Raw genomic sequence first — 56,298 nt, 5'->3', positions numbered from 1 at the left:
AACAGGAGCCCAGCGTCTTCGGCTACCTGCTCGCCGCCACCGTGATGATGTTGCTGCTGTGGGCTGTCGGCGGTGTCCTGGTCCGCAGAAGCCGGCGTGCTCCCGAACCGCAGTTGTCGGTCCCTGACGGCCCGGAACCGATGGTCGGGGAGTCCACACCGGAAACCCTCACGCGGGCAGCGGAATTCGGCCTGGCCGAGATCGGCGACCGCAGCCGCGGTCCGCGCGAGTCGATCATCGCCTGCTACGCCGCAATGGAGCGGGCTCTGGCGGACGCTCCGGGCGCCGCGCCGCAGGAATCGGACACGCCGTCTGAAGTGCTCGCCCGGGCCGTCGAACACCATGCATTGCATGCCGGCAGCGCGACCGAGCTGGTCGCCTTGTTCGCCGAGGCGCGCTTCAGCCCGCACGTCATGACCGAGCATCACCGAGAGATCGCCGCCGGGGCGCTGCTCCGGGTACTCGACGAGTTGCGGAGCCTGACATGAAGAGGCTTGTGATCGTCGGGATTACGTTGGTGATCGGAGCGGAACTGCTCATGCTCGTCCTCGGAGATCGCCGAGCGGTCGGGTGGGTCTCCGCGGTTGTCGCAGTGTTCGTGCTGTGGGCTGTCCGGCGCCGGCTCGTCGACCGCGGACCGCGGTTCGTCGAACCGGCCGGGAACGACGCGGAAGAGTCGTTGCGGGACTGGATCGTTCGGACCGAAACGCTGATCCAGTGGTCGGAGACGACGCGCGGCGACTGGGATCAACACCTGCGGCCCACATTGGCACGGGAGTTCTTCATGGCGACCGGCCCACAGCAGGCCAGGGACCCGGTCGCGATGCAAGCCACCGGCCGGATGGTCTTCGGGGATCAGTTGTGGCAGTGGGTGGATCCGCACGACGTCCGTCGGTCCAGCCGCGACGAACCCGGGCCGGGCCGGGCCACGCTCGACGAAATCCTGCACCGATTGGAGCGGCTATGACCATGCCGGCGGAGCTGACGACGGCCCATTCCGAGGCGGTGCTCGATGAGATCGAACGCGTTGTGGTGGGCAAGCGAGCCGCGTTGACCCTGATCTTGACCGCCGTGCTCGCGGGTGGCCATGTGCTCATCGAGGACCTCCCGGGACTGGGAAAGACGTTGATCGCCAAGTCTTTTGCGCGAGCGCTGGGCCTGGCCTTCACCCGCGTGCAGTTCACTCCGGACCTGCTGCCCGCTGATCTGCTCGGTTCGACCATCTACGACATGCAGTCCGGGCGGTTCGAGTTCCGGCGCGGGCCGATCTTCACCAACCTGCTGCTGGGCGACGAGATCAACCGGACGCCGCCCAAGACGCAGGCCGCACTGCTGGAGGCCATGGCGGAAAGCCAGGTGAGCATCGACGGCGAAACCCACCGGTTGCCGGCACCGTTCATCGTCCTTGCCACGGACAACCCGATCGAGTACGAGGGCACATATCCGCTGCCGGAGGCACAGCTCGACAGATTCGCGGTCCGAATCGAACTGAAGTACCTGTCGGGTACCGACGAAACGGTGATGCTGCGCCGCCGCCTCGAACGTGGTTCCGCCGAGCCGACGGTGAAACAGATTGTCGATGCCCATGATCTGCTCGCCATGCGCGAGTCGGTCGAGCAGGTGACAGTGCACGACGACGTCCTGCACTACGTGGTGTCACTGGCGGCGGCCAGTCGCAGCCACCCGCAGGTGGTCGTCGGAGCCAGCCCCCGGGCCGAGCTCGATCTCGTGCAACTGGCCCGTGCGCGTGCCCTGTTGTTCGGCCGGGACTACGTGATCCCCGAGGACGTCAAAGCACTTGCCATTCCGGTGATTTCGCACCGGATCAGCCTCAAGCCGGAGATGTGGGTCCGCAGTGTCCACGGCAGCGACATCGTGGCACAGCTACTGCAACGCCTGCCGGTGCCGCGGACCCGTGGTGGGCCGTCGTGACACATGCGACCGAGCCCCGTGAAGTCGAATTACGCTGGCGCGCCTCATCGCTCACGAAAGCCATCGCCACCTGTGCCGGCGTGGCCCTCGCCGCCGCCGTGCTGGGCCCGCGGTGGCAGCTCGTCGCCTTCGCGGCGCCGCTGCTCGGTGTGTTGTGCTCGATCAGTTGGCAGCGCCCGCCCGCCACGGTGTACGTGCAGGGGCGGCCGGGTCTGACCCGCTGTTTCGAGAACGACGAGACACGGCTGACGGTGTGGGTGACGACGGACGCGCCGACCATCGCAGCCGAGGTGACGGTGTCGGTCGAATCAGGCATGGACATCGAGGTTCTCGAGGGCAGTGCCGCACCGCTGCAGACCGCCGCGGTGCGGGCCGAGCGCTGGGGCCGCTATCCGATCCGGGCCGTCGTCGACGCGGTGGCGGGCGGGGGACTACTGGCCGGGACAGGCACTGTCGAAACCGCCGAAGTCTTCGTCTTTCCCGTTGCGCCGCCCCAATCGACACCCATACCGCGTATCGAATTACCCGACCGGCTCGGCACGCATCTCACCCGGCACGTCGGACCGGGCGTCGAGTATGCGGACGTCCGTGCCTATCTTCCCGGCGACCAGTTGCGCACCATCAACTGGCCGGTGAGCGCCCGCCGGGGCCGGCTCCATGTCACCGAACGGTTGACCCACCGCGCCGCGGACGTGGTCGTGCTCATCGACACGAGCATGCAGCCTCTCGGCCCGGCCTCTGCCGCGATGGAGCGGGTCGTGCTCGGCGCCGCGCAGGTGGTGCAGAGCGCGCTGCGGAATGGTGACCGCGCCGGCATCGTCGCGCTCGGTAGCGCGCGGCCGCGGTGGATCGGCGCCGACATCGGTCAGCGCCAGTTCTACCGCGTGCTCGACGCCGCGATGGCCGTCGGGCGGGAATACGAAACCACGACAGGCACATTGGCGCCGCGCGCGGCCGTCCCGCCGGGCGCGATCGTGTTCGCCTTCTCGACGTTGCTCGACACCGCATTCGCGTTGGCACTCACCGAGTTGCGGAACCGCCGGCACACCGTGGTGGCGGTCGACGTGCTGGAAGGGCCTCCGTTCGACGGCGAGCGGGATCCGACGCTGGCCCGCATGTGGGCGCTGCAGCGTCATGCGATGTACCGCGACATGGGGATCGTCGGCGTCGACGTCGTGCCGTGGCCGTCGACCGTCACTCTGGATCAGGCGCTGCGGTTGATGCCGGCACGCCGGCGGGCCGCGAGGCGGTGACGCGATGACGACCGACGCGGCAACCCGGTTGGGTCAGCCTGGTGCCCAGGCACTTTCGGCCGGTCTCGGCGTCCTCATGGTCGCGGTGGCCGGTGTGGGGGCCCACGGCACGGCCGTGATTGTTGCCGTGTCGGCACTGGCGGCAGTGGTGGCTGGGCTGGCGTTCCGGGCTGCGGCGACGGGGGCGGTGCTGCTCACGGTGGTGGTGCTGGCGCTGTCCGACTCGCCGGCACTGGTCGCGGCGCTGTCGGGACTGTCCGCGGCCGCGTACCTGCTGATGCAACATGCGACGGGCGCCGGCGTGGTCACCCTGACCAGGCCGACAATGCTTGCCATGCTTGGGTTCACGCTCGTCGGTGTGGTCGCCGGCGCGGTGGATCTGGACCTACCGTGGCTGCCGCTGCTGGCGCCGCCGGCGGTGGTCGCGCTCTATTGGCTGGCGTTGGCACCGCACACCGAGTCGAACCGCTAGAGAAGTTCCGATCAGCGGAATTTCCTGAAACCAAAGTTCCGGTGATCGAAACCCATAGTGCGCCCGAATGATCCGCCGAGCATTCTCCTGGTCGAGAGCCGTTTCCGACAGGCTCATGAAGGAGATCACGGTGACAGCGGTAGTGAGCGGCGAGTTCGTGGATTTCGGTGCTGAGGAACTGTCCGACCTGCACGGTGTATTGCGCGACCTACGGGCCCGCGCGCCGTACGCCGAGGCGCGTTTCCATGGGATGCCCGCGTTGATCATCCTCAGCGACGAGTTGGTCACCGACCTGTTCAAGGACGAGGAGACGTTCCCGGCCGCGGCGATGTACGGCATGACGACCGGCCCCGCCATGGGCAAGACGCTGCAATGCATGGCCGGTCAAGAGCACCGCACCAACCGCGCCCTCGTCTCGCCAGCATTCCGTCGAGCACTCATCAAGACGTACAGTGCCGAACTGCTCGAACCGATCGCGCAGGACCTCGTCGACCAGTTCGCCGCCAGGGGCCGGGCCGACCTGGTCACGGAATTCACCCAGCAGTACCCCTTCCGGATCACCAACGAGCTGTTGGGTCTCCCGGTGGACGACTATGCCCTGTTCGCCAAGTGGGCCCACGACTTGTTCTTCTACCCGACGGATCCCGACGCCGCGATGCGAGCCCGGGAGTCGTTCACGGACTACCTCCGGCCGCTGGTCGAGGACAAACGGCAGAACCCGTCCGACGACCTGTTGTCCAAGCTCGTCACCACCGAGGTCGACGGCGTCCGGCTGACCGACGAGGAGATCTATTCGTTCGTCCGGCTTCTGTTTCCGGCCGGGGTGGACACGACCTACCTGAGTCTCGGAAACACGTTGTGGGCGTTGCTCACTCATCAAGACCAGCTCGATCGGGTCAGGAACGATCCGGACGAGGCCCGGTGGGCGGTGCAGGAAGGATTGCGCTGGGAACCCGGGCCGTCGATCATTCCGCGCTTCGCGGCCACTGACGTGACCTGGCACGGCATCGACATTGCCGCGGGCACGTGGCTGCTGTTGGCCATCGCGGCGGCCAACCGGGACCCCGCTGTGTACACAAACCCCGACGTCTTCGACACCAGCCGGCATGCGACCGCACAGCTGAGCTTCGGCACCGGGCCGCACGTGTGCCTCGGCCAGGCGCTGGCCACCACGCAGATGGAGATCGCGGTGAAGGTGCTGCTGAACCGACTGCCCGGCCTACGGCTCGCCGATCCGTCCAGTGTCCGGATCGCCGGACGACTCGGGACCGAGCTGCGCGGCCCCGACCACCTGCAGGTCGTCTTCGATCCGCAGTGATCTCCGTCAGGTGCCGGTGAGTTCGGTCAAAGTAGCTGCGGTCGAGCGTATTTCACGGACGTATTCGTCACGCTCGGCGCGGCTCACCTGTGATCTCAGGCAGCCGATCTGCAATTCGTAGACGGCATTGCCGCCGCGATCGAACACCGGAGCGGACAGGTAACTGATCGACAGTGCGGCGTCGGCAGCCAGTTCCTCGGTGGTGTAGGGCCGGGCGCTCAATCTGCTCAGGAACTGGAACAACCGCTGCCTGAGGGCGCCGCTGCGGGGGTGCTCGGCCAGCAATCCGACGACCTCGCCCACGACCTCGAGGATCTCGAGTGCGGCACCGTCGGCGCCGAACACGGCCACTCCGCTACGGCGGACCTGGCGTAGCAACGCCTGCAGTACCGGACGGTGGGCCGCCGGCGCCGTATCGATCCAGTCGTGTTGTGACTGCTTGTTGCGATGGGCCATGACCGACACACCCAACGGCGCGGTCATCGGCAGGCGCGCCCCGGTGTCGACGCCGGCGGGCACCTGGCCCGGCCCGGCGGCGACACCGACCATGGTCATTTCGGTCTGGTCGACGAGCGCCAAGGAGACGGCGCACCCGACCCGGTCGGCGAGCTCGGCCAGCACATGGGAGAAGGCCTCCGAGGGGGTCAGCTGCGACTGCACCGCACCGGCGAGCCGCAGCAGACCGGGGCCCAGCCGGTAGCGGCGGTCGGCCTGCCGCGTCACCCAGCCCGCCTTCGAAAGTGCCGCCAGGATCGACGTCACCGTCGACCGGCTCAGTTCGAGGCGAGATGCCATGGCGGCCACCGATACCGGCTCCGCTTCGGTGGCGATGAACTCCAATACCGCCACAACGCGGTCGGTCGGTGGTGAATCGACGCGTGCAGGCGCGTCCGCGGCCGTCACACGTGGTCCTGGACGGAGCCTGCTGGCGAGAAATGGCGCATATTCGTCACTTTATCAATTTCTCTGGCGATATACCGTCGTCTGCGTCAGGCTGACATCACTTGACATCAGGACATCGCAAAAATCAGGAGCAACAAGCATGAGCGTCGAGGTCGAAAGCTGCCCGCCCAGTGCAGTTCTCGAGCGGGCATCCCTGGTGCTCGGCACGTTTGATGGGCCTGGCCGGCAGACCTTCACGCAGATCGTCCGGCGCACGGGCCTACCCAGAACGTCCGTCCACCGCATCCTCGAGCATCTGGTCGAGCTCGGCTGGCTCCGGCGAAATGGGCGTGATTACGAACTCGGATTTCGGCTGGCCGAATTGGGTTACCTTGCGATACATCAGGATCGGCTGCACCGCGCGGCCATGCCGTTTCTCTGGGACCTGCATCAGGCCACCGGTCACACCGTGAACCTGGCCATCCTCGATGGTCTCGATGTCGTGCATCTGGGCGCCGTCGGTGACCGGGCTGCGGTCACGGCTACGCAGGCGGCGGGCCGTCGCCATCCGGCGCAGTCCTCGGCCATGGGGCGGGCGATGCTCGCGCACGTACCGGCCGGCCGGCTGGCTGCGGTCGAGGCGGCGACATCGGTTGCGCTACGTGAGGAGCTGGCACTGGTGCGGGCTCGGGGCTTCGCGGAAGACCGAGACGAAACATTGACCGGGATAGCGTGTTTGGCCGCTCCGATCGGACGCGGAGCCGAGATCTGCGCCGCGGTATCGATTAGTGGAGCGGTCGGCCGGATGGCACCTGACCATCGGCTGGTGGCCCTGGTTCAGACGACTGCCGCACGCGTCTGGCGAGCGTATTCGGGCCGACCGGCCGGAGTGCGTCGGCTGCGAGCCGTGCGTTGATCGTCCGGTGCGCGAATGTTGCTGGCGCAGTGGGCAGTTCCGCTCATTGGAACCGTAGCTGCGGTGGTGCGGCTCGGCGTGGTCGCATGTGATGGGCTGGTGGCCGACGAGAATGTCGCGACCCGCTTTCTCGATACATATCAACGGATTCCGCCCAACCGGAACCTCAATGGAGAGGAGTGCGATGAGTGCCGCAACGAGCATTGGTCGTGTCGGAGGACTAGCAGTTGCGCTCGGCGTCGGGACCGCGGTCCTCACCGGGCACGGGGTGGCCTGGGCCGACGATGGTTCCACGGGGTCGGGAAGCAAGACCGGCACCAGCTCGGCGTCGGATTCGGCGGCGCCGAAAGCCGCCACCTCCGGCGACAAGGCTTCGACCGGTTCCAGCCGTAAAGCGCGTAGAGGCCTGAAGAACGGCTCAAAAACATCGGACACTGTGGGTTCGTCCACAGCCTCTGGTCAGACGGGCGGCACCTCCGCCACGCCGGCCGAGAGCGACACCGCCCCGGCAGCCGCTGATGACACGAAGACCGGAAGTGCTCCGCGGAGCAAGAACAAGTCACCCAGGCCACAGCCGAAGCCGAAAAGTCCCGGCGCGCAACAGGCGATCTCATCGAACACTCCCGCATCGACGCCGGCGGCCGGCTCGGTGCCCTCGACATCGTCTACGGCCAAGAGTGGGTCGCCGAGTGCCGTGGTTTCCGCGACCGCGGCGGCGCCCGCTGCCGTCGCCCCACGCGCCGCGAACCTCTCGACGCTGTCAGCGTCGGCGCCGGCAGTGACCACCACCCGGCCGGTCGTATCCACGGCGGCCACCGCGCCGGCGCATTTCCTCACCGCCGCGGTGTCCGGCATCTCGACGGCCGTCTCGAACCTGCTGGCACCGTTCGTCGGCCATTCGCCGACCGCACCCGCGCGGCCCGGCTCGCTGGAAGGGTTCCTGTCATTGGTCCGTCGCGAGCTGGACTCCTTGTTCCGCAGCAAGCCGCCGACCATCAGTTACGACTCGGCGCAGACGCTGCAGATGAACGGTGCCATCCTCGGCCAGATCACCACGTCGGATCCCAACGGCGACAACGTGAAACTCCGCGTGTCGACGGGTCCGGCCAACGGGACCGTGACCTTGTTCGCGGATGGCTCGTTCAAGTACGTGCCGAATCCGGAGGCGTTGGTGCACGGTGGGACGGACAGCTTCACCGTGACCGCAAGCGATCTCAAAGGTGACCCGCTGGGTCTCAACGTGATGTCACCCGGACCGCACACCACCACCAAGGTGATCACCGTCAGCACGGTGGCGCAGACCAGCCCGCTGGCGACCGCGACCGAAATCAGCACCGAGCAAAGGGCACTCGCGCTGCTGAACTCCGGCGCGATGGATGGTGCGATCGCTGCCCTGAAGCAGAAGTGGATCAACACCCAGGCCGTGACGTTCTCCGATGTGCCTGGCGGCGTCGACGCCCAGAACATGGCGATGCTCGACGCCGCGGTGCGGCAGTACGCCATGTATTCGGCAATGGCGGCGATCAACATCGCGGACAACGCCGCGGGCAATCCGTCGTTCAACTGGATCGCCACGCCACCGCACACCATCGGTGGCGTGACCTCACCGGGCAACCAGGTGCTCTACGACAACCCGGACACCTTGTACCGCATGGCGTTCATCAGCGACGGCAAGAGCTACGTCATCCACGGCCAGATCAACGGCCAGATGCCGCCCGACGTCAACATCACGGCGCAGATCGGTGCCACGGGCCAGTCATCGGCGATCCTCACCGGCGACCAACTGCAGGTCAATCCTGACGGCACGTTCACCATCGTCGCGGGCCGCGACCCGGCACTGGCCGGCACCACCAACTACCTGTTCCTGGGTGACGGCCCCGCGGGGACCAATGCCGGCCAGATCTTCGTGCGCAACACGGTCACCGATTGGAACACCAACCAGGGCCTCAGCCTGACCATCGAGCAGACCTCCGGTACCAATACGACATTGCCGTCGGCGGCGATCACCAACATCGCCAACGGCGTCGTGATGCAGGCCGTCAACGTCACGTCGGACGCCTGGCTGCCGCTGGCGGGTCAGCATCCGGTCAACACGCTGCCGCAGCCGACCAACGCGGGCTCTCAGACGTTGTCCACGCAGAAACAGAGCATCGGGCACTTCAACCTGGCCGACAACGAGGCGCTCGTCATCACGCTGACGCCGGGCACCGCCAAGTATTTCAACGTGCCGGTGACCAACGCCTGGACCATCTCTCCGGATTACACGACGGGCGACCCGACCAGTCTCAACAACGCGCAGGCCATCGCCAACCCGGATGGGTCGTACACCCTCGTCGTCGCCAAAACCGATCCGGGCGTGGCGAACTGGGTGTCCACCGGCGGCCTGAACCAGGGCACGATCTTCGCGCGCTGGCAGGGCCTGGATCCGAATGCCACGGTCCAGCCGACGCTTTCGGCGCAGGTCGTCACGCTCGACGAGCTGAAGACCGTGCTGCCGAAGACCACGGTCTACGTCACCGAGGCGCAGCGCGCCCAGCAGATCGCTGAGCGGCAGAGCGGGTACACCCTCCGGACGGCGCCCTACGTGTCGATCGGTGGCACGACGGCAGTCTGAGGTCTGACGGCGGCGGTGACGTACATGGAACGTCACCGCCGCTTCAGGTTTCGGCGTCCGCGGGGCTAGGCGTCGACCAGCACGTCGGTCAGCCGCATCGCGATGGTCGCCCGCCGCGAGGCCAGCTGCCGCGCTGACCGCTGAATCTCCGCTGTCTGCTCGGTCCGGACGGCCTGGTAGCGCTGGAGTGCCGCGGCGACATCACCGTCCTGCGCATCGGACAGTTGACGTGCGAGTTCGGCACCGTCCTGGATCGCCTGATTGGCGCCCTGCCCGCCGAACGGCGTCATCGGATGCGCGGCGTCACCGAGCAGCGCGACGCGCGCGGTGGTCCAGCGCGCGATGGGGTCCCGGTCGTAGACCGGGTGCATGTACACCGGCCCGGTGGCGCCGCGGATCAGCTGACCCACGACGGTCTCGAAATCATCGAATTGCCTTGCCAGTGCTGCCAAATCCGCACGCGCCGACCACAGGTGCAGTGGTGGTTCGTCGATACCGAGGGTCGCGTCGACCGCTACCTGCCGGCCCGCGCGTACCGGCATGGCGATGACGTGTTTGGCGTAGTCGGCCGAATGCCACGAGCGCAACCGGTCGTTCGGGCGGGTACCGAGACAGTCGACGGGGCTGACGGCGCGGAAGATCACCGAACCGCAGTAGTTGATCGAGTCATCGCTGAAAAGCCCACGCACAGTGGAACGCAGCCCGTCGGCGCCGATCACCAACTGCGTCCGGATGACGGCGTCGTCGGCGAACGTGAGCTCGACGTGATCGTCATGCTCGGCGAGACCGGTCAGCTGGTGGCGCAGTCGAACTCGGTCCCGGCCGAGATGCGCCACCAGCAGGGCATGCAGATCGGCCCGGTGGACGGTGCGCGGCGACAACTCGGCGTCGGCGTATCCGAACCGGCCGTGTTCCGAACCGATTTCCGGGATTGCCGCGTAGTCGGCGACGGACTCGACGTGACCGGTCTGATCGTGCGTCTCGAAATAGCGCGTCGCAGAGGAGATCCGGTTGAACTGCTCGAGCATGCCCCATTCGCCGAACAGTCGAAGCGTCGGTGGTGAGATGCCGAGCGGGCCGCCGACCTCGCCGAGCTCACGGGTCTTGTCCACCACGATGGCGTGGTGGCCGCCCTGCTGTAGTGCGATCGCCGCGGCGAGTCCGCCGAGGCCGGCGCCGACGATGACGACGGGTGCGGTGGTGTGGTCTGACACGGTAGGTGCCTTTCGGTTTCAGAGATGAGTGAAGCGCGCCAGGCCCTCGGCGTCGAGCGCGAGTCGGGGCACGGTGTCCGGTCGGAGGCTGACGACGGTGCGCACGTTGCCGATCGGCAGCCACAGCCCGTCATGGATGATTCGGGACTGGATGTCGTGCACCAGCTTTCGGCGCTCGGCGGGCTCGGGGCAGTGCAGCTGAGCGTCGAACAGGTCATCGAGTCGATCGCGGTCCACGCGGCACATCGCGTTGCGTTGATCGACCGCGAACTGGTACCGCAACGCATCGGGATCGATTGCCGTGTAATAGAAGAACCGGAAATCGTAGTCGCCAGTCTGCTGCCGCGACCGGAGCTCGCCGAAGTCGACGTCGTGCAGCACCAGCTCGATGCCATGGTCCGCCCACTGGCCGGCAACCGCGGACAACAGTTCGGCGTCGACGGGGGAGAACGAGCTGTTGAACACCACCTCGAATCGCAACCCGTCGGCGGCGGCCGCATCGAGCAACCGGTGTGCCGCTGCCGGTTCGTGCCGCAACTGGTCTGAGCAGTCGAGGTAGTACAGCGTCGTCGGTGTGAGCACCGAGCCGGCGACGGTGTAGCCGCACGTCTGCAGGATCGGGCGCAGTCGCTCACGATCGATCAGCAGCGACAACGCACGCCGGATTCGGTGATCGGCGAGCGGACCGCGGGATGCGTTGGGGCACAAGCCGTAGCTGATGCCCGGGTTGCGGATTTCGGCCGTCACGAAGCCGTCCGTGCTACCGGCGCGCACTGCGGCGGATCCGCCGTCGCACGCGTCGAACAGCAGACGATGCCCGCCATCGGTGAGGCACCCCGACTCCGCCGGCACCCACGAGCCGGTGCCGAGCCGTATGTCACCGGTCGACGGCTTACTGACCGCCAAGTTCACACCCGCCAGACTGTGCAGGAATGCGGCGTTGTGCCGCTCGAACCGGAACGTGACCGTCTCGCCGCGTGATTCGACGGCTGACAGTCCGGTGAGCGCGGCAACTGCCGCCGGCAGGGGAGTGGCGTCCGCAAGGTCAGTCATGATGTCGCGGAAGCTGTTTCGGACCAGCTCTGCGGTGAGCGGCGTGCCATCGGAGAAGTGCCGGCCGGGCGGGACCGTCACCTCCACCGTGAGCGGATCGGGGCGACGCCACGACGACGCAAGCCACGGTCGCAGCTGGGCGGTGACCGGGTCGATGTCGACGAGGCTCTCGAATACCTGTCGCACATAGGTTTTCGAGATGCCGTTGTAGGCCAGGCGCGGGTCCGTGGTGAGTTGCCCGGGCGGCCAGGCGAAGACGATGTCGCGCCTCACCGTTGGACCTCCACACGAGCGGTGACGACCGGCCGTACCGCGACGGACGCGATGACCCCGACGACGGCGATCAGCACCCCGGCGAAGATGAGTAGGCGGTGCGGATCCGCGAAACCGCCGATCGCCGTTGCCCCTACTGACACCCCGATGGCCGCGCCCAACGCCCGCAGGTAGTGGTACACCGCGGAATCGAACGTCACCCGGCCGGAACTCGTCAGCACGTTGGTGGCCAGTGAACTCCAGAGGAAGCCCATGGCGCCGCCCATCACGGTGGCACTGATCAGCGACGAACCCACATGCTCGGCGCTGACCGCGACCCAGCAGCCGGCCAGTGCCAGACAAGCCGCTCCGTAAGCCACCAACCGGGTGTTCTTCGCGGCATCGCCGGGGCGGCCGAACCTCGAGATCGGCAACAGACCAGCGACCACCGCCATGGGCACGAGAACGAGCGCCGCCCGGTAAGAGGCGAAAGAGTGCACCCGTTGGAGGACATAGATCACCACCAAGGTGAAGACGTTGGTCGCGATGCCCGCCACGAAGACGATCAGGAAGCTGCGATACAGAATCGGCCGGCGACCTCCGTCCCCGGCCGACGATCGGCAGGCGCCGATGACCACGACGCCCAGGACCGTCGCCAGCGCGCCCAACGCGGCCTTGGTCGTCAGCTCATTCGTCGTCCCGGCCGCCAGGAAGATGACGACCTGCGCCAGCCCGAAACCGACGATCAAACCCGCAAGTTGGCGGGAGGTCTCGGGCGCAGTCTCGAGTTCGGGTGCCTGCGCCCGCGCGCCCCGCGCCAGTAGCGGAATCGACACAACCGTCGTCAGCACCGTCTCGTACGGGAAGGCCCGCCACCCCCACGCGTCGTTGAGCACGGCGGTGATCAGTGGTGAACACAGCGCTGACGCCGACACCACGAACCCCCAGGTGCCGAGGAATGCCGTGTGGTGATCGGGATAGAACTGCTGTCGCGCGATCCGGAACAACTGCGGTGCCAGCACGGCCGACGCCGCGCCCTGCAGGAACCGGACCACGATGAGGATCCAGAACGACGGGCTGAGGCTCGCGGCGACGCCGAGTACCGCGAGCGCTGCCGAACTGACGTAGAACGTGGTGAGCGGCCGGCAGCGGTGCAGTAGCAGGCCGGCCGGCAGGAGGGTCGCACAGAACCCGGCGAGAAAGGCCACGCCGACGTTTGCGGCCAGCCCGTAGGGCACGTGAAAGAAGTCCGAGATCGACGCGTTCAAGAGAACGGTCGCGGAGGAGTTCGAATAGAGGGTGTACTCAGCGAGGTACAACGACGCCGCAACGGCGTAGAGAGATGGCTTCATTTCTCATCACAGGAACTGGAGGGGTGAACGTTCGGGCAGCGGAAATCAGCGCGCGAATTTGTTCAGGGGCGCCAGGCGGGCGCGGTTCCAGATCGAGGAGAGAAAAGACGGGGCGCACGACGAATGCGCCCGCACCATGGGTGCGGAAGCCTGGTCGGAACGAGCACCCACGCCGGCGACTATACCGGCCGGCGCGGTCGGTACCCGCGCTGCTGGAAGGTGGAATCCCGGTCGCCGAGTTTGCCGGAAACCTGACTGGATCGCGCATCTGGACGCGGTCCTAATTGCTGTGGAATGAATATTTGCTGGTCAGGGTTTTGTCTTACTTTCCTGTATGCGGGTAAGATGCGGAGATGCTGTTTCGCCACGTACATCGCGCGGTCGTTGCTGGCGCGGTCGCTCTGCTCACGGTTGCGGCCCCGCTCGTCATCACGGGCGTGGCGCCGGTGGCTGCTGCCGACGACTGTCCCGACGCCGAAGTCATCTTCGCGCGCGGCACCGACGAGCCGGCAGGTATGGGCCGGGTCGGGGATGCCCTCGTTGATGCGCTGCGCAAGCAGGCCGGCGGCTTGACCATCAAGTCGTATGCGGTGGACTACAAGGCCACCATCACGCAGCGGCACAGTGGCGAGGGGGCCAAGGACGCGATCGCTCACATCAAGTCCACGGCGTCGGCTTGCCCCGATACAAAGATCGTTCTGGGTGGCTACTCGCAAGGCGCGAGCGTCGTCAACATCGTGGCCGGCTTCTCCGGTATCAACTGGGGTGATCCGTTGCCGCCTGAGTACAACAAGAACATCGCGGCCGTCGCTACTTTCGGCAACCAGGCAGACCGCACCGACGGAGCGCCGCCGACCCAGAACTCACCGCTCAGTCCCAAGGCGATCGACCTCTGTAATCCTGCCGACCCGATCTGCCACGCCGGTGCGGGCAATTCCTGGAGTGGACACACGCAGGGTTATGTTCCCGCTTACACGGACCAGGCAGCGGCTTTCGTGGCGTCGAAGCTCCTTGCCGGCTCGCATCTGACACCGCCCGGGTACGGCTCGCAGTTCCCGGCGTATGGCCCGCAGCCCGGTACCAACCCGCAAATGGGCTACGGCGCATTGCCCGGACCTCCGCAGACGTACGGCACGCCGCCGGGCCCGCAGGCCGGCTACGGATTGCAGCCTCCCAGTTCGGTTCCGTCGACCTCCTCTACGACGTCGCCGACTCCCGGACCCGCTTTGTCGTAGCGCCGCTGCCGTGCGCAGCATTACGTGCGCACAACAGGTTTCGCAGTTTTCGGCGGACTCCACGACCGGCATCTTGAGCGCTACGGTGACGAATTAAGTTGCAAGCGAACTGTTTTGATGCAATTCATGGCACGCCGGCCTGTCGGAGGCGTGAGTACGCCATGGTCGCGCGCAACCACAGTTACGTCAGAACTGCTGTGGAACAACGGGTCTAGCGCGTCGTGGCATTGACGGTGCTGTGATAAAACCGGCGAAATTCCGTTTCAGGTAAGCACGGCAAAGTCCTGAAGAATTGCTGTACGTCACGCATTGTGCGGCGTACGCTTTTTCCAGCTGCGCCGGGTGCGGCCCGCCTCGGCGCAGTGCGAACTTCGGGAGCAACCATGTTGGCCCAAGGATTTGACGTCGTCATCGTCGGTGCTCGGTGTGCCGGCTCGCCGCTGGCCGCGATGCTGGCACGGCAGGGTGTGAACGTTGCGGTAGTCGAACGCGCGACGTTTCCACGGGACACCCTGTCGACCCACATCTTCGAGGCCGACGGGTTGGCATTTCTCGATCGCCTCGGCGTGACGGACCAACTGCACGCCACCGGTGCGCCGTTCATGATGCGGTCCAATTCCCGCGCCGAGGACTTCCAGTTCAATGTCAGATGGCCGCAACGTGCAGGCGACGTCGGCGGTAGTGCCTCCGTCCGGCGCACCCTGCTCGATCCGATTCTGGTCGGCGCCGCCGAGCAGGCGGGGGCAGAGGTACGGATGGCCGCCGACGTCACCGGACTGCTGCAGGACGGTGGGCGGGTCACCGGCGTGCGCGTCAGGAACGGTGGCCACGAGAACGAACTCCGTGCCCGACTCGTCGTCGGCGCCGACGGCCGCAACTCGACCGTCGCGAATCTTGTTGCGGCGCGTAAGTACAACGTCGTACCGAATCAACGTTTTGCGTACTGGGCGTTCTTCGAGGGCGCGAACATGCCGGAGGAGCCGACCAACGTCTTCCATCGGTGGGCCGACAAGTTCGTGATCGGCGCGGCGGCCGACAACGGGCTGTATCAGGTCATCGTGATCCCCGAGCTGAGTGAGCTACCGCGATTCCGCACCAACCTCGAACGCAGCTTCATGGACCACGCCCTGAGCTGTGAACCGGTGGTCGAGGCGCTCGAGGGCGCTCAGCGAGTCGGCAAGTTGTTCGGGATGGTCCACTACAACGGTTTCTTCCGGGACCCGTGCGGACCCGGGTGGATGCTGGTCGGCGACGCCGGTCATTTCAAGGATCCGTCGCCCGGGCGGGGGATCGGTGACGCATTCGCACAGGTTGACGCGGCGGTGCCGGCAATCGTTGCGGGACTGGGCGGTTCACCGGAAGCGCAGGACGCGGCACTGGCGCGCTGGGGCCGGTGGCGCGATCGCGAGTTCTCCGATCACTACTGGTTCGCCAACGATCTGGGCAAAGCGGGGCGGGTGCCGGCAGTGTTCCCGCAGATGGTCGCGGACCTGCATGACAAGGGGCAGATCGGGCGGTTCCTCGATCTCTTCACGCACCGGGAGAAGCCCTCGCAGGTGCTGAGTCCGGCTCGGCTGTTCGGCTCGGCCGGCCGGCTGCTGCGGCAGCAGCACCGGGGCAGACGTGCCCTGCTGAACGAGGTGCGCACGCTGGTCGGCGAGAATGCGCGTCACCAGTTCCTCAACCGTCGCCACGCGTACGCAACTCCGGCCGAGACCCTGAAACCCGCCGGTGCGACGGAGGTTGACGCCACCAGCACTGCGTGAGCGTGTGTCAGGTCAGGGTGTACGACGTCATGGACAGCGACCCGTCGGTGTAGCCGTCGACGAGCACGTGCGCCGGGGTGTCGGCGGCTGCGCTCAGCCCGGCGAAATAGAGCATCGGGATGAAATGATCCGGCGTCGGCGCGGCGGCGGCGAAGTCGGGATGTTCCCGAAGCCGCAGAATGTCGGCCGGTGCCGCGGTCAGTAAATTGGCTGCCGCGTCGTCGAACCTTGTGGCCCAATCGAATCCACTGTCGGGTAGCCGGGCGTTCATGGCCCGCAGGTTGTGCACGATGTTGCCGCTGCCGACGATCAGCACTCCGCGGCTGCGCAATTCGGCCAGTTGCGCGCCGAGCGCGACGTGCTCCTCCAACGGCTTCTCGGCGTTGATCGACAACTGCACCACCGGGATCGAGGCATCGGGGAAGGCATGCACCAACACCGACCAGGTGCCGTGGTCGATGCCCCAGCTGTCCCGGTCCGACCCGACCCACGTCGGTTTGACGGTCTCGGCGATCTCGTCGGCCAGCTCGGGAAGTCCCGGCGCGGGGTACTGCACATCGAACAGCTCCTGCGGGAAGCCGTAGAAGTCGTGGATGGTGCGGGGATGGGCCATGGCGGTGACCGCGGTGGCGTTGATGTACCAGTGCGCACTGACCACCAGGATCGCCCGGGGCCGTGGTACCGACCGGCCGAACTCTGTCCATGCGGCCGTGTACCGGTTGTGTTCCACGGCGTTCATCGGACTGCCGTGGCCGATGAACGCGGCGGGCATGATCGTGGGCAGGTCGGCTTGTCCGGTCATCGTCATCAACGCTACCCGGAATCCGGCCACTGAGCCGGTTACATCCCGGCGCGCGCGACTATCGGATCCATGAGCTTGGGCATGGTCCGGTAGAGCGTCGTGATCAGTCGGTTCAGCAGCGGAAAAACAATGAATGCGTCGTTGCGGGCAACGCCACGCAACATCGCGTCCGCAGCCTGCTGCGGCGTCACTTTCTTCATCGGCACCCGCTCGACCGCGGCGCCGTAGTCGTAAGACGCGAGATTCGTTGCGGCACTGAAGATACTGGTGTCCACCAGCCCGGGTATCACGACGCTGACGTTGACGCCGTGGCCGGCTGCCTCGGCCCGCAGCGAAGTGCTCAGACCGACCACCGCATGCTTTGTCGCCGCGTAGGCGGCTGATCGGACGACGGGCATGACCCCGGCGCTGCTGGAGGTGTTGATGATGTGGCCGCGGCCCTGCTTCCGCATCTGTGCGTACGCCGCCTCCGTGCCGTATACGACTCCCCAGAAGTTGATGTCCACGATGCGCTGCCAGGCATCGGGCGTCATGTCTGCGAAGTCGCCGCCGACGACGATGCCGGCGTTGTTGAACATCAGGTCGAGACTGCCGCATTCGGCGACGGCGCGATCAACTACGGCGGTGACCGCATCTCGTTCGGTCACGTCCAGCGCCACCGGCCGGATCCGGCCGGACGTGCCGGCACCAGTCAGTTCGCCGAGACGAACGGTGTCACGGTCGGCTGCGTAGACGGTCGCGCCACGTTCGGCCAACTGCAGCGCCAGCGCACGTCCGATGCCCGATGCCGCGCCGGTGACGATCGCCGTCTTGTTCTGGTAGCTATTCCGGTTCATCCGTCCATCCCTCGTGGGCTGTGCGGGAACTCAACGGCCTGAGTCCGGGTCATGCTGCGCCCCTGACGTATTCGGTCTCGTAGCAGCGCGTCCCGCCCGACGGCCGAAGAATGAACCGGCACCGAGCTGGGTGCCGCTGGAGTATCCCTTGGCGTCCTGCGCGATGGTGGACGCGCAGGCGCCGGCGGCGTAGAGCCCGGCAATGGCGGTGCCGTCGTCGCGGAGCACCTCCCCGTCGACCGAGATCGCCAGACCGCCGAGGGTGAAACCGCTGTAGAACGCCTTGCCGAGACTCAGATCGAACGCCGCCCATGGGCCGACGTCCTGCGGCTCGAGATACGTTGCCGCCTTGTGGAAGTCGGGGTCCTTGCCGCGTGCCGCATTCGCGTTGTACCTGTCGAGCGAGGACTGTAACCGGCCGGCCGGGATGCCGAGTGCCGCCTCCATCTCGGCGACATCTTCCCAGCCGTCGATCAACTGAACCAACGGCATCGTCGGCATCTCGACATGTCGTGAGTCGACGACGAGGTAGGCGACGCTGTCGGGCTGTTCGAGGACGAAGGCGGAAGTTCGTGCGTGATAAGAGTCTTCGGCGACGAACCGGTCCCCGTTGCGGTTCACGATCAGGCCGGTGAGGAGGGTGGCGGGCGGATATACCGGGGCGGTCATGAATGCCTGGTCCAGGTATCTGGTCGCGGCGCCGACGGATTGACCGAGCCGGATTCCGATGCCGTCGTCATAGGTGCTGCCCAAGGCGAAAACGCGCTCATCGGCCAGTCGAGGCACATGCTGCGCCAGCATCTCGCGGTTCATCACGAATCCGCCGGTGGCCAGGACGACGGACTTCGCCCGCACGGCGCCCGTCTCACCGAAGTGCTTCCAGGTTGCGCCGACGACCCGGTCATCGTCGACGACGAGTGCGGATATGCCTTTTTCGTAACGGATTTCCGCGCCGAGTTCGCCCAGTCGCTCGACGAGAAGCTTGACCACCATGCCCGCGCCGCCGGTATCGCCGGGCACCGGGACCTTGTGACCTCGCGGTGCCGGAACCGCTTGCTCGCGGTACGGCCACACCTGCTCGTTGCCGGTGTACATCAGGCCCTGCGTCTCCGGCTGGATGACGGCCTTGTGCGGGTAGTAACTGCGCTCGAACTCGAAGCCCAGGGCCTCCAGCCACCGGAGATGTTCGGCACTGCCCTCGCAGTAGGCGTTGATCAGTTCCGGCACAGGCTCTTTGGAGACCGCGGTCAGATACTTGGCCATCTCGGCGGCGGAGTCGTGCTGGCCGGTTGCCTCCTGGACCGCGGTGCCGCCGCCCAGGTAGAAGTGGCCGCCGGCCATCGCCGTGGTGCCGCCGGCCACCGCGGCACGTTCCAACACGAGTACGCGCGCACCTGAGGCGGCTGCTTCGACCGCTGCGCAGCCGCCTGCCATGCCGAGCCCGACGACGAGAACGTCGACCTCGTCGGAGAATGGCGAAACACTTTGTGCTGATACTGTTTCCGGAATCATCACGCGCCCGCCGCGGCGGTCTTGATGTACTCGAACATCGCGCGAATCTCGGGGCTGAACTTGCCGAGCTCGATATACGGCACTCCGGCCGACGCGCCGTCGACATAGGCGAAACGCATCAACCCGCCGGACATCTCACCCTCCTGGACGATGGCCAGACCCTGCTCTTGCGCCGACGCCACGGCGGCGTCGAAATCGGCCGGCTCGAAACACACGTGGTGCAGGCCCGGGCCGCTGCGAGCCAGGAATTCGGTGTAGATGCTGTTGCCGCGCACCGGTTCGATCAGCTCCAACTGCATGTCGCCCGAGTAGGACAAGGAGATGTGGGCCGTGAAGTCGGCGGGCTCGCCGTGCAGGCGGCAGCTCTCCGGCCCGAACTCGATGTCGGGCATCCGGACCCATGAACCGATCCCGAACTGCTTGCTCAGCAACTGCTCGGTCGCCTCGATGTCCTCGGTGACCCAGGCGATTTGGCAGATCGGTCCATAAGAGACGGTCATGGGTTTCCTTCCGGGGAGCCGGCGCATGGCAGGACGAACCACCTCAAAATAAGCGCGTCCGCTTAAATGGTCAAGCGTCAGTGATTGCAATCTGAAGCCAGAGATCTACACTGAAGCCTGTGAGTCGGTCTGATGCCCGCACGGAGCTGCTCCTCGCCGGTGAGCGCCTGATCGCGGAATCCGGCCCGGAAGTGTCGCTCCGCGACGTCGCGGTGGCTGCCGGGCAGCGGAACAATTCGGCTGTCCACTACCACTTCGGATCGCGAGATGGCTTGATCAAGGCCATCATTGGCCATCGTCAGACGCCACTCGAGCAGGCGCGGCTGGCGCTGCTGGCCGAGCATGAAAGTGCCGGGGAGCCTGACGACAGCATCACCGCCCTGGTGACCATTCTGGTTGAGCCGCTGTTCGACACCCCGTACTCCGATGGGTCGAGCCACTACGCGCGCTTCCTCGAACGCGTGCGCCATCACCCCGTCATGGCTGAACTCACGCTCACGTCGGAGCAGTGGCCGGCCACCCGAATCCTCACCACCCGGCTGCTGCGCGCCCTCGATCACCTACCGGAAGCGCTTCGGCGCCAACGCATGGCGGCGATGGCCTCGGTCATGTACACCCTGCTCGCCGACCATGAACGCCAACTGGATGAGCATCGCGACGCGGCCCGTGGTGCTCTCGGTGAGGCCGAGGCCAGGGACAACATCGTCGCGATGGTCGTCGGTCTGCTCACCGCGCCGATGCCCGCGCTGGCTGACCCCCGCTGAAAACAACGATGGAGGAGCGCATGTCGGTCACGGATCAAGAGCTGACGGAAATCCGGCAGATCGAGGCGGGGGAGAACCCGACGAGGTTCGCCCGCGGCTGGCACTGCCTCGGCCTGATCCGCGACTTCAACGACGGTGCGCCCCATCAGATCGACGCGTTCGGCACGTCGTTGGTGGTGTTCGCCGACAGCCAGGGCCGGCTCAACGTGCTCGACGCGTACTGCCGGCACATGGGCGGCAACCTGGCGTACGGCACTGTCAAAGGGGACTCGATCGCGTGCCCGTTCCACGACTGGCGCTGGGGCGGAGACGGCAAGTGCACATTGGTGCCCTACGCCAAACGGACGCCGCGGCTGGCGCGGACCCGCTCCTGGCTGACACTCGAACGCAACGGACAACTGTTCGTGTGGAATGACCCGCAGGGCAACACCCCGCCGCCGGAAGTCGACATCCCCGAGATCGAGGGGTACGGCACGGACGCCTGGACCGACTGGACCTGGAACATCCAGTTGATCGAAGGTTCGCACTGCCGCGAGATCATCGACAACAAGGTCGACATGGCGCATTTCTTCTACGTGCACTACGCATTTCCCCGGAACTTCAAGAACATCTTCGAAGGTCATGTCGCCACCCAGGTGATGGATTCGACGCCGCGGGACGACATGGTTGTCAGCACCTTCCATGACCCGACGTCCATCCTCTATTCAGAGGCTTCGTATTTCGGGCCTTCCTACATGATCGACCGGCTGCGCAGCGTGGCCAACGGCATGACCGTCGACACCATCCTGATCAACTCGCATTACCCGGTCAGCCCGAACTCGTTCGTCTTGCAGTACGGTGCCATCGTCAAGAAGCTCCCGGGCCTGACCGAAGAGGAAAACGCCGACCTCGCAAGGACTTTCATCGAGGGCGTGCAGACCGGCTTCGAACAGGACGTCGAGATCTGGAAGCACAAGGCCCGCATCGACAACCCGCTGCTCACCGAGGAGGACGGGCCGGTGTATCAGCAGCGCCGCTGGTACGAGCAGTTCTATGTCGACGTCGAAGATGTGACGCCGGATATTACGGACCGCTTCGAGTTCGAGATCGACACCAGGCATTCCATCGAGAGTTGGGAAGCGGAAGTCGCGGACAATCTGGCTGCTGCAACGTCGAACTGACTGCCGCAACAGGATTCAGTCTTCGTCGGATCGGCTGTGGCCGAGTAGCGCGGCCACCAGGTCGAGTGCGGTGCCGATCTCGGGGGCGCCGCCACCGAGGAGTGGCGCGTAGAGATGCGCGTCGCACATGCGAATGAGCGCCAGGCCGAAAGTGGCGGTGGGTAGCGGCAATTCCATTCGACCGGCCGCGACCTCGGCGTCGAGGAGCTCACCGACCAGACGGCCTGCGGTCTGCTCGACGAGTCCGGGCAGCAGCATGAGCCGCACGATCAGGAGCGGCTCACGGTGTGACACCGCCTGCAGCGGTTTCGCGTCGACAACGGCGTTCAGGAAGCGGTCCATCACCGCGAGGAGAAATCCGGTACCACCGCGCGATTCGCCCTTGGCTTCCGCCTCCGCGACGACCTCCGCGTGGGCTCGGCGAAACGTGCGTTCGGTGGCCTCGGCCAGCACGGTCGCGAGAAGGTCTTCGCGATTTCCGACGAGCCGGTAGAGAGTCGAGCGGCCGATCCCGAGTTCGGTGGCGAGCGCCGACATGTCGACCGGTTCGCCCGCCAGATACAGGCGAGTTGCAGCGTCGACCGCGGCCTGACGGCTCAATGCCGTCCCCAGTCGCGGGGAGTGGGTCGTCGATTCTGCTCCGGACATTTACCCATTATGGGACATTGCGCGGCTGTGTGCCAGTGTGGCACACTTCGCCTATGTGTCCCACGTTGTGGGGCCCAGTACCGCAACCCCCCCCACGAGGAAGTTGACATGAGCACGCGATTCGAAGGAAAGACCGCGATCGTCACGGGTGCCAGTCGTGGCATCGGATTCGCCATCGCCCAGCGTCTGGTGGACGAAGGCGCCAAGGTGGTGATCACGGCCCGCAAGCAGGAAGCGCTGGACGCCGCCGTCGAGACCCTCGGTGGACCGGATGTCGCGCTGGCCGTCGCCGGCCGCGGCGACGACACCGAGCATCAGGATGCCGTGGTGGCGAAGGCGATCGAAACCTTCGGCAGTGCCGACCTTTTCGTCAACAACACCGGCATCAACCCGGTGTACGGACCGCTCATGGACATCGACATGGACGCCGCGCGCAAGATTCTCGAAGTCAACGTGTTGTCGGCGCTCTCGTGGGTGCAGAAGGTGAACCGGGCCTGGCAGGGCGAACACGGCGGCGCGATCGTCAATGTCGCATCGATCGCCGGGCTGCGGCCCGCGCCGGGTATCGCCTTCTACGGGGTGTCGAAAGCCGCGGTCATTCACCTCACCGAGGAGCTGGCCGTCGAGCTGGGTCCGAACATCCGCGTCAACGCGGTTGCGCCCGCCGTCGTCAAGACGCGCTTCGCGACCGCGCTCTACGAAGGCCGTGAAGAAGAGGTCAGCGCGCACTATGCGCTCAAACGTCTTGGCGTGCCGGAGGATATCGGTTCGGTGGTGGCGTTCCTGCTGTCGGATGACGCCGGCTGGATGACCGGCCAGACCCTGACGATCGACGGCGGCGTGCTCCTCGGCGGTGGCGTCTGATGGCCGCCGGTGCACATGTCGAACTGCCGGGGCTGGACCTGGATCGCCTCGGCGTGTGGCTGTCGTCCACCGTGCCCGGTGCCGGCGCCACGCTGTCGGCGACGTTGATCGCCGGCGGCAAGTCCAATCTGACTTACCGTGTCACAGACGGTGATTCGTCCTGGATCGTCCGTCGGCCCCCGGTCGGCGAGCTGCTCGCCACGGCGCACGACATGAGCCGCGAATACCGGATGATGTCGGCACTGGCGCCCACCGCGGTACCCGTGCCCGTCGTGTACGGCTTCTGCGACGACGCATCCGTGCTCGGCGCCCCGTTCTACGTGATGGCCGAGATCGACGGCACGCCATACCGGCAAGCCGCCGAACTGAAGGACCTGGGAGCCGACCGCACGCGGCGCATCTCGGAGCGGCTCATCGACACGCTGGTCGCGGTGCATTCCGTCGATCCCGCCTCGGTGGGGCTGGCCGACTTCGGCCGGCCCGAAGGCTTCCTGGGGCGCCAGGTCGGCCGGTGGCACAAGCAGTTCCTCGCCGCGCACACCCGGGACCTGCCCGTCATGGAGCAGCTCTATCAGGCTCTGGCGGGGCGGGTTCCGGCCGACTCGGCACCGGGCATCGTGCACGGCGACTACCGCCTGGACAACGTGCTCTTCGACGCCGGGGACCGTCCTGCCGCGGTGATCGACTGGGAACTGGCCACCATCGGCGACTCGCTCACCGACCTGGCCTTGATGGTGGCCTACGGGCGGTTGGCCGCATCGGGCAACGGGGAGGTCTCCGATGTCAGCGAAGCCCCCGGCTTCCTCACCGAACAAGAGATCATCGACCGCTACCGCGCCGGAATCGACCGCCCGCTGGGCGATTTCGGGTTCTACCTGGGCCTCGCCTTCTTCAAGATGGCGGGCATCTTCGAGGGTATCCACTTCCGCTACGTCAACGGACAGACCGTCGGTGACGGGTTCTCGTTTGCCGGTGACGCGGTGCACTTCCTGCTGGACGCCGGCCTCAACGCACTCAAGGAGCACTGATATGGAATTCGCCTACGACGCCAAGACCAACGAGATGGTCGCCGAACTCACGGCGTTCATGGAGAGCCACGTCTATCCCGCCGAGAAGACGTTCCACGAACAGCTTGCCGCGCTGGACAACCGGTGGGCGTGGGACAGCGTCCCGGTGCTCACCGAGTTGCGCTCCGAGGCCCGTCGTCGCGGTTTGTGGAATCTGTTCCTGCCGGGGCAGAAAGGTGCGGGTCTGACCAACCTGCAGTACGCCCCGCTGGCCGAGATCACCGGCCGCAGTATCCAATTGGCACCCGCGGTGTTCAACTGCGCGGCCCCGGACACCGGAAACATGGAGGTGCTCAACGAGTTCGGCACCGAGGAGCAGCAGCGCCGGTGGCTGGAACCGTTGTTGGACGGCGAGATTCGGTCGGCCTTCGCCATGACCGAACCCGACGTGGCAAGCTCGGACGCCACCAACGTCGAGCTGTCCATCGTCCGTGACGGCGACGAGTACGTCATCAACGGTCGCAAGTGGTGGATCACCGGCGCGATGAATCCCAACTGCAAGGTGTTCATCGTCATGGGCAAGACGGATCCCAGCTCGGAACGACACCGCCAGCAGTCGCAGATCCTCGTTCCTCGCGACACCCCGGGCCTCGAGGTGCTGCGCGGCATGGAGGTGTTCGGGTACGACGACCACGACCATGGCGGGCACGCCGAACTGCGGTTCACCGACGTGCGGGTGCCGGTGTCCAACCTGATCGGTGAGGAGGGCGGCGGGTTCGCCATCGCCCAGGCCCGTCTCGGGCCGGGCCGCATCCACCACTGCATGCGGGCGATCGGCGTCGCCGAGCGCGCCGTCGAGATGATGTGTCAGCGGGCCGCGAGCCGGGTCGCGTTCGGCAAGTCGCTGGCCGAGCAGGGCGTCATCCGCGACTGGATCGCCGAATCCCGTGTCCGCATCGAGCAGCTGCGACTGCTGGTGCTCAAGACCGCCTGGCTGATGGATACCGTCGGAAATCGCGGCGCGCACACAGAGATTCAGTCCATCAAGATCGCCACGCCCCTCACCGTGCAGTGGATTCTGGACAAGGCCATCCAGGTGCACGGCGCCGGCGGGGTGTCGCAGGACTTCCCGCTCGCGGCCATGTACGCGGGCATCCGCACCCTGCGCTTCGCCGACGGGCCCGACGAGGTGCACAAGAACGCCCTGGCCCGCACGGAGCTCAAGAAGCACCTGGTGAGCTGACCGGGCATGCGACCACGCTTTATTTGCATCGGAAATGGCGATTAAATAGCGTGGCCGTGTGCGGTTGACCGGTTTCAGTGACGTCGGGCTGCGGATCTTGATCCGGCTCGCCGCCGAAGACGGCCGACAGCGGATTTCGACGCGGCAGATCGCCGAAGACATGCAGATCTCCTACACGCACGCGACCAAGGCGTGCGCGCATCTGGCGGCGGCCGGGTGGCTGGACGCGGACCGCGGTCGCGGCGGCGGGCTTGCCCTCACCGCCACCGGCCGTACCGCCCGCCTGGGCGATGTGGTGCGGTCGCTGGAAGACGACGGTGACACCGAGCTGGTCGACTGCAGCGGGCTGGATTGCCCGCTGCAGTCGGCATGCCGGCTCCGCTCGGCGTTGGCGCAGGCCAAAGCGGCGTTCTATGCGTCGCTGAACACCACCACGGTCGCTGACCTCGCGCAACCGCCGACGAGGAACCTGCTCATCAGCCTCGGCGCACTGACCGCGCAAATCGGTTCCCGCGCCGATTGAACCGAACGGCCCGCCGGATCGTGGTACCCGTACACCGCTGCGCAAGGGGATCACGATGCAACTGTCCGCACGCCTGCCCGCCGCTCTCGCCGCGACCGCCGTTGCCGCGGCCGTCATCGCGCCACCGGCGGCCACTGTCCCGGCCGCCGGCCATCCTTCGCCGATTGTGACACGGGAAATCCGTTTGACCGCAACAGTTCCGCCGGGTGGACTGCTCACCAGCTTCGTGAAGAACCAGGGCATCTACTGCTCCATCATCTGTCCACTGCTGGCGCAGACCGTCACGACAGGTGTCACCACGACGCTGCAGGAGCCGGGCGTCTTCCTCGCCGCGCTGCCGGCCAACGGACCGCTCAAGGCCCTCGGCATCGCCGCCGCGTCGATGACGGGACCCACGGCCGCCGCCATGGACAAGGCGATCGACGCCGACGCCGCCATTCCGGCGAAGCGGGCGCTCAACGCCTTCGAGGTCGGCGTGGTGGGCCTGCTCAACATTCCTCCCGCGATCCCCGGCGGCCCGGCCGCGGTGCTCGACGCGTTCCAGCAGTTCCGCCAGCAGACCTACGACGCGCTCAACGCGCCCGTCGTCCGGAACCCGGAGCCGACGGTCATGCCGCGCGGCGTGTTCCAGGTCGCAGTGATCGGCGTCATCAATGTGGTTGCGGCAGTGATCTTCCCGGGCTTCAACTTCTTCCTCGCCGGCGCGTTCCACGTGCCCGATGCGGTGGCTCAGGAACTGGCGAAGAGCGGCAATCCGCTGCGCGCGTTCATGGCGGGCGCCCAGACCGCGGGGGGCGTGGTGACCAACGCCGTGAACGTCGTGGCCAACGCCGTCGTCACCGAGGCGAACAAGGTCCGCGCCGCGGCGATGCAGCCCGGTGCCTCGACACCGGTGGCGGCGCCGAAGTCCGTCACGACCGCGGCTGCCGCCCCCGGTGTCAGCCTCACTCAGACGACGCCGAAGAAACCGAAGAAGACGTTGCCGGCGCAGACAGTCGGGCAGTTGCCCAACCCGCTGTCCGGTGTGGCAAAGGAGCTGACGAAAGCGACGAAGGCGCTGACGCCCAAGCCCAACCCCAAGCCGAAGCCAGACGACAAGTCCGGAAGTCAGCCCAGCGAACGTGGCGCCCAGGCCGGACTGCCGTCACGGCCGGCCTTGCGTGCCAACCGGTGATTGCGCCCCCGCAGCAGTCGTAGCTGCAAGAGCGACTCGGACCAGAATGCCCACCGCGGCGTCGACGTCCATGTCGAGTCGAACAGCTTCTTGGTTGCGGCCAGTGCGTCGGGCGACCGTTCGATCAGCTGTGCGGCCAGCTCCTCGGCGGCCAGCAGCGGGTCGTCGGCGACGGCGGTGACCAGTCCGTAGCCCAGCGCGTCGGTGCCGGAGAACACCTCTGCGGTCATGGTGAGCCGCTTGGCCACATCCATCGGCAGGAGCTCACGCAGAGTCACCGACCCGGTCATGTCCGGAATCAGGCCCCACCGCGCCTCCATGACCGACAGCTTGCAGTCCGGCGTCGCGATCCGGAAGTCTGCCGCCAGGGCGACCTGCAGTCCGCCGCCGTAGCAGTGGCCATGCACGGCCGCGATCACCGGTACCGGCAACTCGCGCCAAGCCCAGCAGGCCTTCTGGAACAGGTTCGTCTTCTGTCCGGGGAACTTGCCGAAGTTGCGCACGGCACTCAATCCCTGCAGCTTTGCTCCGGCGAAGTCCAGCCCGGTGCAGAACGCACGCCCGTCACCGCGCAGAATCACGACGCGCACCGAACGGTCGCGAGCCAATCGGTCGGGGACCGTGGCGAGCGCCTCCAGCATCGGCAGATCCAGGCTGTTCATCTTGTCGGCCCGGTTGAGCGTCGCGTAGGCGATGCCATCCCGAACTTCGACGGTGATCCGATCCATTGCCATTGGGGCAGGATAGTGCGGCGATGCGGCCTACCACGGCACCGCCCGAAGCTGTGGGTATTTCGTGAAAATGCCCAAACGGCCCCGTGGCCGAGGAACCCGCCCTACTGTGCAGCGGCAACCCCAACTGCGAAATTCAGCAAACCTGGCGCGGCCCGGACACTTCCTCGCGAGACAATTCATTCCGTTTCGCGAAGAGTGTGTCCCAAACCGGAATCGATACGCTACTGTGATCCGCGTGACAGGCGAGGTGCGCGCGACCATGGCGGAACGCCAGCGTGCGAAACGCGCCGAGCTGGTGCGTGAAGAAGTCATCGAAGCGGCATTGGCGGAGTTCGCTGAGCGGGGATATCACCAGACCTCGATCAGTCACATCGCCAAGCGCCTCGGCTCCGGGCACTCGATGTTCTACCGGTACTTCGAGAACAAGCGCGACATCGTCGACCACGCGGTGCGCCAGGTGAACGCCCGCGTGCTCGCCGCGATCGGCGACTCGAGGCCGGGACAGCTGACGTCCATCATCGAGTTCCGTGATCACCTTCTGGGCATCGGTATGGCCTACAGCGAATTGTTGGCCGACGAGCCGCGCCTCATGCAGTTGATCGTCGTGCAGGCCGCCGGCGTCGATCAGCAGATGACCGAGGAGTTCCAGCGTCTCTTCGATGACGGCGCCCGCGTTCTCGCGACCATGCTGCGCGACGGCATCAACCAGGGCTACATCCGGGCCGACGTCGACGTGCGCGCCACCGCCCAGACCATCTGCGCCATCCCGTTCGGTATCGCCCTTCGCTACGGACAGAAGCCGAGTCGCGAGGAGTTGCTCGCGCAGACCCTGGCAAGCAATGAACTGGTGTGCCGCGGCATCGCCACCGAGTGGCCGGTGTCCGGCAAGGAAGCAGCGGCTCGATGACCGACCAGGCACAACCACGGGGACTGGCGAAGTGGGGCGCCATCGCCGAGGCCATCGACTGGGTCAAGCGCTACCTGCAGAACCATCCGATCGCATCGCTGAGCACCGCCGGCGGGCAGATCGTGCTCGGGCTGCGGACGCTGGAGTATTTGTTCTTCGACATCGTCAAGGGCCGCTTCCAGGTGCGCGAATTCCTGGACCAGGCCGCGTTCATGGCCGGAACCGCCTTCACCCCAACGGTTCTGGTGACGATTCCGATCAGCGTGACGCTCTCGATCCAGTTCGCGTTGCTGGCCGGCCAGGTCGGTGCGTCATCCCTGTCGGGTGCGGCCACCGGGCTCGTCGTCATCCGGCAGGGCGCTCCGCTGGTCGCCTCGCTACTGCTGGCGACGGCCGTCGGTTCGGCCGTCTGCGCGGATCTCGGTTCGCGCACCATGCGTGAGGAAATCTCCGCCATGGAGGTCATGGGTGTGTCCCCGATCCAGCGCCTCGTGGTGCCGCGGCTGGTCGCCCTGGTTCTCATCGGTGTGCTGCTGACCGGCGTCACGAGCTTCGTCGGCTACCTGGCGAGCTACATGTTCAACGTCTATCTGCAGAACGGCACCCCGGGCTCGTTCATCGCGACGTTCTCGTCGTTCTCCACCGTCGGCGACCTCGCGCTGGCGATGGTCAAGGCCGTCGTCTTCGGCGTCATCGTGGCGGTGATCAGTTGCCACAAGGGACTGGACACCCGCGGCGGTCCGGCCGGTGTGGCCAACTCGGTAAACGCCGCGGTGGTGGAGTCGGTGCTGCTGATGATGATCGTCAACGTGGTGATGAGCCAGCTGTACGTCGTCGTGTTCCCGAAGACGTCGATCTGACATGGCCGCTCCGTCAACTTTCACCCCGGGTCTGCTGCGGCCGTTCACCGCGGTCGGCCGCGGGCTGCTGAAGGGTGCCGGGCGGACCGGGCACATGGTCGAGTTCTTCGGCAAGGTCGTGCTCGCCATGCCCACGATGTGGCTGCGCTACCGCAAGGAACTGCTGCGGCTGCTGTCGGACATCACGTGGGGCAACGGCTCCATCGTGGTGGGCGGCGGCACGCTGAATGTGGCTGGGGTTCTTGGTGTCACGGCCGGGGCGCTGGTCGCGGTCGAGGGCTACAACGCGCTGAACCTGTTGGGTCTGGGGCCCGCCACCGGCTTGGTCTCGTCCTTCGCGACGACGCGAGAACTGGCGCCGGCGATGATCGCGATGGCGTTCATCGCGCAGGCCGGCTGCCGCTTCACCGCGCAGCTGGGTGCCATGCGGATCAATGACGAGATCGACGCGCTGGACACCCTCGGTATCAACTCGGTGGCCTACCTGGTGGCGACGCGGGTGGTGGCCTCGGTCATCGCGGTGGTCCCGCTGTTCCTCGCGGCGCTGGCCCTGGCCTACCTGTCGTGCCAGTTGGTCAGCGTCGTCGCCGGGCAGTCCACGGGTACCTACCTGCACTACTTCGGACTGTTCCTCGAGGGCCGCGACGTGCTGTTCGCCACCGTCAAAGCGGTGATCTTCGTGTTCATCTCGTCGACCATCCAGTGCTACTACGGCTATTTCGCATCCGGCGGCCCGGCCGGCGTCGGTGTCGCGGCCGGCCGGGCGATGCGCGGCAGCGTCACCGTCGTGATGATCGTCAACATGCTGCTCACCATGGCGCTGTGGGGCGTCATCAGTGGTGCAAGGTTCGGTGGCTGATGGGCAACTCCTTCGACCACGACCCGCGCGGCTCCACCGACCGCAAGCTGGGCGTCATCGGCCTGTGCTTCGCGGTGATCGCCTCGTTCGCCGCGGTCCTCATGGTGGTGAAATCGCAAGGCAAGCTTGACGACTTCGTCCGGGTGGAGCTAAAGCTCATCAACATCGGTGACGGTCTGCCCGAGCGGTCCGACGTCAAGTTCCGCGGTGTCATCGTCGGCATGGTGTCGGGTGTGACGCCGTCGCAGCACGGTCAGCCGAACGTGGTGCACGTCAACATCCAGCCGCAGTTCGCCGCGCAGATCCCCGACAACGTGACCGCGCGCGTGGTACCCGCCAACATCTTTGCGGTGTCGGCGGTGCAGCTGGTGCAGAACGGCGAGGGGGCCCGCCCCATCCGTTCCGGTGATGTCGTGCTCGAAGACCAGACCCTGCCCACGGTGCTGTTCCAGAACGTGCTGGCCAAGCTGCGCCAGCTGCTCAAGGCCGTCGGCCAGTCACCCGACGCCAACAATGTCGGCGTCTTCGCCGCCATTGCCGAGGCCACCCACGGCCGGGGCCAGAAGATCACCGACGCCGGCCATGACGTGAACGAGATCATGCGGCAACTGAATTCGGTCGTGAAGTCCGACGACACCGGCCCGACGACGTTGTCCGCGCTCAAGGCGGCGGCCGAGAGTCTGCGGACCGTGTCGCCGGAACTGTTCACCGCGCTGGACAGTTCGGTGCAGCCGATGCGGACGTTCGCCGAGAAGCGCACGCAGCTGACCAATTTCCTGTCGGGTGGCCTGAATACCACTGGCACGCTGGGGGATGCCTTCGAGCACCAGAGTGACCGGATGATCCAGGTCAGCACCGGACTGACACCGGCGATCGGTGTGCTGGCCGACCATGCCGGCGAATTCCACGGCGTTTCAACACGATTGCAGGCGCTGGCCAACAAGATCTACGACGAGGGCGTCAATCAGGACACCGGCCACATCATCTGGAAAGCGGTCATCTCGATGAACCCGTCGCGCCAGTACACCCGGGCGGACTGCCCGCGGTACGGCGCGATGGAGGGGCCGAGCTGCAAGACCGCGCCGGAAACCCCGACCGCGCCCGACCTCAAGCCCGGCCTGGAATCGATGGGTATGGCGACCCCACCGTGGGTGACCGAGAACCGTCCCAACATTGCACCGCCGCGCTTTTCGGTTCCGATCGTGCCGGAGTTTCCCGGTCCGCCGGACCCCAACGCGCCACCCGCGCCGCAGGCCGCGCCCGCGCCCGGCCCGGTGGTTGCGCCCGCACCTCCCGGCCCGCCGCTACCCGCCGAAGCCGGCGCACCCGGCGCACCCGGCCAGGTTCAGCAGCAGTCCGCGCCGCTCTACGGCGGCACCGTCGGGCCCGTCGGTAGCCAGAACGAGAAGGACCAGTTGAGCCAGATCGTCGGTGGCCCAGCCACATCCGCCACTCAGTTGCTGTTGGGCCCGGTGGCCCGGGGGCAGGACGTGCACGTCGCTCCGATCCCGGAGGGACAGCCATGAAATTGAAGCGCAGCACCGTCGTGTTCCTGACGCTGTTCCTGGTCTTCTCCGTGGCCGTCACCTGGATGGTCTTCGCGACCTTGCAGCGCAACGTCGCGGGCCCCACCTCGAGCTATTCGGCGATCTTCAGTGATGTGTCGGGACTGGCAGAAGGTGACGACGTCCGGGTGGCCGGTGTTCGGGTCGGCCGCGTCGACAAGATCGAGCTGACGCCGGACAACCAGGCCAAGGTCACGTTCCAGGTCCGCAGCAACCAGACGCTGTACACCAACACGCTGGCCTCGGTGACCTACCAGAACATCATCGGACAGCGGTACCTGGGTTTGAGTCAGGGTGAGGGCGACAAGCGCAAACTCGCTGTCGGAGCGCAGATTCCGGAGAGCCGGACCAATCCGTCGTTCGACATCTCCTACATGCTCAACGGTTTCGAGCCGTTGTTCACCGAGCTCGACCCGCAGCAGGTGGACAATCTGACCAACGCCATCATCAAGGCGTTCCAGGGCAACGAGGGCTCGATCCTGACCCTGACGACGCAGGCGTCGGTGCTGACGCAGACACTGGCGGGTCCCGACGCCGCGCTGGGGGATTTGATCGCGAACCTGGACCGGCTGATGACGACACTGGCCGCGCAGAGCGCCAATCTGCAGACGATGCTGCACGAAACCTCGGTGTCGATCGCCGCGCTGAACAGCCGGCGCGACGAGCTGGTCTCGTCGGTGGGCTCCATCACCGCCAACGTCACGCGGCTGTCGGCGATCGTCAACGCGATCACGCCGCAAATGCAGCAGTTCATCGACCGGGAGCCGGGTTTCCTGAAATACAGCGTGACCGACGGCAAGCAACGCCTGGCGTACGCGGTGGCCAATGTGCCGTTGCTGCTCAAGGGACTTGCCCGCGCGGGCCAGGAGGGCACCTACATCGACGTCTACGTCTGCGACCTCGATTTCGGGCTGTGGCGGGGTCTGCTCAACTGGTTCCGCCGGTTCGTCGTGGCGGCGACGCCGGGCAACGGCAACGAGACCTGGCACACGGCGGTGTGCCGATGAGCAGCCTGTTCGGTGGCCCCCTGCGCCCGAAGAACATCCCGGGCGGGCGCAAGCGAGTCCTGGAGGACTACAACAAATTCTGGCTCGGCGTCATCGGTCTGACGGTCATCGTGGTGATGGTCGCCGCCGTGGTGCTGGTCAGCATCCTGGACATCGGAAAGAAGCAGTACACCGCCGAGTTCGCCCAGGCCGCGGCGATCAAATCCGGCAATGCGGTGACCATCGCGGGCATCAACGTCGGCGAGGTGCAGAACGTCGAGCTGGCCGGTGACCACGTGGTGGTGACGTTCAAAGCCGACAAGAACGTGCGGCTGGGGACAGAAACACGTGCGGCCATCAAACTCACGACCATCTTGGGCTCGCGGTACCTGGAGATCAGCCCCGCCGGTGCGGGCCATCTCGCCGGCAACACCATCAAATTGAGTCATACCGAGGTGCCGTATGACTTGCAGAAGACGCTCGAGGGTGCGACCAGCACGCTGTCGCCGCTCGATGCGGACAAGATCGCCGAGTCGGTGCGGGTGATGAGCGGCAGCCTGCAGGGGGTGCCCGACGCACTACCGGAAGCGCTGACCAATCTGAACTCACTGGCCGGGGTCATCCAGTCCCGCCGCGACCAGATCGGCACGCTGATCACCAACGCCGACACCATCGCGGCGCTGTTGCATCGCCAGAAGGCCGACCTTGGCGCACTTGTGTTGCAGGGCAACCAGATTCTCGGGGAGATCACCACCCGGCGCGCTGCGATGCAACGGCTCTTCGACGGCGTGACACTGCTTGCCGACCGGGCCCACACGCTCTTGGCCAACGAGCCGCAACTCGACGCCTTGATCGCCAACCTGCACGAGTTCGCCAAGCTGCTCGCCGACCACGACGCTCTGGTCCGCAGCATCTTGCAGGTCGCGCCGATCACCGCACGCAACATCGCCAACCTGACCGGTAGCGGTAACGGTGCCGACATCACCCTGCCTGCGGGCATCATGGTCGACTCCTGGATGTGCGCCATCAGCGGCCGGGCCCGGCAGTTCAACATCGTCGAATACTTCAAGGACTGCAAATGAGTAAGCGCGCCTTGATGATCGGGGCGATCGCCGTGATTGTGATCGTCGCCCTGGTGACGACCGCGGCCGCCGTGGCGCCGCGCATCTGGCAACGCAACATCACCGTGACGGCGCACTTCCAGGACGCCGTCGGGTTGTATCCCGGCAACGCGGTGTCGGTGCTCGGCATGCAGGTGGGCAAGGTCGACTCGGTGGTGAACAAGGGTGGCTACATCGAGGTCACCATGGACATCGACAAGAAGATCCCGATCCCCAGCGACGTCACGGCCGCCACCGTCTCCGCTTCGATCCTCACCGATCGGCACGTCGAGCTGACCCCGCCCTACCGTGGCGGAAACAAGCTGCGCGATGGCGACCTGATCGCGTTGGGCCACACCAGGACTCCGGTCGAATTCGACAAGACGCTGTCGATGATCGACAAACTGGGTACCGCCCTCAAGGGCAACCCCCAGGGCGGTGGCCCGCTGGGCGATCTGGTGGATCTGGGGTCTCGGATCAGCTCCGAGAACAGCACACAGATCAAGTCCACGTTGACCAAGTTGTCGGAAGCCCTCAAGGTCGGTCCCGACGGTGGTGCCAAGACCGAGAAGAACTTGCAGGAGATCATTCGCAGTGTCTCGGACCTGACGCAGTCCGCGGCCGAGAACGATGACGCCGTCCGCAAATTCGGCAGCAATGTGCACCAACTGAGCGACATCCTCGCCGACCAGAATCTGGGGTCGGGGCGCACCGGAGCCAAGGCCAACGAGATCCTCGAAGAGGTCAGCGGGTTGCTCGAGCGCCACCGCGACCAGCTCAAGGGCGCGTTCGGCGACCTGGACCCCGTGGTCCGGTCCCTTTCGGACAACAAGCGCGAATTGGAAGAGACGCTGGATGTCCTGCCGCTGGCCCTGGATAACGTCTACAACGTACTGGACCCGGTGGGCGGCAGCATCCGCGGACATCTCTTGACCGACAAGTTGTTGGCCTACAACCAGCTGAACAAGGAACTCTGCAACCTGATGGGCCTGAAGCAATTGGGCTGTGCCACCGGCACGTTGCAGGACTACGGCCCCGACTTCGGCTTGACGTCGATGATGGATCTGATGGCCAACGGTATCGGCCCGTCGGGTCAGGGCGAGCCGCCCAAGCAGGGGGCTGCCGCAACCACGCCGGCGCCTGCGCCCGCCGCCCCCGCGCCGGGAGGGCCGACGCGATGAGCGTGAAATCCGTTGTGCGCGGCGCGCGCTGGGCCGGGGTTCTCGGCGGTGTCGTGCTGATGACCGGCTGCGCCGCGGGCCTGGACAGTGTGCCGTTGCCGTCCCCGGGCTCCCGGGGCGGGACCTACGAACTCAATGCGGTGTTCACCGACGCGCTGAACCTGCCGTCGAAGGCGAAAGTGCGCCTGTACGGCGCGGACATCGGTGAGGTCACGTCGATCGACGCCGTGGACTTCACCGCGAAGGTGTCCATGCGGATCCGCCAGGATGTGCCGCTGCCGGTGGGCAGTACGGCCGAACTGCGTTCGGCCACACCGCTCGGCGACGTGTTCCTGCAGATTCGCCCGCCGGACGACAAGGGGGACGGCGGTGCGCTGCTGCGGGGCGGTGACACCATCCCGTTGGGGTCGACGGCGGCGGCACCGACGGTCGAGGAACTCCTCAACTCGCTGGCCATGCTCGTCAACGGCGGTGCCATCCGCGCGCTGACCACCGATGTCAACGGCGCCGGCCGGGTGGTCGGCGGGCGCGGCGAGAAGCTGGCCGCGCTCATCTCGGAAACCAACCAGTTCCTGTCGAAGATGTCGGCGCGGACGGCGCAGCTGGACGCGACGTTGCGCAGCACGTCGAACATGGCGGCCGAGGTCGCCCGGCACCAGCAGAGCATCGACACCGCGCTGGCCGCCGGCGCCCCCGCGCTGGCGGTCATCTCCGACAACACCACGCGGATCATGGACGTGGTGGACAACGTCGGCCGGATCACGCGGCAGCTGTCCAAGTTCCCGTCGATGCAGGGCACCGACACCCGCAGTGTCGCGGCCGACGTGAACAAGCTGTCGGCGGTGTTCAACGAGATCGCCATGGACCCGAACATCTCGCTGACCGCGTTCAACCGCCTCATCGGCATCCTGGTCAAGGCCACCACCTCTACCGCGGTGCACGTGGAGGCGGAGATCTCGAGAATCGCGATCGGTGCGCTGCCCGACAAGAACTACGCGGGCGACCCCGGTATCCACGGACCCGACGGCACCGACTGGCACCTGATGATCGGCAGCCTGCGTTACGAGTGGAACATGCTGCTCGGCCGCATCTACGGATCGGACCGAACCCGATGAACGCGCTGAACAGCCTGGTGGCGTTCATCATTCGGATCGTCAAGGCGGTGGCGAGCCGCAAGGTGGTGCTCGCGCTGTTCGGCCTGTTGCTCACCGCGGTGATCGCCTTCGGCTACATCGCGATCGACGGCCTGCGGTTCAACCCGTTCCACCGGACCATCGCCATCCGGATCATGCTGCCCGAATCCGGTGGCCTGCTGGCCAATCAGGATGTCACGTTGCGTGGCATCCCGATCGGCCACGTCGCGGCGGTCAACCTCACCAAGACCGGCGTCGAGGCGGTCGCCTCGGTCGACGCGTCGGCGCACATCCCGACCGACAGCCCGGTGCGGGTCTCCGGCCTGTCGGCGGCGGGGGAGCAGTACCTGGACTTCCGGCCGGAGCACGGCGGCGGCCCGTATCTCACTGATGGCGCGGTCATTTCGGGCAAGCAGGCCAGCATCCCGGTGACCCTGCCGCACATCATCGACCACAGCCGCGGCGCGCTGGCGCAGCTCGACGCCGACAAGCTCGGCAAGATGTTCAACGAGTTGCACGTCACCAAGGACGGCCCGCGCAAGCTGGCCGCGATCCTGGACGGTGCCAGCTTGTTGGCCAACACCGTGGATTCGGTGTTGCCGGAGACCGTGAGCATGATTCGCACCACCCGCGTCGTGTTCAGCACCGTCGCCGACGTCCGCCCGGGCCTGGCGGCCACCACCAACGACCTGACCAAGGTGCTCGACGGCGTGAACAAGATGGACGGCGGTTTCCGCACCCTCGTCGAGCGCGGTGAACCACAGCTGGCGACGCTGGACAACCTGATCGCGGACAACCGGCAGAACGTGGTGCAGATCCTCGGTAACCTGACCACGACCTCGCAGGTGATCTATCAACGCATTCCGGGCCTGGAGTACATCTGGCGGCCGGATCGGGACCCGTTCATCGACCGCTTCGCGTCCGTCGTCCACGATGGCGGTGTCTGGGCGATCGGTGACATCTACCCGAAGTATCGGTGCGACTACAACCTGCCGCGGCACGCGCCGTCGGACGCGAGTTTCCCCGAGCCGTACAAATACACCTACTGTGAGGATCAGGATCCATCGCTGTTGGTTCGCGGCGCCCGCAACGCGCCGCGGCCGCCGGGTGACGACACTGCCGGTCCGCCGCCGGGATATGACCCCCATGCGGTGACCGACAAGACGCCGCACTACCCGGGCTACACGATCGACACCCCGTACGGCGGTGCGGCGTACCCGTACCCGATGCCGAACTGACGGTCCACGAGACACGCGAGAAGTGATGAGTAAACGAACTGCAAGTAGCGACGTATTCGACCAGGTGTGGCCAGCAGGGTCGAAATCCTGTGACCGACAAGGAGACCGACATCACCGACGTCGACGTGGACGAGGCCCTCGAGGCCGAGTCACCCACGCCGGCGGAGGCCGCCGAGCCCAAGGCCCCGAAGACGTATGCCGTCCGGCGCAGCCTCTGCTGGGCCGTGGCCGTCGTGATCATCGCGCTGTCGGCCGCGGCGGGCACCGCGTGGGCATTGGTATACGCCCAGCATCAGCGTGACGCCGAGGCAGCAGAAGCTCTCACAGCAGCGCGCGCATACGCCGTCACGCTGACCACCACCGACCAGAACACGATCGACAAGAATTTCGCCGATGTCCTGGGTGGGGCGACGGGTGAGTTCAAGGATGCCTACAGCAAGGCCGCGGCGACCATGCGAAAGATGTTGATCGACAACAAGGTCAGCACGACGGGTGTGGTCGAGGACTCTGCGGTCAAGGACGTGCGGGGCGATGACGTCGACGTGCTGCTGTCGGTGAAGCAGGACGTCACCAGTGCCGGGGTCAAAGAGAAGCGGACCGATTACGTCAGCGTGTCGATGACGATGCGCAAGGTGGGAGACAGGTGGCTGGCGGCCGAGGTGCTGCTCGCCGGAGCGGACGGTAAACGTGGCAAGTAGAGTCCGGGCGGCCCTGGCTGCCGTGGGTGCAACGGTGGTCGCCACGACGTGTTTGACTGGCGCGCCCGTCGCCCACGCGGCCATCGATAGTTTCTGCTCGCAACTCGGCGCGGTCTGGGACGGCGGTGCCTGCACCGCCGTCGTCAAATCTCAGCGAGAAGCCGAAATGCTGCTGTCCCTGCGGGTTCCGGCCGAACTGATCGACAACCCGACCGCCGGGCCGGTATTGCGTGACTACTACACGCGGCTGTTCAACGGCTGGCGTGCCACCGGCAACACCACGCCGCGGGACAGCAGTGCGCGTGCCGACTACGAGATCATTCCCGGGCCCGGGGGCCTGCAGTCGGTGGTCGTCCACGAGACGTTCGAGCCTTTCGGCATCCAGTCCAACAACGCCTACCGGTCCTTCCTCTTCGACATGAATGCCGGCCGCCGGCTGTACCTGCCCGATTTGTTCCGGGCGGGAGTCAATGCCAATCAGGCGGTTTCGGCTGCCGCCGCACCGATCCTGCCGCCGGTGCTCGACGCCGCCGCGCCGCCGCACGCACCGGGCACCTATCCGTTCACCGTGGAGGAGTTCCAGCCCGACGGCGACGGTCCGGGTTACTCGGGCAACTACCGGGCGTTCGCGCTGACCGGTGATTCACTGCGTCTCTACATGCCGGACCAGCCGATGTCCCGTGAAAGCCCAAGTCCACGAGATCGTTTCAGCTGGTCGATGGACGGTGGGACCGTCGTCGCCAATGTGCCGCTGGCGTCGTTGGCGGGTCAGCTCAAGCCGCAGTACGGCGGCTGAGCTCGGGTCAGTCCCGGTCACCGTCCCGCGCTGTAGCCGGCGGGTAGGTCTGGAAGACGAACACCTGACCACCCACTCGAATGGTGTCGCCGTCGTGGAGTTCAGCCGTGGCGCGGATGCGCTCGCCGTTGACATGGACGCCGTTGGCAGACCCGAGGTCGGTGATGATGTGGGTGGAGCCGGTGTTGTTGATGACGGCGTGGTGCCGGCTGACCTTGTCGTCGGCCACGACAAGGTCGTTGTCGGGGTTGCGTCCGATGCGGGTGGCCGCCCCCTTGAGTCGATGAAGGTGATCGTGCACGTCGCGCAGGGCCGCGGTGACAGGGTCGATCAGGGTCGTCACATCGGGTTCGAAGGCGATGATCGTCTGGGCCGCAGCCTGGGCATTGCGCTGTACGTCGAGCGGTTCCTGGCGCAGGATTTGTTCGTACAGGGTGCGCAGTGCCGGCGCGGGGTCGATGCCGAGGTCATCGGACAACGTTGTCTTGAGCCGGTGATAGGTATCGAGTGCGTCGGATTGGCGGTCGGTGAGGTAGTACGCCGTGATCAGTTGCGCCCAGAGCGGTTCGCGGTAGGGATGTTCGCCGACCAGGGTTTCGAGCTCACGAACGACGGTATGGGCTCGGCCACAAGCGATCTCGGCGTGGGCGCGTGCGGTCTGCGCAACGATTTTGTCCTCGGCTAACGCGTTGCGCAGCGCCTCCGTGAAGGCGAAGTCGCGCAGGTCGTCGAGGACGGGGCCGCGCCACTGGCGCAGCGCAGCGGTGAGGTGAGCACTGGCCGCCTCGAAGCGTCCGGCGGCCACGGCGTCGATCCCGGCTTGCTGTTCGGTGGCAAACCGGGCCAGATCGCTTTGTTCTGGGGTGATTTCGAGTCGGTAGCCATGGGGTGCGGTGGACACCACGGCATGGGCATCGACGCCCGCCTCGGTGAGGATGCGGCGCAGATTCGACACGTACGCACTCACGGAGATGCGAGCGGCGGCCGGCGGTTCGTCTTCCCAGATTGCGGTGATCAAGTCAGTGGCACTGACGGCGCGGTTGGCGTTCGCCACCAACATGGCAAGTACCGCGCGCTGTTTCGGCGTCCCGACCTGAATCGGCCTCGACGCGATGGTCACCTCCAGCGGACCCAGCACCCCGAATTGGATGTCGTGTTCGGCGCCACCGCGTTGAGGTGCGGGCGTCGCCGGTGTCTGGCCACCCATCAATAGCTCCCCGCTTGGCCGAACCTACCCAATTGCACGGGTAGAGGGTTGCACACCAAGCCCGATCAGGACGGCCGAATCATCCGGGCTAGAGGTGGCGCGCGATGAGGTCCTTCATGACTTCGTTGGCACCGGCATAAATCCGCGAGATCCGACTGTCGACGAACAGGCGGGAGATGGGGTATTCCTCCATGTACCCGTAACCGCCATGTAGTTGCAGGCAGCGATCGACGACTTGTGTCTGTTGTTCGGAGCACCAGAGTTTGACCTGCGCGGCGCGTTTGACGTCGAGGTCGCCGCGGACGTGACGTTGAATCGCGTCGTCGACGAACGTGCGCATGACGTCGATCACGGTGGCGATCTCCGCCAGTTCGAAACGGGTGTTCTGCAGGGCGAAGAGGGGTTTCCCGAACACGTGGCGCTCCTTGACGTACGCCAACGTGTGGTCGTATGCGGCTTCGACCGCGCCCAAGGCGGCGACGCCCACGATCAGGCGCTCCTGCGGCAACTGCTGCATCAGCTGGACGAAGCCGCGACCTTCGACGCCACCGAGCAGGTTCTCCGCGGGGACACGAAGTTCATCGAAGAACAGTTCGGTGGTGTCCTGCCCTTTCTGTCCGATCTTCTTCAGCTTGCGGCCGCGCTGGAATCCCGCAGTATCGTCGCGAACTTCGGCGGCGAACAGCGACAACCCGGCCGCACCCTGCTGCGGATCGGTCTTGGCCGCGATGATGATGAGGTCGCACGTCGCGCCGTTCGAGATGAACGTCTTGGCGCCGGAAATCACGTACTCGTCTCCCACGCGAACGGCTCGCGTCGAAATGGCCTGCAGATCTGATCCGGTACCGGGTTCGGTCATGGCGATCGCGCCGATCCATTCACCGGCAGCGAGTTTGGGCAGCCAGCGCAGCTTCTGCGCGGAGGTGGCATAGGCGTTCAGGTAGTGCGGGACGATGCCCGTGTGGACACCCAACTGCATGGACAGATCGCCGGCGTAGGCCTGCTCCCGGAACAGCACCGCCTCGTGCGCGAAAGTTGCGCCACCACCGCTGAATTCCTCCGGGATCGACATCAATAGCAACCCCAGGTCGCCGGCACGGCGATACAACGCGCGGTCGGGCTCGCCGACGGCGGCGAATTCCTCGTGACGCGGAACGACTTCCTTGGCGAAGAAGTCGCGGGCCAAACCGGACAGGTCGGCAAGTTCGGTCGTCGATGCGGGGGTCACTGTCTTGTTCCTCTCCTTCAACGCGCGTACAGCGCGTCGATCTGTGCGGCATATTTTTCGGCGATGGGTGCGCGGCGCAGCTTGAGCGTCGGCGTCAGCTCATCCCCGCCGGGAATCCAGTACTGCGGCAGGACTTTCCAGCTCCGAATCTGCTCCACCCGGGATAGCCGGGTATTCGCCGACGCCACCGCATCGGACACCGCCTGCTGTGTCGCCTCGTGGTCGACCATCTCGTCGACGGTGGCGCCGGCGAATCCATGTCGGGAGGCGAAGTCAGCGGCCGCATCGGGGTCGAGCGTGATCAGCGCGGCGATGTGCGGACGGTTGTCACCAATGGCGGCGACAGCGCCGATCAGCGGGCTGGCTGCTTTCAGTGCTCCCTCGATGTTGCTGGGGGACATGTTCTTTCCGCCGGAGTTGATGATCAACTCCTTCTTGCGGTCGACGATACGCAGATACCCGTCGGCGTCGACCGAGCCGATGTCGCCTGTGTGGATCCAGCCGTCGACATCGAGGATTTCCGCGGTGCGACCGGGATCGCGGTGGTATCCGCGCATCACCCCACATCCGCGGACCAGAATCTCGCCATCGGTGGCCAGTTTGATTTGTGTGCCGGGGATTGGTTTACCCACCGTGCCGAGCTTGAGCCGGTCTCTGGGATTGACGGTCGTTACCGCGGAGGTCTCCGACATGCCCCATGCCTCCAACACGGGAATACCGATCGCAAGCATGAACTCGAGTACGGAGACATCGATGGGGGCAGCGCCCGACACGGCCGCGCTCAGTTGGTCCATTCCGAGGCGCGCGCGAATCTTGGACAACACCAACACGTCCGCCGCGACGGCGGCTGCTTCGTCGAGCAGTCCCAGCCGGCCTCCCACCAGGGTGGCTCCCGCCTTCTTCTTGCCGGCTGCCAGGGCCCACCGCGCGAGCGCGCCTGCCGGTCCGGTCTGCTCCGCGATGAGTGCCTCGACGCGAGCCCGAATCTTGTACCAGAGCATCGGTACCGCGACGAAGAACGTCGGGTGCACGCGGCCCAGTACGTCGATCAGCATCTTCGGGTCATCGACATCGGTGACCGTGATGCCGAAGTACATCGGCGCGTACTGGCCGATCCAACGGTTGATCAGGTGTGCATCCGGCAGATAGGACAGCACTCGACCCCGGCTGAGATTGCCCACCACACTGGGGATCACCTCGAGTTGGTACAGCAAGTTGCCGTGCGTCAGCTCTACGCCTTTGGGGTGCCCTGTGGTCCCGCTGGTGTAGATGAGGGTCAGGATGTCGTCGCGCTGAACGGCTTTCCACACGGCGTCGAAGTCGAAATCCTCCGCACCACCATCTGCTACCTCATCGAGGGTGAGCACACCGTGGTTCGGTTCGTCGAGCGAGATGACGTGGCGCACATCGGTTCCTGACGAGGCAGCGAGCACCTTCTCCAGATATTGCGCCTCGCTGACCACGACTGCCGGCTGGGCGTTGTCGAACAGGTACGTGATCTGCGCCGCGGCGCTGGTGTTGTACACCGAAAAGCCGACCGCACCGAGATGCATCACCGCCGCGTCGACAACGTGGAACTCGGGACGATTGGTGAGCATCATCGCCACCACATCGCCGCGCCGCACGCCCAGCGCGGCCAGACCGGCGGCCACTCTTCGAACTTGGTCGCCGTACTGCGACCAGGTCAATGCCACTGTGCCGTCGGCGCGGCAAATCGCCGCGGTGTCACCGAGTTCGGCAACGCGCCGCTGGAAGTGCGCGCACAGACTTTCGCTCATCACAACCCTTCTCGCAGCAGTGCCGTGCGGGGTCCGGACCGGGGGTGCGGCCGCAACGGCTCAGGCTGAAACAGTAGAACATATTGCGTATGATTGTTTCAATCGTGGGCGATGGAGAGGTCTCACGCACGTCGTCCGGTGCCCGCTGTGTTCAGTGAAATACCTTGCCCGACAGAAGGAGAGCCGTGATGTTGGCAACTCGACGTCAACCGAACGGCACGTGCTGCCAGGCGAGTCCGACTGCCACCGACAGTCCGAGCACCACCGGCCGTGACCGAACGACGATCACCAACCGTGGTGATCACGCCCGTACGGCGATCTTGACAGCGCTACGCGAATTGCTGGATCGAAACCCGATTACGGACGTTTCGGTACAGGCGATCACTCGGCAGGCCGGTGTCACGCGAACCGCGTTCTATTTCTATTTCGAATCCAAATACTCCGCCCTGGCGGAACTGCTGCACGGACGCACCACTGCCGCGATGCTCGATAAGTCGTTTGCGTTGCGGACACCGGGGGAGTCCACTCCGGCATTGGTCGCACGGGTCATCGCCGGTATCCGTGCCGCCCTGGCTGCCGACGACCCGGTGTGGGCCTCGTGTCGCGCATCGTCAGGCTACGAACCGGAGATCGCCGAGATCGTCGCCGCCGTGGAGGACGCGATTACTCGCCGCATCGTGGAGATTGTGTCGGCCGAGGTACATCAAGGCGCCCAACCGATCTCGACCGACCTCCCTGCTCTGGTGCGTGTCCTGACCACCGCGACGGTCGCCGGCAGTGCACCCGCGGGTGTCGGTGCGCAATCCGCCCACCTCGATCGCACTATCGACGCGGTGTCAGCCCTATGGCGGAACGCATTGTGGCCCAGGTAGTTCGAGAATTTGTGCCTTACCAGGAACTGTCGCACGTCGTTGTCGTCCACAGCTCGCGTCCCAGGTCGGACAGGCGCAGACTGAGCCGTTCCACCCGAGTGGACTGCCGCGCCGCCTGCGCATCGGCGATGGCGCGCCTGACGCTTGGTTCGGCCATGAGCACCTCGTAGCCGGGCTCGGATCCGTCTGCGTGGGGTCCGATTTCAACCAGACCGAGCCGCAACAGGTTCGCGACGTAGATCGGCACCATGGTCGGCAGCGTCACGCCCGCGGTGCGGCCGATCAGCGAGGTGTTGGTCACGACGGCTCGAGGCAAGGACCACCGCCGAGACTGCGCATAGACGTTGACCAGGGGAGAGGTGGTGCCGTCCGAAAGTGCACGGAGAATCCTCGCCTCGTCGGCAACAAGCTGGTCGACGATACGGTCGTAGAGCTCCAGCCGCGTCTCGCCCGTGCTCTGGTCCAGTGAGCGGTCCAACAACTCGGCCATTCTGGTGCGCAACGATTCCTTCGACTGCGACGAATCATTCTGTGTCGCAATGTCGGCATCGGCCGGCCGCGGTGGCCCGTGCGGCGGCCCGCCGGCCTGCTCGCGCGACGGCACCTCCGGCACGGGGATATCGGCTCGCCCCGCCACGGATAGCCGGCGCCGGGCGAATGTCGTGGCGGTCGCGATCAGGCCGTGCACGTCGGAGGTGGTGACCATCGTGTGATCTCTTTTCTGGAGGGCGGTTCTTTCGACTGATGCGGGTTGGTGATCTGGCTTCCGCTGCGAGGCAGCGTCTTAGCGCTCCAGTTGCCGGATGATGGCGGCCACCGTCTGGTTGGCCGCGAGTTGCTGGTCGAGGAGCACGTTGATGACACCACGAAGCCAGGCATAGGGGATCCATGCGCGCGGCATGGTGCTGCTGGCTCGGCGCCGGCCGACTGCGTCGACAATGCTCGCGGCAGCGTGACCGGCGTCGATGCGCTTGTTCAATGGCCAGGGCAACAGTTCGCCGATGCGTTGGCCCATCGGATCGTCATCGAGTGTGGTGCGGGCCAGCGCCGTGTCGACGATTCCGAAGTAGGAGATTCCGACCGTCACCTGGTGGGTGGCGAGCTCGATCCGCAACGCTCGCCCGAGCTGTTCGACACCGGCTTTGCTGATCATGTACGCCGCACCGCCCATGCCCGGTGCGAACGCAGCGCATGACCCGATGAGCTGAATGTGTCCGCTACTGGAGATGATGTGCTCGGTGGTCGCGCGCACGGTGTGCACCGCGCCGAGCAGATTGATGTCGATAACCCGTTGGAACGCATCGGGTTCGATGGTGCGCAGGGTTGCCGGCGGCGGTGTGACGCCCGCGTTGGCGACCACTACATCGATGCGTCCCCAGGTGTCCACTGCCTGCTCGGCCGCGGCGGCCAACGCGGCGGCATCGCGCACATCGGCGACGATGCCGATGGTGTCCATCCCCAGCTGCTCCTTTGCTTTCCCGAGCTTCTCTTCGTCGACGTCGACGAGGACCACTCGGGATCCGGCCGCCACGAAACGGGAGGCCGCTTCGAACCCGATGCCCTGTGCCGCGCCGGTGATGAAAACCACTGCACCGGAAAGGGGCATCGCTGCACGTGCGGTCATCGTCCGACCACCAACTCGGCGCGGTCGGATTCGGGCGGCACGGCCGCGTAACGGATATCGAACTCCGCGAGGCGAATTCGGCGCATCTGGCGTCGGAATGTGAAGACGAAGCCAGGCCAGAAGGTGAAGTTGCGGCCAGACGGACTCAAGTAGTAGCTGTGACAACCACCGGAGTTCCACACCGAGTGCGCAAGACGCCGGTCGACGTGCGCGACAAAATTGTCGAGGGTTTCGTTCGAGACCTCGATACTGCGGATCTGACGGCGCTGCATCTGCGCGATGGCGTCGAGTACGAAGTCGAGCTGTGCCTCGATCGTCACGATCTGCGACGTGTACACCACCGAGTTCGGGCCGAGGATCATGAACAGATTCGGAAAGCCCGGAATGACGGTGCCCAAGTGCGCCTTCATCTCTCCGCCGGCCCACACCTCCGCGAGGCTGCGGCCATCTCGGCCGTGGATGCGGGTGAATCCGTCGTTATGGGCCAGTTTGAACCCGGTTCCGAAAACAATGGCGTCGAGGCGATGGTGGTGCCCGTCGGCGGTTTCGATCCCGTCTCTGGTGACCCGCCGGATCGCGGCGGTTTCCACGACGGTGTTGTCCGCGGCCAGCGCGGGGTAATAGGTGTTGGAGAACGTCGGTCGTTTGCATCCGAACGCATACCTCGGTGTCAGCTTTTCCCGCAGGTTCTCGTCGCGGACCTGCCTGCGGAGATGCCACGTGCCGACGGCCGCCATCGGCTGGAGCAGCGCCGGGAGATGGACCAGGCCGGGCACCATCGCTTCCTGGACGAGGCTGACCGCCGAACGGGCTGCGCGCTGGACGAGCGGGGCCGTGCGGAACACCGAACGCACCGCGGGCCCGACCGGGCGGTCCGGATGGGGCAAGATCCACGTCGGAGTTCGTTGAAACACAACCAGTTCGGCGGCGTCAGGCTGAATCCGGGGGATGAACTGCACGGCCGAAGCGCCGGTGCCGATGACACCGACCGCCTTTCCGCGCAGGTCGACGTCATGACGCCAGCCCGCCGAGTGAAAGGCCGGACCCGAGAAGTCTTCGAGGCCCGGAAGATTCGGAATCGAGGGCTCACTGAATGGTCCGGTGGCGAGGACCACGACGGTGGCGGTGAAATGTTGGCCACCTGCGATGATCTGCCACACCTGGGCCAGGTCGTCCCATGAGGCGTCGGTGACGTCGTGCCCCAGCCGAATGTGCGACCGGATGCCGCTGTCATCGACACATCTTTCGATGTAGGCCTTCAGTTCTCGCTGGAGCGGATACAGGCGCGTCCAATCCGGGTTCGGGGCAAACGAGTACGAGTACAGCACCGACGGGATGTCGCACTGCGCTCCCGGATAGGTGTTCGCCTGCCATGTTCCGCCGATGTCGCTGGCTCGTTCGAATACGAGAAAGTCGTCGTCGCCGGAATCCTTGAGTCGCATCGCCGCGCCGATCCCGCCGAAGCCGGCACCGATGATCGCGGTATGGACATGTGTGGGAGTGGGTTTGGTCATGGGTGTGTCCTTGCTGAGTGCCGGTGGCTGGTTAGAGCGCGACGGAGATCGAGTCACCCTGGGCGCGGGAAACGCAGATCATCATCGAGTCGCCGTGCTGGTCGGGCGTTAGCACCCGATCTCGGTGCTCGACAACGCCATCCACCAGTCGCACGCGGCAAGCGCCACAGAAACCCTGCTGGCACGAATACTGCACGTCCGGTTTGACCCGGCGGATCGCAGCGAGGACCGACTCGTCGGCGGCCACGTCGACAGTGAGCCCAGATTCGGTGAGCTGCACGGTGAACGCTCTGCCGTCGACGATCGGTGCGGCGGTGAAACGTTCGCTGTGGAATTCTGCGGTACGGCCCGGCGCGGTCGCGGCGGCGACATCGCGAGCCCGTTCGATCATGGCGGGAGGGCCACACACATAGAACGCCGCGCGGGATGAAGCGGCCGTACACAATTCGGCCAGATCCGGTGTGCCGTAATGGTCGTCGGGCCGGATGAGCACCCGGTCGTGCCCGAGCTCGGTGAGCTCGTCGATGAAGGGCATCGATGCGCGCGAACGCCCGGTGTACACCAGGCGCCAGGGGACCGGGCCGGATGCCGCCGCACGCACCATCGGCAGGATCGGCGTGATGCCGATCCCGCCGGCGATGAACACGTACTCGTCAGCGGGGGCCAGGCTGAACGCGTTGCGGGGACCCCGGATGCGCAGCGTGTCGCCGACCCGGACGCGGTGCAGCTCGGCCGAACCCGAGCCGTCGGGGATCCGCCGCACGGCGATTCGATAGTGGAGGGGGTCGAATTGGTCACCGACCAGCGAGTAGTGCCGTTGCCGGCCGGCCGGGGTGAACACGTCGATGTGCGCGCCCGGCGTCCAGCGCGGGAGCGGTGAACGGTCGGCCCGGCTCAAGGTCAGGCTGACGACGTCGTCGGCTACGCGTTCCGCCGCAACAACTTCGAGCCGCGCGTCGTATCCGGCCCGGCGTACCGGACGGCCCGGTGACAAGCGGTCCGCGATCCGGCTCTCGGTGAACAACCGCGAATAGCCGCGGGCCAACTGCGCCATGGCCCTGAGCGCTGGCGTCGGTTCATCGACAGATGTCGGCTGATCGAGTAGCTCGTTCATGCGTGTGCCGCCTGCGCCGCGGGCGATACCGCCAGGTACTGCACTGCCTTGCTGATGTCGCCCATCGTCGACGGGTGAAAACCCGGTCGTAGGTAGTAGTACATCTGCGAGAACAGGAAGGACACCCCCGGCACCAATCCATGATGGGCGGCGCGGATGTACTCGAGGGGCCACGGACGGCGACGCTGCACCGTCGCGTCGTTGCGGTACAGATGCGATGCCGTCGAAAACCAGAGCAGCGCAAGGCCCGAACATGCGATGAGGGCCGTGCGCGCACGGCGGGCATAGCCACCGTCGACGTACTGGTAGGCATCGAACGCGACATTGCGATGTTCGAGTTCTTCAGCGCCGTGCCATCGCAGCAAGTCGAGCATCGTCGGGTCGATGCCGGCGCGATCGAAGGCCTCGTTGTCCAACAGCCATTCGCCGATGACGGCGGTGAAATGCTCTGCCGCCGCGTAGACCCCGAGGCGCTCGCTCAGCCACGCCTTGCGCGCGGGGCCGGTGATCCCGTGGTCACCGAAAATCTTCTCTACCGCGAACTCGATGCGACGCAGGACCACACCGACGTCGACACCGTGTGCGCGCAGGTAGTTGCGGAAGCCCTCGTGCGACGCCGCGTGCGTCGCTTCCTGTCCGACGAATCCGATGACTTCCTCTTTGAGGCGCTCGTCGTCGATGTATGGCAGGGCCTGACTGAAGACGTCGGCCATGGCCCGCTCGCCTTCAGGCAGAACCAGGTGCATCACGTTCCAGAAATGAGTGGCATAGGCCTCGCCCGGGATGTACTCCAACGGGACGCCGGACCAATCGAAGTGGACGCGGCGGGCGTTGATCGCCAGTGCCTCGTCGTTGTACTCGCGCACCACTCGTCCCGGTTTTCTGCTCGCCATCACACGCCTTCCTCGGCTCTGAGTCCTTCGTGCTACAGTGAAACACACTACATACAATTGTTTCAATGTTGCAGCGTCGACTATGGTCAGGTGCGTGCACACCGATCTTTTCGCGCTCGACACGGCCCGTGATGAGGGTGTCGAAGAGATCCTCGATGCCGCGTTGGACGTCTTCGCCAAGATCGGGATCCGGCGGGCGACCGTCGATGAAATCGCTCAACGCGCGGGGCTCGGCCGTGTCACGATCTACCGACGGGTCGGCGGGAAGAACGAGATCGTCTCGGCGGTGCTCATCCGCGAATCCCAGAAGCTGTTCGAAGCGGTGCGCGCCGCGGCGGCGCGTGCGGACAATTTCGCGGATCGCGTGGTCCACAGTTTTGCCACGACGATCGAGACGGTGCGCACGAACGCGGTCTGGAACCGGCTTCTGGACATCGAGCCCGACACCGTGCTGCCTCGACTGACCCTCGAAGCCTCACCGCTGCTGGCCGGGGCCGTCGCGGCGACCGCCGAAGTGCTCCGTGGCCCTGACGTGGCGGCAGTCCCGGAACCCGAACTGCTCGCACGAGCCGAAATCCTCGTCCGCATCACCCATTCGATCCTGCTCACGCCTGCGGTGCTGGCGCCATTGGAGACCTATGAACAGGTCGAACAATTCGCGCGGCAAAACCTCCTGCCGATCGCGTCAACGCCGAAACCGTAGTGCCGCAACGCGGGCGTCAACCCGACGTCGTGCACGCTTGCGCCACCGCCCGCGCGTGGGGCGTGAGAAACGCCAGCAACGTATCGGTGTCCGCGACGCGGTGCGAGGGCGCCGAGGCTGCCAAGACGGCGACGAGACTGTCGTCGGCGCTGCGGATCGGGAGAGCCAGGCAGCCATGTCCGGGCACCAGAATCCCGCGCTGGGTCGAAAATGCGGGGCGTTCACCGCGGGCGTCTGCGGCGACGATCCGTCCGATGGCCGAGCATTCCGGTTCAGCGATGACCCGGGCCGGATCCGACAGTGGAAAATCCGGGTCGATGTCGAACAGCTCCAACGCCGGCCGCCCCGTGGACCGGTGCAGGACCAGATGAATGCCGAATCGTGCTTCGGCTCGCACGGCGTCGACTGCTTCGCGTAACCGGTCCGCCGGAGTGGAGGGGATGCCGACCAATCGGTCGATCCGCCGGCCGAGGGCGAACCCGCCCAAATCCGGGGTGCGCACCAGGTATTCGCTGTCCACCAGGACAGCGAGCAATCGGTATGCCGAGGACCGTGACATCCGCAGCCGGTGAGTGATCTCCAGTGCCGTGATCCCGGGCCCCGCAGCCGCCACCTCCTCGATGATGGACAGCGCGGCGAGCGCCGAACGCGACCCGGCGTCGGGGCGCAGTGCTCGGGTCATGATGTGCCCCGCAGATAACCTCGCCACACCGACGACCGGACGGTCCCGGCGTGTGCGCCCATCGACGCGAACGCGTCCGGGCGCCTCGCACGCACGCGCAGACCGATGGCGGTCCACGCCCCCATCCAGACTGCGGACGTCACCGCTCCGGCCCAGAGCGGGCCGGTCACGGTCAGGCCCCAGAACCCCGCCAGGACCGCGGTCAGTACCAGTGCGCAAGCCGGCCCGACGACCCAGGCCACTCGGCTCGGCTCGCCGAGGCGCCGCAGCATCGCGGGCATCGCACCGGCCAGCGCGGCATACGCCAGCAGGAAACCACATACGGCACCGGCCACGAGTGAGCCGCACACGGCTTCCGCATCGGCGCCGAATGCACTGACGGCGAAAGGCACACCGAAGACGGTCGCGGTGCACAGCCAGATTCCCACCGTCGGCGCCTTGCTGCGCAGATCGGTATGTCCCAGTGCTGCCGGCAAGACGCCTTCGCGCGCCAGCGACAAGAGAACCCGGGCCGCCGCCGTCGTGGAGGCCAACGCGCAGGCGAAGAACGACAATGCCGCCGCCAGGTACATGGCGGGAACCAACGCGCGACCACCCGGATCGGCGTTCAGTGCCTGGAACCACGAGTTGGGCGTTGTGCCGCTGAGTGTTTCGGCTTGGGCCAGGGTCGCGAGCAACACGACCGCACCACCGACCAGCAGCGAACCGCGGACTGCCGCCGGCACCGTGCGCAGCGGGTTCCGCGTCTCGACCGCCAGCACGGTCGCGCTCTCGAAACCGACGAACGCGGTCATCGCGACCGCGACACCGGAGGCAAGGCGGCCGAGGTCGGGGGTGTGCGCGAGCACGGCGTCATGCAGTCGGCGTTCGTCACCGTGGCAGAGCAGCCACACCGCGACCGCAACCACGAGCAGGACCGCCACGGTCTCGGTCACCAACGAGACCCGGGCCGAGATCCGGATGCCGCGAACCAGCACCACCCCGCTGAGTGCCGCGAACCCCAGGGCCGCAACGGCGACCATCCAGCCGTGCGCCGTCATCCCGACCGCGGACACCAACCGGAGCCAGAATGCCGACGTCTCGGTGACCGCGAACATCCCGATACCGAGGTAGCCGAGCAGCAGCGCACCGGCCGTGACGAAGCCGGACAGGGGCCCCACCCCGACTGCTGCGCACGTATAGAGCGAGCCGGCGGCAGGTACTCGCCGCGCGAATCCCCGGACCAGCCACGACACGACGAGTGCGAGCGCAAACGCGATCGCCATGCTCAGCACCACCGGACCGCCCTGCGCGGCAACGAGCAGGGGTATCGCCGCCGCGGCGCCGCACGGTGCCATGGCCGAAACGGACTGTGCCGCAACATCGGCAGCGCCCAGCGCACCGCGATCCAAGCCGCCCAGGCGCGTGCGTGGGCCCAGGCCGTGCAACGGCACCTGATTGTCCGTGAGCATCGCCGAGTATAGAAATCCCGCTGTTTCTGCCATGTTTCACCGCCGTGTCGCCCGCGTATCCCGCACTGGGACAACGCTTCCCACGCGAAGAGCCGACGCCGCAACGCGACTGACACCGGCACGCAAATGCCTGGCAGCACGCTCGTCGGCATCCCGATCCCTTCGATACCAACGGAGGTCACGCCATGACTGTGGGCTTCACCGCAACTGCCGCCGCCGAATCGCCCAGATCACACCTGAACACCGATACGCCGGCAGGACTCGACGATGACATCGCCGCATCGCTCTGCCGGGCGAGCACTCGCCGGCGTTTCGATCCGTTCGTCGACATTGACTGGGAGGCACCCGAAAACGCGCTGGATCCGAACGACGTGCGTTGGCAGCTCGACTCCGACATCGCTCCACTCGCCGCCACCGATTGGTACGCGCAGCAATCCATCGAGCGGCGAGCCGCGATGGGCCGCTGGCTCGCCGCGAACATCCTCAAGGTGACACTGCAATTCGAGATGATGTTGATCCGCGGCGTGATCCACCACGCCGGCACGTTGCCCAACGGCTCGGTGGTGTTCCAGTATCTGCTCCACGAGCTGACGGACGAATGCCACCACATCCAGATGTTCCAGGAGTTCGTCAACCGCACGGGCGCCGACGTTCCCGGTATGCGCCGCGGGTCCCGGTTCTTCGGACCCATTCTCGGCTTCCTCGGCGGCTACGCCAACATCTTCCTTTTCATCGGGGTGCTGTGCGGGGAGCAGCCGCTGCACTTCCAGCAGACGCTGCAGCATCGGGGCTCGACGGCCGTGCCGCCGCTGCTGAACAAGGTCACGTCGATCCACCTCGCCGAGGAAGCCAGGCACATCTCGTTCGCCAACCACTATCTGGCACAACGGATCGCGACAGTCGGACGGCTGCGGCGGCTGTGCTACGCCTTGGCATTTCCGATCTATCTGCGCTGGCTGATCGGCGAGATGATCACACCGCCACGGTCGTTCGCCCGTCAGTTCGGGATTCCGCGGCGCGTTTTCAAGGCCGCCTACTGGCGCAGCGCCCGATCCCGGCAGCTGTTGGCCGAGTCGGCCGCCGACGTCCGGCGTGCTGCCGAAGACCTCGGTTTGCGTACGGTCTGGACCCGCTGGCTGTGGCGGTTGTCGGGTATCGATGGCCGGCTTCCCCGGTACCGCGGTGAGCCTGATCGCAGTCAGCCGTGCACCCATGACCGTGCCGGCGTGGCAGTGGTGTGGGGTCGAATCGTGGCCGCGGTGATTGCGGCCGGTATTGCGATGGCGGCGACGCCGGTCGGGCTGCGGATCATCGCGGTGGCGGCGGCGGGAACGGCCGTGTGGGCGTCGTACCACCTGCTGCGGACCCGGCTCGGTGGTGTCGTCGGCAACCAGCCTTTCGAATGGCCGCGGATCGCTGTCTGGATCATGGTGTGCAGCATCATGATTCCCGCGGGCGGGCTGATCGGTCTCGCGTTGGTAGTACTCAGCATCCTGGCGCTTGCCGAGTTCATGCCGGGCTTGTGAAACCCTTGCCGGCAAGTAGACCGATCGGTATATTCAGCGTATCGGGCCAATGCCATGGCCGGCAAGGAGGAAGCTTCGTGGGAACAGCGCATACCCGCGCCGAACAACGACAGTTCCGGGTGTTCCGCGCGGTCGGGCGTTACCTGCTCAATCCGACGGTGCGGGGTCTGGCTCGACTCGGCGCCGTCCGCCCAACGCAGGTAAGCGAATTGGAAACCCTCGGCCGCAAGACCGGGCAGCTGCGACGGGTCCCGGTTTCGCCGATCTTCGACGAAACCGGGGCATGGGTCATCTGTGGGCACGGCACGTTGTCGGGCTGGGGTGCCAACATCGAAGCCAATCCGAATGTCCGCATCCAGCAAGGAGATCGCTGGCGTTCCGGCATCGCGACCTTCGTGCCGGACGACGATGTGCATGCCCGCGCGCGGCGGTCCGGTGCGGCCGGGCCGAAGATCGCGTCCTACGGAACCGCGCCGGTGTCCGTGCGCATCGAATTCACCGACTAGACCGTTCCCGGTGCCGGGCAGGAGCCCGGAACTCAGACCATCGGATCAGAAGGATCGAAACGCGCCCCGACGGCGCGACCGTTGCCGAATCAGCGCAGGTCTGGGCCGATTCAGGCGATGACGTAACCGTGGCGCTCACGCCGCGGTCACGCCGTCGGCGCACGGGTCCCCGTCTGTACCGGTGTTACGTTGCGGGCCGTCACGCAGGTCTGCAAGGGAAGATGGATGGTATCGGCACCCGCACGCGGTTCTGGCGCGCTCAGCTCGAGCGGCGTGCCCACAACAGTTCGACCGAGCAGTACGGCCGGAGCGCCGCGGCGCCGACGCGGTAGCGGTGAGCTCAACCGGGTGGCGCTGTTGACCGCCCTGCCAATCCTGAGTCTCGTCGTTGTCATCGTCGGCTGGGACGCCGCGGTGCGCTTCGAACTCTTCTCCGCCCGGCTCCTGCCCGCGCCCACACAGGTTGTGCACGCCGCGCGTGAGATGTACGGCGACGGAACGCTGTTCGCCGATTCTGCCGCGAGCTTCCGACGGGCACTCCAAGGGTTCGTCGTCGGATCTCTGATCGCCATCGTGGTGGGCACCCTCACCGGCCGCTCACGCATTGCCCGCGGCCTGTTGGAACCCACCATCCAGATCGTTCGGCCCATCCCGGCCATTGCGCTGGTGCCGTTGGCGATCCTGTGGTTCGGCATCGGTGAAGAATCCAAGCTGTTCCTCACCAGCCTCGGCGTCTTCTTCCCGGTCTGGGTCAACACGCACGCCGGTATTGCCGCGACGCGCGACGACCATCTGCGGGTGGCCGCATCGCTGGGCGCGTCAAAGTTGTTGACGTTCACCAACGTCGTCCTGCCGGGCGCCCTGCCATCGGTGCTCACCGGCCTGCGCCAGGGGATCGCGACATCCCTCATCCTGATCGTGGCATCCGAGCAGTCCGGTGTCACCGAAGGGCTCGGCTTCCGCCTCGACCAGGCGCGCCTGTTCAGTCAACCCGACCGGTTGTTCGTCTGTCTTGCTGCGCTGGGCATCGTCGGCGCCCTCGCCGACCAGCTGTTCCACCAGGCCACGCGTCACACCGTGCGCTGGGCGAAGGAACAATCGTGACCGCCGGCGACATCGCCGTCGATTCGCTGACAGTGCGGTACCCGGGAGCGGGCCGTCCCGTCGTCGACGGCCTCGACCTCACCATCGAGTCCGGAGCCTTCCTGGCGATCCTCGGGCCGTCGGGCTGCGGCAAGTCGACGCTGCTGAACGTCGTCGCCGGATTCGTCCGGCCGACAACGGGTTCGGTGACCTTCGGGGGCGAGCCGGTGACCGGACCCGGACGCGAGCGGGGCGTCGTGTTCCAGCGCGACGTGCTGTTCCCGTGGGCGTCAGTCGGGAGCAACATCGGCTTCGCCCTACGCGCGGCGAAGGTGCCCCGAGCGCAGCGGCGCGACCGGATCGCCGAGTTGATCAATGCGGTCGGCCTGGCACCGGACGTCGTGCACAAGCGTCCTCACGAGCTGTCGGGTGGGATGCGGCAGCGCGTCGGTATCGCCCGCGCTCTGGCGAACAGCCCGCGAGTGTTGTTGATGGACGAACCATTCGGTGCACTGGATGCTTTGACCCGCCAGCAGATGCAAGATCTGGTGGTCGAACTGTGGGAGCGCAACCGGCCGACCGTCGTCTTCGTCACGCACGATGTCGACGAGGCAATCCGTATCGCGTCCTCGATCGTCGTGATGGACCACACCGGCGCCATTGCCGACCACCTGAGCAACCCGCTGCCGCGGCCCCGGCCCGCGAGCCGCCTCGGCGAATTCGACGATTACGCGGCCCTGCGCCGTCGACTGCACGACCTGCTGCACG

55 protein-coding genes (2 of these 55 cut by a window edge) are annotated in these 56,298 nt (G+C 66.2%); 34 read left to right on the top strand and 21 right to left on the bottom strand.

The features are described from left to right. The 6 genes from ACJH6I_RS05085 to ACJH6I_RS05060 all read left to right on the top strand — a co-directional run. Positions 1–488, top strand: partial view of a DUF4129 domain-containing protein gene (locus tag ACJH6I_RS05085; protein ID WP_318984139.1) — the 3' portion only. 481 nt of this gene lie to the left of the window's left edge; the window shows 488 of its 969 coding nt (coding positions 482–969); the start codon falls outside the window, past its left edge; it ends in the stop codon at positions 486–488. Continuing rightward, positions 485–967 carry a hypothetical protein gene (locus ACJH6I_RS05080; protein WP_133426860.1) on the top strand — a complete coding sequence of 161 codons (483 nt, stop codon included), beginning with the start codon at positions 485–487 and terminating at the stop codon, positions 965–967. The genes ACJH6I_RS05085 and ACJH6I_RS05080 overlap by 4 nt, the downstream gene beginning before the upstream one ends. Then, on the top strand, positions 964–1,932 hold the full coding sequence (locus ACJH6I_RS05075) for a MoxR family ATPase (RefSeq protein ID WP_133426859.1): 969 nt from the start codon (positions 964–966) through the stop codon (positions 1,930–1,932). Before ACJH6I_RS05080 ends, ACJH6I_RS05075 begins: the two co-directional genes overlap by 4 nt. Beyond that, complete coding sequence (locus tag ACJH6I_RS05070; protein ID WP_318984140.1) at positions 1,929–3,185, top strand: DUF58 domain-containing protein; 1,257 nt, start codon at positions 1,929–1,931, stop codon at positions 3,183–3,185. The genes ACJH6I_RS05075 and ACJH6I_RS05070 overlap by 4 nt, the downstream gene beginning before the upstream one ends. 4 nt (positions 3,186–3,189) lie before the next feature. Further along, positions 3,190–3,657, top strand: a complete 468-nt coding sequence (locus tag ACJH6I_RS05065; RefSeq protein WP_318984141.1) for a hypothetical protein — start codon at positions 3,190–3,192, stop codon at positions 3,655–3,657. Positions 3,658–3,787: 130 nt separating this feature from the next. Continuing rightward, a complete protein-coding gene (locus ACJH6I_RS05060; RefSeq protein WP_318984142.1) occupies positions 3,788–4,975 on the top strand; it encodes a cytochrome P450 in 1,188 nt (395 codons plus the stop codon). Between the two features lie 6 nt (positions 4,976–4,981). Here ACJH6I_RS05060 and ACJH6I_RS05055 read toward each other — a convergent pair whose 3' ends face one another. Next, positions 4,982–5,878 (bottom strand): helix-turn-helix domain-containing protein, encoded by an 897-nt coding sequence (locus tag ACJH6I_RS05055; protein WP_318984143.1) that lies wholly within the window; start codon positions 5,876–5,878, stop codon positions 4,982–4,984. 139 nt (positions 5,879–6,017) lie between these two features. On the opposite strand from ACJH6I_RS05055, the gene ACJH6I_RS05050 reads away from it, so the two are divergent. Then, complete coding sequence (locus ACJH6I_RS05050) at positions 6,018–6,773, top strand: IclR family transcriptional regulator (RefSeq protein ID WP_318984144.1); 756 nt, start codon at positions 6,018–6,020, stop codon at positions 6,771–6,773. A gap of 459 nt (positions 6,774–7,232) precedes the next feature. On the opposite strand, the gene ACJH6I_RS05045 is transcribed toward ACJH6I_RS05050, so the two are convergent. Next, positions 7,233–7,580: a hypothetical protein gene (locus tag ACJH6I_RS05045; protein WP_318984145.1), complete on the bottom strand. Its 348-nt coding sequence runs from the start codon at positions 7,578–7,580 to the stop codon at positions 7,233–7,235. On the opposite strand from ACJH6I_RS05045, the gene ACJH6I_RS05040 reads away from it, so the two are divergent. Beyond that, positions 7,552–9,387, top strand: coding sequence for an Ig-like domain-containing protein (locus ACJH6I_RS05040; protein WP_318984146.1), 1,836 nt, complete (start codon positions 7,552–7,554; stop codon positions 9,385–9,387). The genes ACJH6I_RS05045 and ACJH6I_RS05040 overlap by 29 nt on opposite strands. A gap of 65 nt (positions 9,388–9,452) precedes the next feature. On the opposite strand, the gene ACJH6I_RS05035 is transcribed toward ACJH6I_RS05040, so the two are convergent. From ACJH6I_RS05035 to ACJH6I_RS05025, 3 genes are read right to left on the bottom strand one after another with little or no spacing between them, the layout of a single operon-like run. Continuing rightward, positions 9,453–10,601, bottom strand: coding sequence for an FAD-dependent monooxygenase (locus ACJH6I_RS05035; RefSeq protein WP_318984147.1), 1,149 nt, complete (start codon positions 10,599–10,601; stop codon positions 9,453–9,455). A gap of 18 nt (positions 10,602–10,619) precedes the next feature. Next, positions 10,620–11,927, bottom strand: coding sequence for an ABC transporter substrate-binding protein (locus ACJH6I_RS05030; RefSeq protein WP_318984148.1), 1,308 nt, complete (start codon positions 11,925–11,927; stop codon positions 10,620–10,622). Beyond that, a complete protein-coding gene (locus ACJH6I_RS05025; protein ID WP_318984149.1) occupies positions 11,924–13,258 on the bottom strand; it encodes an MFS transporter in 1,335 nt (444 codons plus the stop codon). Before ACJH6I_RS05025 ends, ACJH6I_RS05030 begins: the two co-directional genes overlap by 4 nt. 353 nt (positions 13,259–13,611) lie before the next feature. On the opposite strand from ACJH6I_RS05025, the gene ACJH6I_RS05020 reads away from it, so the two are divergent. Together ACJH6I_RS05020 and ACJH6I_RS05015 are read left to right on the top strand one after the other, a co-directional pair. After that, positions 13,612–14,493, top strand: a complete 882-nt coding sequence (locus ACJH6I_RS05020) for a cutinase family protein (RefSeq protein WP_318984150.1) — start codon at positions 13,612–13,614, stop codon at positions 14,491–14,493. Between the two features lie 383 nt (positions 14,494–14,876). Next, the gene (locus tag ACJH6I_RS05015) at positions 14,877–16,259 is read left to right on the top strand and encodes an NAD(P)/FAD-dependent oxidoreductase (protein WP_212806526.1); all 1,383 of its coding nucleotides are present in this window, start codon (positions 14,877–14,879) and stop codon (positions 16,257–16,259) included. Between the two features lie 7 nt (positions 16,260–16,266). Here ACJH6I_RS05015 and ygiD read toward each other — a convergent pair whose 3' ends face one another. From ygiD to ACJH6I_RS04995, 4 genes are read right to left on the bottom strand one after another with little or no spacing between them, the layout of a single operon-like run. Next, the gene (gene ygiD, locus ACJH6I_RS05010) at positions 16,267–17,061 is read right to left on the bottom strand and encodes a 4,5-DOPA dioxygenase extradiol (RefSeq protein WP_318984151.1); all 795 of its coding nucleotides are present in this window, start codon (positions 17,059–17,061) and stop codon (positions 16,267–16,269) included. Between the two features lie 38 nt (positions 17,062–17,099). Then, positions 17,100–17,897: an SDR family oxidoreductase gene (locus ACJH6I_RS05005; protein WP_318984152.1), complete on the bottom strand. Its 798-nt coding sequence runs from the start codon at positions 17,895–17,897 to the stop codon at positions 17,100–17,102. A 30-nt stretch (positions 17,898–17,927) separates the two neighbouring features. After that, positions 17,928–19,409 carry an FAD-binding protein gene (locus ACJH6I_RS05000; RefSeq protein WP_318984153.1) on the bottom strand — a complete coding sequence of 494 codons (1,482 nt, stop codon included), beginning with the start codon at positions 19,407–19,409 and terminating at the stop codon, positions 17,928–17,930. After that, positions 19,409–19,909, bottom strand: coding sequence for a VOC family protein (locus ACJH6I_RS04995; RefSeq protein WP_318984154.1), 501 nt, complete (start codon positions 19,907–19,909; stop codon positions 19,409–19,411). The genes ACJH6I_RS05000 and ACJH6I_RS04995 overlap by 1 nt, the downstream gene beginning before the upstream one ends. Before the next feature lie 119 nt (positions 19,910–20,028). Between ACJH6I_RS04995 and ACJH6I_RS04990 the strand changes: the two genes are divergently transcribed. Next, positions 20,029–20,673, top strand: a complete 645-nt coding sequence (locus tag ACJH6I_RS04990) for a TetR family transcriptional regulator (RefSeq protein ID WP_318984155.1) — start codon at positions 20,029–20,031, stop codon at positions 20,671–20,673. 20 nt (positions 20,674–20,693) lie between these two features. After that, on the top strand, positions 20,694–21,833 hold the full coding sequence (locus ACJH6I_RS04985; protein WP_318984156.1) for a Rieske 2Fe-2S domain-containing protein: 1,140 nt from the start codon (positions 20,694–20,696) through the stop codon (positions 21,831–21,833). A 15-nt stretch (positions 21,834–21,848) separates the two neighbouring features. On the opposite strand, the gene ACJH6I_RS04980 is transcribed toward ACJH6I_RS04985, so the two are convergent. Further along, positions 21,849–22,481 (bottom strand): QsdR family transcriptional regulator, encoded by a 633-nt coding sequence (locus tag ACJH6I_RS04980; RefSeq protein WP_244872816.1) that lies wholly within the window; start codon positions 22,479–22,481, stop codon positions 21,849–21,851. Positions 22,482–22,589: 108 nt separating this feature from the next. Between ACJH6I_RS04980 and ACJH6I_RS04975 the strand changes: the two genes are divergently transcribed. Genes ACJH6I_RS04975 through ACJH6I_RS04955 form a run of 5 tightly spaced genes read left to right on the top strand, consistent with a single transcriptional unit; the run spans position 22,590 to position 27,292 of the window. Then, positions 22,590–23,345: an SDR family oxidoreductase gene (locus ACJH6I_RS04975; RefSeq protein WP_212806520.1), complete on the top strand. Its 756-nt coding sequence runs from the start codon at positions 22,590–22,592 to the stop codon at positions 23,343–23,345. Then, positions 23,345–24,373: a phosphotransferase family protein gene (locus ACJH6I_RS04970; RefSeq protein WP_318984157.1), complete on the top strand. Its 1,029-nt coding sequence runs from the start codon at positions 23,345–23,347 to the stop codon at positions 24,371–24,373. The genes ACJH6I_RS04975 and ACJH6I_RS04970 overlap by 1 nt, the downstream gene beginning before the upstream one ends. Before the next feature lies 1 nt (position 24,374). Then, a complete protein-coding gene (locus ACJH6I_RS04965; protein ID WP_318984158.1) occupies positions 24,375–25,595 on the top strand; it encodes an acyl-CoA dehydrogenase family protein in 1,221 nt (406 codons plus the stop codon). 58 nt (positions 25,596–25,653) lie between these two features. After that, entirely contained in the window at positions 25,654–26,118 is a 465-nt protein-coding gene (locus ACJH6I_RS04960; RefSeq protein ID WP_212806517.1) for an Rrf2 family transcriptional regulator, read from the top strand. A 55-nt stretch (positions 26,119–26,173) separates the two neighbouring features. Continuing rightward, positions 26,174–27,292 (top strand): hypothetical protein, encoded by a 1,119-nt coding sequence (locus ACJH6I_RS04955; protein WP_318984159.1) that lies wholly within the window; start codon positions 26,174–26,176, stop codon positions 27,290–27,292. On the opposite strand, the gene ACJH6I_RS04950 is transcribed toward ACJH6I_RS04955, so the two are convergent. Then, positions 27,226–28,020 (bottom strand): crotonase/enoyl-CoA hydratase family protein, encoded by a 795-nt coding sequence (locus ACJH6I_RS04950; RefSeq protein ID WP_212814705.1) that lies wholly within the window; start codon positions 28,018–28,020, stop codon positions 27,226–27,228. The two genes, ACJH6I_RS04955 and ACJH6I_RS04950, sit on opposite strands and share 67 nt — an antisense overlap. A gap of 265 nt (positions 28,021–28,285) precedes the next feature. Between ACJH6I_RS04950 and ACJH6I_RS04945 the strand changes: the two genes are divergently transcribed. The 11 genes from ACJH6I_RS04945 (at position 28,286) to ACJH6I_RS04895 (ending at position 39,349) form a co-directional block, all read left to right on the top strand. Then, entirely contained in the window at positions 28,286–28,933 is a 648-nt protein-coding gene (locus ACJH6I_RS04945; RefSeq protein ID WP_318984299.1) for a TetR/AcrR family transcriptional regulator, read from the top strand. After that, positions 28,930–29,793, top strand: a complete 864-nt coding sequence (locus tag ACJH6I_RS04940; RefSeq protein ID WP_208103616.1) for an ABC transporter permease — start codon at positions 28,930–28,932, stop codon at positions 29,791–29,793. Before ACJH6I_RS04945 ends, ACJH6I_RS04940 begins: the two co-directional genes overlap by 4 nt. Before the next feature lies 1 nt (position 29,794). Further along, positions 29,795–30,652, top strand: a complete 858-nt coding sequence (locus tag ACJH6I_RS04935) for an MlaE family ABC transporter permease (RefSeq protein WP_406783815.1) — start codon at positions 29,795–29,797, stop codon at positions 30,650–30,652. Beyond that, the gene (locus tag ACJH6I_RS04930) at positions 30,652–32,178 is read left to right on the top strand and encodes an MCE family protein (protein ID WP_318984160.1); all 1,527 of its coding nucleotides are present in this window, start codon (positions 30,652–30,654) and stop codon (positions 32,176–32,178) included. The genes ACJH6I_RS04935 and ACJH6I_RS04930 overlap by 1 nt, the downstream gene beginning before the upstream one ends. Then, positions 32,175–33,224, top strand: a complete 1,050-nt coding sequence (locus ACJH6I_RS04925; RefSeq protein WP_212806512.1) for an MlaD family protein — start codon at positions 32,175–32,177, stop codon at positions 33,222–33,224. The genes ACJH6I_RS04930 and ACJH6I_RS04925 overlap by 4 nt, the downstream gene beginning before the upstream one ends. Further along, positions 33,221–34,285 carry an MCE family protein gene (locus ACJH6I_RS04920; RefSeq protein WP_212806511.1) on the top strand — a complete coding sequence of 355 codons (1,065 nt, stop codon included), beginning with the start codon at positions 33,221–33,223 and terminating at the stop codon, positions 34,283–34,285. The genes ACJH6I_RS04925 and ACJH6I_RS04920 overlap by 4 nt, the downstream gene beginning before the upstream one ends. Next, positions 34,282–35,484, top strand: coding sequence for an MCE family protein (locus tag ACJH6I_RS04915; RefSeq protein WP_318984161.1), 1,203 nt, complete (start codon positions 34,282–34,284; stop codon positions 35,482–35,484). The genes ACJH6I_RS04920 and ACJH6I_RS04915 overlap by 4 nt, the downstream gene beginning before the upstream one ends. Further along, on the top strand, positions 35,481–36,599 hold the full coding sequence (locus ACJH6I_RS04910; protein WP_318984162.1) for an MCE family protein: 1,119 nt from the start codon (positions 35,481–35,483) through the stop codon (positions 36,597–36,599). The genes ACJH6I_RS04915 and ACJH6I_RS04910 overlap by 4 nt, the downstream gene beginning before the upstream one ends. After that, on the top strand, positions 36,596–37,855 hold the full coding sequence (locus tag ACJH6I_RS04905) for an MlaD family protein (protein WP_212806509.1): 1,260 nt from the start codon (positions 36,596–36,598) through the stop codon (positions 37,853–37,855). The genes ACJH6I_RS04910 and ACJH6I_RS04905 overlap by 4 nt, the downstream gene beginning before the upstream one ends. A gap of 89 nt (positions 37,856–37,944) precedes the next feature. Then, the gene (locus ACJH6I_RS04900) at positions 37,945–38,553 is read left to right on the top strand and encodes an Mce protein (RefSeq protein WP_212806507.1); all 609 of its coding nucleotides are present in this window, start codon (positions 37,945–37,947) and stop codon (positions 38,551–38,553) included. Then, positions 38,543–39,349, top strand: a complete 807-nt coding sequence (locus ACJH6I_RS04895; RefSeq protein WP_244872819.1) for a hypothetical protein — start codon at positions 38,543–38,545, stop codon at positions 39,347–39,349. Before ACJH6I_RS04900 ends, ACJH6I_RS04895 begins: the two co-directional genes overlap by 11 nt. 7 nt (positions 39,350–39,356) lie before the next feature. Here the strand turns inward: ACJH6I_RS04895 and ACJH6I_RS04890 are convergent, their stop codons facing one another. The 3 genes from ACJH6I_RS04890 to ACJH6I_RS04880 form a co-directional block, all read right to left on the bottom strand. Next, the gene (locus ACJH6I_RS04890; protein ID WP_212806506.1) at positions 39,357–40,556 is read right to left on the bottom strand and encodes a BTAD domain-containing putative transcriptional regulator; all 1,200 of its coding nucleotides are present in this window, start codon (positions 40,554–40,556) and stop codon (positions 39,357–39,359) included. An 88-nt stretch (positions 40,557–40,644) separates the two neighbouring features. After that, on the bottom strand, positions 40,645–41,784 hold the full coding sequence (locus tag ACJH6I_RS04885) for an acyl-CoA dehydrogenase family protein (RefSeq protein WP_318984163.1): 1,140 nt from the start codon (positions 41,782–41,784) through the stop codon (positions 40,645–40,647). Positions 41,785–41,801: 17 nt separating this feature from the next. Continuing rightward, positions 41,802–43,562, bottom strand: coding sequence for a long-chain fatty acid--CoA ligase (locus tag ACJH6I_RS04880; protein WP_318984164.1), 1,761 nt, complete (start codon positions 43,560–43,562; stop codon positions 41,802–41,804). Between the two features lie 188 nt (positions 43,563–43,750). Between ACJH6I_RS04880 and ACJH6I_RS04875 the strand changes: the two genes are divergently transcribed. After that, positions 43,751–44,434: a TetR/AcrR family transcriptional regulator gene (locus ACJH6I_RS04875; protein ID WP_406783814.1), complete on the top strand. Its 684-nt coding sequence runs from the start codon at positions 43,751–43,753 to the stop codon at positions 44,432–44,434. 16 nt (positions 44,435–44,450) lie between these two features. On the opposite strand, the gene ACJH6I_RS04870 is transcribed toward ACJH6I_RS04875, so the two are convergent. The 5 genes from ACJH6I_RS04870 to ACJH6I_RS04850 all read right to left on the bottom strand — a co-directional run bounded on the left by ACJH6I_RS04870 (position 44,451) and on the right by ACJH6I_RS04850 (position 49,579). After that, positions 44,451–45,140 carry an Abi-alpha family protein gene (locus ACJH6I_RS04870; protein WP_318984166.1) on the bottom strand — a complete coding sequence of 230 codons (690 nt, stop codon included), beginning with the start codon at positions 45,138–45,140 and terminating at the stop codon, positions 44,451–44,453. 78 nt (positions 45,141–45,218) lie between these two features. Then, positions 45,219–46,058 carry a short-chain dehydrogenase/reductase gene (locus tag ACJH6I_RS04865; RefSeq protein WP_318984167.1) on the bottom strand — a complete coding sequence of 280 codons (840 nt, stop codon included), beginning with the start codon at positions 46,056–46,058 and terminating at the stop codon, positions 45,219–45,221. Continuing rightward, on the bottom strand, positions 46,055–47,572 hold the full coding sequence (locus tag ACJH6I_RS04860) for an NAD(P)/FAD-dependent oxidoreductase (RefSeq protein ID WP_318984168.1): 1,518 nt from the start codon (positions 47,570–47,572) through the stop codon (positions 46,055–46,057). Before ACJH6I_RS04860 ends, ACJH6I_RS04865 begins: the two co-directional genes overlap by 4 nt. Before the next feature lie 31 nt (positions 47,573–47,603). Beyond that, positions 47,604–48,686: a PDR/VanB family oxidoreductase gene (locus ACJH6I_RS04855; RefSeq protein WP_244872820.1), complete on the bottom strand. Its 1,083-nt coding sequence runs from the start codon at positions 48,684–48,686 to the stop codon at positions 47,604–47,606. Further along, the gene (locus ACJH6I_RS04850; protein WP_212806500.1) at positions 48,683–49,579 is read right to left on the bottom strand and encodes a metal-dependent hydrolase; all 897 of its coding nucleotides are present in this window, start codon (positions 49,577–49,579) and stop codon (positions 48,683–48,685) included. The genes ACJH6I_RS04855 and ACJH6I_RS04850 overlap by 4 nt, the downstream gene beginning before the upstream one ends. Positions 49,580–49,661: 82 nt before the next feature. On the opposite strand from ACJH6I_RS04850, the gene ACJH6I_RS04845 reads away from it, so the two are divergent. Continuing rightward, the gene (locus tag ACJH6I_RS04845) at positions 49,662–50,282 is read left to right on the top strand and encodes a TetR/AcrR family transcriptional regulator (RefSeq protein ID WP_256445382.1); all 621 of its coding nucleotides are present in this window, start codon (positions 49,662–49,664) and stop codon (positions 50,280–50,282) included. Positions 50,283–50,298: 16 nt separating this feature from the next. Here the strand turns inward: ACJH6I_RS04845 and ACJH6I_RS04840 are convergent, their stop codons facing one another. Both ACJH6I_RS04840 and ACJH6I_RS04835 read right to left on the bottom strand, forming a co-directional pair. Continuing rightward, the gene (locus ACJH6I_RS04840) at positions 50,299–50,964 is read right to left on the bottom strand and encodes a helix-turn-helix domain-containing protein (RefSeq protein ID WP_212806498.1); all 666 of its coding nucleotides are present in this window, start codon (positions 50,962–50,964) and stop codon (positions 50,299–50,301) included. Then, on the bottom strand, positions 50,961–52,415 hold the full coding sequence (locus tag ACJH6I_RS04835; RefSeq protein ID WP_212806497.1) for an APC family permease: 1,455 nt from the start codon (positions 52,413–52,415) through the stop codon (positions 50,961–50,963). Before ACJH6I_RS04835 ends, ACJH6I_RS04840 begins: the two co-directional genes overlap by 4 nt. A gap of 185 nt (positions 52,416–52,600) precedes the next feature. On the opposite strand from ACJH6I_RS04835, the gene ACJH6I_RS04830 reads away from it, so the two are divergent. The 4 genes from ACJH6I_RS04830 to ACJH6I_RS04815 form a co-directional block, all read left to right on the top strand. Continuing rightward, positions 52,601–53,941, top strand: coding sequence for a diiron oxygenase (locus ACJH6I_RS04830; RefSeq protein ID WP_318984170.1), 1,341 nt, complete (start codon positions 52,601–52,603; stop codon positions 53,939–53,941). A 77-nt stretch (positions 53,942–54,018) separates the two neighbouring features. Further along, positions 54,019–54,447: a nitroreductase family deazaflavin-dependent oxidoreductase gene (locus ACJH6I_RS04825; protein WP_212806496.1), complete on the top strand. Its 429-nt coding sequence runs from the start codon at positions 54,019–54,021 to the stop codon at positions 54,445–54,447. Between the two features lie 357 nt (positions 54,448–54,804). Next, entirely contained in the window at positions 54,805–55,551 is a 747-nt protein-coding gene (locus ACJH6I_RS04820; protein ID WP_212806495.1) for an ABC transporter permease, read from the top strand. After that, positions 55,548–56,298, top strand: partial view of an ABC transporter ATP-binding protein gene (locus ACJH6I_RS04815; protein WP_318984171.1) — the 5' portion only. It continues 38 nt past the right edge of the window; 751 of the gene's 789 nt are visible here — the first part of the coding sequence; the start codon lies at positions 55,548–55,550; its stop codon lies beyond the right edge, outside the window. The genes ACJH6I_RS04820 and ACJH6I_RS04815 overlap by 4 nt, the downstream gene beginning before the upstream one ends.

The sequence above is a fragment of the Mycobacterium sp. SMC-13 genome, assembly GCF_045311035.1.
Lineage (GTDB): Bacteria > Actinomycetota > Actinomycetes > Mycobacteriales > Mycobacteriaceae > Mycobacterium.
The sequence above is the reverse complement of the archived record's forward strand: the minus strand, read 5'-3'. Positions and strand labels throughout refer to the sequence as shown.

Excerpts from the sequence above, each read along its gene's own strand:
- ACJH6I_RS05080 (WP_133426860.1), top strand. The coding sequence starts at position 485 with ATGAAGAGGCTTGTGATCGTCGGGATTACGTTGGTGATCGGAGCGGAA.
- ACJH6I_RS05075 (WP_133426859.1), top strand. The coding sequence starts at position 964 with ATGACCATGCCGGCGGAGCTGACGACGGCCCATTCCGAGGCGGTGCTC.
- ACJH6I_RS05065 (WP_318984141.1), top strand. The coding sequence starts at position 3,190 with ATGACGACCGACGCGGCAACCCGGTTGGGTCAGCCTGGTGCCCAGGCA.
- ACJH6I_RS05050 (WP_318984144.1), top strand. The coding sequence starts at position 6,018 with ATGAGCGTCGAGGTCGAAAGCTGCCCGCCCAGTGCAGTTCTCGAGCGG.
- ACJH6I_RS05025 (WP_318984149.1), bottom strand. The coding sequence starts at position 13,258 with ATGAAGCCATCTCTCTACGCCGTTGCGGCGTCGTTGTACCTCGCTGAG.
- ACJH6I_RS05020 (WP_318984150.1), top strand. The coding sequence starts at position 13,612 with ATGCTGTTTCGCCACGTACATCGCGCGGTCGTTGCTGGCGCGGTCGCT.
- ACJH6I_RS05015 (WP_212806526.1), top strand. The coding sequence starts at position 14,877 with ATGTTGGCCCAAGGATTTGACGTCGTCATCGTCGGTGCTCGGTGTGCC.
- ygiD (WP_318984151.1), bottom strand. The coding sequence starts at position 17,061 with ATGACCGGACAAGCCGACCTGCCCACGATCATGCCCGCCGCGTTCATC.
- ACJH6I_RS05005 (WP_318984152.1), bottom strand. The coding sequence starts at position 17,897 with ATGAACCGGAATAGCTACCAGAACAAGACGGCGATCGTCACCGGCGCG.
- ACJH6I_RS05000 (WP_318984153.1), bottom strand. The coding sequence starts at position 19,409 with ATGATTCCGGAAACAGTATCAGCACAAAGTGTTTCGCCATTCTCCGAC.
- ACJH6I_RS04995 (WP_318984154.1), bottom strand. The coding sequence starts at position 19,909 with ATGACCGTCTCTTATGGACCGATCTGCCAAATCGCCTGGGTCACCGAG.
- ACJH6I_RS04985 (WP_318984156.1), top strand. The coding sequence starts at position 20,694 with ATGTCGGTCACGGATCAAGAGCTGACGGAAATCCGGCAGATCGAGGCG.
- ACJH6I_RS04980 (WP_244872816.1), bottom strand. The coding sequence starts at position 22,481 with ATGTCCGGAGCAGAATCGACGACCCACTCCCCGCGACTGGGGACGGCA.
- ACJH6I_RS04975 (WP_212806520.1), top strand. The coding sequence starts at position 22,590 with ATGAGCACGCGATTCGAAGGAAAGACCGCGATCGTCACGGGTGCCAGT.
- ACJH6I_RS04970 (WP_318984157.1), top strand. The coding sequence starts at position 23,345 with ATGGCCGCCGGTGCACATGTCGAACTGCCGGGGCTGGACCTGGATCGC.
- ACJH6I_RS04965 (WP_318984158.1), top strand. The coding sequence starts at position 24,375 with ATGGAATTCGCCTACGACGCCAAGACCAACGAGATGGTCGCCGAACTC.
- ACJH6I_RS04955 (WP_318984159.1), top strand. The coding sequence starts at position 26,174 with ATGCAACTGTCCGCACGCCTGCCCGCCGCTCTCGCCGCGACCGCCGTT.
- ACJH6I_RS04950 (WP_212814705.1), bottom strand. The coding sequence starts at position 28,020 with ATGGATCGGATCACCGTCGAAGTTCGGGATGGCATCGCCTACGCGACG.
- ACJH6I_RS04945 (WP_318984299.1), top strand. The coding sequence starts at position 28,286 with ATGGCGGAACGCCAGCGTGCGAAACGCGCCGAGCTGGTGCGTGAAGAA.
- ACJH6I_RS04940 (WP_208103616.1), top strand. The coding sequence starts at position 28,930 with ATGACCGACCAGGCACAACCACGGGGACTGGCGAAGTGGGGCGCCATC.
- ACJH6I_RS04935 (WP_406783815.1), top strand. The coding sequence starts at position 29,795 with ATGGCCGCTCCGTCAACTTTCACCCCGGGTCTGCTGCGGCCGTTCACC.
- ACJH6I_RS04930 (WP_318984160.1), top strand. The coding sequence starts at position 30,652 with ATGGGCAACTCCTTCGACCACGACCCGCGCGGCTCCACCGACCGCAAG.
- ACJH6I_RS04925 (WP_212806512.1), top strand. The coding sequence starts at position 32,175 with ATGAAATTGAAGCGCAGCACCGTCGTGTTCCTGACGCTGTTCCTGGTC.
- ACJH6I_RS04920 (WP_212806511.1), top strand. The coding sequence starts at position 33,221 with ATGAGCAGCCTGTTCGGTGGCCCCCTGCGCCCGAAGAACATCCCGGGC.
- ACJH6I_RS04915 (WP_318984161.1), top strand. The coding sequence starts at position 34,282 with ATGAGTAAGCGCGCCTTGATGATCGGGGCGATCGCCGTGATTGTGATC.
- ACJH6I_RS04910 (WP_318984162.1), top strand. The coding sequence starts at position 35,481 with ATGAGCGTGAAATCCGTTGTGCGCGGCGCGCGCTGGGCCGGGGTTCTC.
- ACJH6I_RS04905 (WP_212806509.1), top strand. The coding sequence starts at position 36,596 with ATGAACGCGCTGAACAGCCTGGTGGCGTTCATCATTCGGATCGTCAAG.
- ACJH6I_RS04890 (WP_212806506.1), bottom strand. The coding sequence starts at position 40,556 with ATGGGTGGCCAGACACCGGCGACGCCCGCACCTCAACGCGGTGGCGCC.
- ACJH6I_RS04880 (WP_318984164.1), bottom strand. The coding sequence starts at position 43,562 with ATGAGCGAAAGTCTGTGCGCGCACTTCCAGCGGCGCGTTGCCGAACTC.
- ACJH6I_RS04875 (WP_406783814.1), top strand. The coding sequence starts at position 43,751 with ATGTTGGCAACTCGACGTCAACCGAACGGCACGTGCTGCCAGGCGAGT.
- ACJH6I_RS04870 (WP_318984166.1), bottom strand. The coding sequence starts at position 45,140 with ATGGTCACCACCTCCGACGTGCACGGCCTGATCGCGACCGCCACGACA.
- ACJH6I_RS04865 (WP_318984167.1), bottom strand. The coding sequence starts at position 46,058 with ATGACCGCACGTGCAGCGATGCCCCTTTCCGGTGCAGTGGTTTTCATC.
- ACJH6I_RS04860 (WP_318984168.1), bottom strand. The coding sequence starts at position 47,572 with ATGACCAAACCCACTCCCACACATGTCCATACCGCGATCATCGGTGCC.
- ACJH6I_RS04855 (WP_244872820.1), bottom strand. The coding sequence starts at position 48,686 with ATGAACGAGCTACTCGATCAGCCGACATCTGTCGATGAACCGACGCCA.
- ACJH6I_RS04850 (WP_212806500.1), bottom strand. The coding sequence starts at position 49,579 with ATGGCGAGCAGAAAACCGGGACGAGTGGTGCGCGAGTACAACGACGAG.
- ACJH6I_RS04845 (WP_256445382.1), top strand. The coding sequence starts at position 49,662 with ATGGTCAGGTGCGTGCACACCGATCTTTTCGCGCTCGACACGGCCCGT.
- ACJH6I_RS04840 (WP_212806498.1), bottom strand. The coding sequence starts at position 50,964 with ATGACCCGAGCACTGCGCCCCGACGCCGGGTCGCGTTCGGCGCTCGCC.
- ACJH6I_RS04835 (WP_212806497.1), bottom strand. The coding sequence starts at position 52,415 with ATGCTCACGGACAATCAGGTGCCGTTGCACGGCCTGGGCCCACGCACG.
- ACJH6I_RS04830 (WP_318984170.1), top strand. The coding sequence starts at position 52,601 with ATGACTGTGGGCTTCACCGCAACTGCCGCCGCCGAATCGCCCAGATCA.